This is a genomic window from Agrobacterium sp. 10T429 (assembly GCF_056393925.1).
Window position 1 is genome coordinate 53,310 of record NZ_JBFTGV010000014.1, and the last position, 57,671, is coordinate 110,980.

The following is a 57,671-nucleotide window of genomic DNA, read 5'->3' on the forward strand; positions in this document are numbered from 1 at the left end:
TACAACTTATGCAGGTCATCGATCATTTCAATCTTCGTTCCTTCGACCTCAATCTTCTCGTCGCCTTCGATGCGATGATGGAAGAGATGAGTGTAACGCGTGCAGCACAACGATTGAAAATCCAGCAGCCCGCCATGAGTCATAACATAGCCACCCTGCGCACGCTGTTTCAGGATGAGCTGTTCATCCGTGTCGGGCAGGTGATGAAGCCGACGGCGCGGGCGCTCAATTTGTCTGGCCCGGTGCGGCAGGCTCTGCGACAGGCGCAAGCGGCGATGTTGATGACGGATGCCTTCGATCCGGCAACCGAGCGGCGTACATTCAGGCTGGGGCTGTCCAGCGAGGTGGAACTATTGTTGCTGCCTGACCTGACCGCTCGGTTGCGCGATATCGCGCCGGGCATTCGTATTCTGGCTCGTGGCGGCGATGCACTGGAGATCGAGGCGATGCTGGATTCAGGCGTCGTCGACCTGTCTGTGGGATGCAGCTATCTCCCGGATTCACGGCACCATTGCGAACCGCTTTATCAATCCAGCGTCTTGTGCTGTTTCAATCCGCAATTGCTAACGCTTACCAACCCGGTGAGCATGGATGCCTATTTGGCCGCACAACATGCGGTGATCTCGCAGACCGACAGCCTGCATGGCTGCGTCAAGGATGCTCTGGAGCATGCGGGTGTAGAGCTGGAAGTGGTGGCGGCGGCTCCCGATTTCATGTCGATATTGGCCACGGCGCGTTCGTCTGCGGTGATTGCCACCGTATCTTCGCGCATCGCGCTTCGTTATGGGCCGCTGTTGGGACTTGAGGTCAGCCCGGTGCCACTGGCACTTTCTTTTCCGCCCGTGGCAATGGTTTGGCCGCTTCATATGGAAAGCGATCTTGGCTGCGCATGGTTGCGGCAACAAATCCGTCAGGCGATGCTAAGAACAAATGGGAGCAACGCCGCGGATATTACGGCGTGACGGGCGTGGCGATGAGCATGTGTCTGAAGTCCTAACGCCTTGAAGGGTTATGAACCAGCGGCCATGTTATTAGAAATTTCCTGTGTAATAGATCCACTAGGCGAGCCAAGCACTTGGCCGGGCTGGCATGACTGATTTCTGGTGGGAGCGGAATGTCAGCTAGCATTGTGACGCGGACATTAGGGACCCGCCTCCGTCAAATGAGAGCCGTACGTCATAGCACCTGCAACGCTTTGAGCGGCAGCCGTCTTACGCGAGGGTCATTGTCGCAACTGCGACCATGCCGAGTCCGACGGTGATCTCCAGCACACGTGACAATTTGTCGAGCCTCTGCTGATTGCGGCTGAACAGCCGGTAGAAGACTTTCCTGAAGGAAACAGCCAGAAGCGCGACGACAGACAGCGTCAACGCTACGCCGCCCAACATGAGGACGGCAAACAGCAGTCCTGGGGCGGGCACCCCGCGCGCGGTTGCATAGGTCATGACGAACAGGGTCAGCGGACAGGGAATAAGACCGGCCACGAAGCCAAAGCCTGCGCCCTCCTGGGACCTATGGTTGTGGCTAGTGGAACGCAGACCTCTCCAGATCATCCAGAGACCGATCAAACCGATCACGCCCAGGCTCAAGTGTTCCAGAAGTGGCGACGATCCCGGTCCCGAACCGCCGAACATGTAATCGATCAGCGGCAGGGACAGAAGAACGATCAGGACCGAGATGGTGATATGCGTCGCGGCCAGGACGATGGCGGTGAGCAGCGCGCTCCGCAGGCTTCCCTTTGAGCCCACAACATAGGTCGCCATCAGCAACTTGCTGTGGCCCGGCATGAGCGCATGGACAGCACCCAGCAGGAGCCCCATGGGCAGGAACGCAAGAAGCGCGACTGAGCCGCCGCCGTTTGCGAAGGTGCTTATATGCTCGCCGAATGCGAGATAGGTCTCTTTCTGATACTCCAAGAGCCAGGTCAGCATGGTCAGGCCACCGTGAGCGTCGCCCAGGCCAGCACCAGATAACGGCCGACCTTGGCGATGGTAATGAGCGTGAGAAATGCCAGGAACGGCACCCGCAACACACCCGCGACGACCGTGATCGGATCGCCGATGATCGGTACCCAGCTTGCCAGCAGGGACCATTTTCCATAGCGGCGGTACCAGCCTTCGGCCTTTTCGAGCTTTTCCGCCGAAACCGGGAACCATCGACGGTCGCGATAGTGTTCGATCCCCCGTCCGAGCATCCAGTTGACCACGGAGCCGAGCACATTGCCGAAGCTGGCAATACAAATCAGGGCGGCAAGCGGATATCGATCGGCGAGGATCATCAGCGCAAGCACCGCCTCTGACTGTGCCGGCAGGATGGTGGCAGCCAGGAATGCAGCACTGAACAGGCCGAAATAGGCCGCGAGATCAGTGCTCACGCGGCCATTCCGGATGCAGGCGATCGATCATGAAGGCGTGGCTGTGTCGTTGGCCATGGCGGTGGTGTCCCTCCATCAGATGCGGATCGCTCTCTGCCAGATCATCATGGCTGTGCTCGACCTCCACCTCGTCAGAGGGCCGCCAGGCCCAGATCGCGACGATAAAGCCAAGACCGGCCACGAGCGCAAGGAGGATCGCAGCGGACGACAGACCGATCATCGCGCCGAGCCATCCTGACAGTGGATAGGTCAGCAACCATGCGGCATGCGACAAGGCGAAATGGGCGGCGAACAAGGCCGGTCGGTCCTCCGCATGCGCGGACCGGCGCAACAATCTGCCTGATGGTGTCTGCACGATCGAGTAACCCAGCCCCATCACCAGCCAGACCGCCAGAAGCACAGAGTAATTGCTGACGAAGGCGGTCAGAACCAACCCGCCAATGAGGATCGCCGCTCCGGACAGCATCACCGGCCGATCGGCGACCCGATCCAGAAGCTTGGGCAAGGACAGGGCAGCGAGCATGGAGCCGCATCCGAAAGCGGCAAGCGCGAGAGCAGTGTCGGTCTGGGTAAGCCCCAGCTCCGCCTGGACGAAGACGACGGTGTTGACGATCACCATGGCGCCCGAAGCCGAAACGGTGAGGCAAAGGGCGAGCAGGCCACGCAGTCGTGGTGTCGCCAGATAGAGGCGAAGGCCGCGGGTCGTCCGCTCATAGATGCTTCTGCGCTCCTTGGCTGGATGGTTCGGCAGGGCCACGGATACGACCAGTGCCGCAGAAACCAGAAAGCCCACGACGGTCCCGGCAAACAACGAATGAAAAGAAATGACCGTCAGCAGGGCTGCCGCCAGCATGGGGCTGACAAGGCTCTCCAAATCATAGGCGAGCCTCGAAAGTGACAGGGCGCGGGTATAATCCTTCTCATCCGGCAAAACGTCCGGGATGGTTGCCTGGAATGCCGGGGTAAAGGCGGCGGAGGCCGACTGAAGCACGAAGATCAGCACATAGAGGGGTCAGAACAAGAGGAGTGCAAAATCGTACGCTAAGGGCGAACGGAATGAGAACTTATGCGGCCCGCCGTAGCCCAGCTGGAAGGCGGAGCGGTCGAAATCCGTTGGGCATCTGATGTTCGGCATCCCAGGTGTAGATGCCGGTAAGGTTGATATGTTCCCAACTCAGCGGCGAGATGTGCTTCAACAGAGTATCAGGAATGTCTCGTCCCGCTCGTTTCAGCTGTGTGACCGCGCGATTAAGATAGACCGTATTCCAGTGCACGATTGCACTGACGACGAGATTGAGCCCTGAAGCGCGGAATGCCTGGCTCTCGAACGACCGATCACGGATCTCGCCTCGCTCGTGGAAAAAGACAGCGCGCTTCAGCTTATGGGCGGCCTCGCCTTTGTTGAGACCGGCTTGGCATCTCCGCCGTAGTGCCGGGCTTGAGTACCATTCGATCATGAAGAGCGAACGTTCAATCCGACCGAGTTCGCGGAGCGCCTTCGCGAGATGGCTTTGCTTCGGAGACGCAGAAAGCTTCTTCAGGATCGTAGACGGCACCACGGACCGCGTCGTAATCGACGCTGCAAGATGGAGCAGATCGTCCCAATGATCGAGTATCAGACTGGCATTTATCGGCGCGCCGATGTGGTTCGACAGCGCCGGATATGCACCGCTCTTTTCTAACGTGTGGAACTTCCGGTCTTTGAGGTTGCGCAGTCGCGGTGAGAACCGCTTTCCGATCAAGGCGAAGAGCCCGAAGATATGATCACTCGCGCCGCCTGTGTCAGTAAAGTGTTCATGGATGTCGAGGACAGTGTCCTGATCGAATAGCCCATCGAGCACATAGGCCGCCTCGCTCTCGGTGGGACTGATGGGCAAAATGCTGAAGTAGCCGTATTGATCTGACAGATGGCTATAGAATTTCGATCCGGGCTCGCTACCGTAATGCAAATTGATGTCCCCGCGCTTTGCAGCCCGGTCGCTCGTACGGAAGAATTGGCCATCGGACGACGACGTTGTGCCATTGCCCCAAAGGCGCGAATGCGGATGCTGGGTGTGGGCATCGGTGATGCACGCTTGAGCCGTGCGGTATGTCTCCGATCGGGCGTGGAATGTGCGCATCCACCCAATCTGGTGAGCGCTAATCCCCTTGGAGGCGCCCGCCATTCGTTTGGGGCCAAGGTTCGTAGCATCGGCCAATACACCAGCCAGCATGGCAGAAACATTTTTTGGGACGTCGCCGGTGCGAACATGCGTGAATAAATCTGCAAAGCCAGTCCATTCATGCACTTCCCTTAACAGGTCGGGAACCTCGACCAACGGATACATATCGCTGATCTCGGCATTCAGTGCCTCGGCGGCCACAGGGATTTCGCTGGCAGTTGGTGTGATGATCAACGTTCCGGCCTCAAGACGAACTCCTTCGAGCTTTCCGGATCGTGCCCTGTGCGCCAGACGCTGCAGGTTGAAGTCGAGCATCTGACGCGCTTCGGCAAGCCACTGCGCGCCATCAGCTTGGACGCCTAATCCGAGACGATCCCCCTCCTTCAACGTGATGAATGTTGTTCGCGGCATCAAATGCTCGTCAATGGGCCGGAAAGATCGGCTGCCGTCGACCCAGATCTCCGCAGATCGAAGCCGGTCTCGCAAAGAAGCGAGCGTTGCGATCTCGTAGAGACGGCGATCAGGTTTTTCTCGTTCGAAGATGAGCCGCCGGTCAGTTTGGCTAAGGTGGGTGAGCGGGACGCGATCAGGGAGCGTCCGTCGCTTCTCGGCATGAAGCCGTTTAAGCAGCGCAATTGCCGCTAGAAGTGGATCGTGGCGAAGCGCCGAGCGGAACGTGAATGCCTGAAGGAATGCACCAGTGTATTTGTGGACGGTCGCATATTGCTCGGCTGCTACGGTCAACGACGGCGCCTCGTTGTCGTCGACCATCGACTCGAGCTCAGGCTTCATCCGAAGCAGTCGATCCCAGCCGACTCTTTGGTCGAGAACAACCATTGCATTCCGACCATTGTTGTTGGCGGACTGCAGGGCGGTGATCGTATCGAGAAACATGCGCAGCGCTTTGGCGGTGTTCGCTCTGCAGTCCATCTGCCGCTGCTTCTTTCGGTTGTTGGCTTGCGAGAACAACTTACCCATCAGCTTGATGAACATCGTCACCGCTTCGTCCGTGAGTTTCTGGCAAAGCTTGATGACTTGAGCCACAATCAGAGCCTGGCGACGGCTGGCATTGAAGTCGTTGGCAAGCCAGGCCGGGGTTGCGTTACCCTCCCGGATCATCTGGTCCCACCGTCCTGCTGATATGCGCGCCTGTAACGTCGGATCGATCTCCAGCCGCCGCAGAAAGGCTATCCGCTCTGTCAGCCCGACCAGATTCGACGCACCTGGCGCTTCTGGCGCCGAGCGTAGCCAATGGAAGCGCGTCTGGCCGATCGACGGGTCCACTTCTAACAGCCGGTCCAATGATCGGAGCGTATCGAGCGGAACGTCTTTAATCAGAGTTGTCTCTGCCCGACGGCGAGCTATCGCACGGCCGGCAAGGCCAATCCGTTCGATCGTGTCGATCGCCGGTAGAAGAGCGCCGCGTTCACGAAACGCGGCGACAATCGAACTAACTATCGCAGCACCGTCGTCGGACGTCGCCGCCGCCTGAATTGCAGACAATAGCGCGGCGCGGCGATCTTGCAGCGTCGCGCTTCTCGTATCCAGATACATCATTAGCCGTGCTGTGTGATCCCGACGGGTTTCTTCACGGCGTGCATAGAGCGAAAATGCTTCCGGGGCGGCGCCGATCTGATCAGCAACATATTTAAGCATGGCGCGTGGCGGAATTTCTTCTGCCCCCAGCACTCGACCCGGGTATCGCATCAGACATAGCTGAATGGCAAAGCCAAGTCGGTTGTGATTGCGTCTGCGCAGTTCGATCTCTAGGCGATCGGCCGGTGACAATGAGTAGTGTCGGAATAGGCTGTCCTCGTCGACAGGGATATCGACAAGCTTTCGGCGATCTTGATCTTTGAGAAGCTTGCGCTTTGCCATAGCCCGACTCCATTCATAACCAATCTGCGCTTAGCGTTGTCGAGTCGGGCCGGACAGAGAAATCAAAACCAGCGAATATCGATGGCAATCCACAGAGATCGAACATCCAAAATCAGAACTACGGCATTGTTCATGCTTCGTTCGGCCTTAGCGTACGATTTCGGACTGCTCTTGTTCTGACCCCCCAATCGAAGGGCAGTTGCCGGAGGAGACCTTCGCGCAGAATGGGATCGACTTTCGCGTATCCTCGTAGAAGGTAACGAGCAACCCATGCGTCGCGGTATGTCGTGCGTACATATGGAGTATCGACCACGTCCGCTACCGTCAGCGCAAGGTGGTAAGTTGAAAAGTCGATATCGTAAGCCACTTCCAGGACGCGCAGCGCATCGTAAACACTCGGGGCATTCTGAACCGCATGAACAATATCTTGAAATTCATCCCGTACTCGTAAAATCTCCATTCAAAACTCCACCATAACGTGTGTTGCGGCCAAAATGACAGTGCGGCCAAGGGGCATAGCGAGCTGATATCAACACGTTATGGTATAACATATCGCATAATGTATGTTATGGAACTTTAGTAGGGGAGCTTCGCCTGACGTGCTGTAAAAACGGAACCTAGCGTGACCCAAAGTTTATGAATTTCCGAGGTTTACACAGTTCGCCATAGATTGCTCAGTTCGTTGTTTTTTCGAGGGTCTCGACCAAAGAACGACAGCTCGGATAGTCTTGTTCATAGTACGCTCCCCACATGGGACGAGTTATCGGCTTGCCCTCCAACGGAAGGCAAGCCGATCGAGAAACATCGGATTGGAGTTCATCGGTCACTAAACTGAGGCGATATCCACCGATTTTGTCAGACCCCAGTTCGAATGGACAATGCGCCATTGACCATCAATCAGGCGATAGACTTCCGTGCAATTCCAGGCACGCAGAGGTTTTTCGCCCTCGGCTCCGTCTGAGACAAATGTATTGAGGTTGTAGCTCAACACGGCAAGATCGCCCACCTCACTGACGATAACGTCAGGATTGAGATATTCATTCCGAATAATATGAGGGTTCTTGTAAAGCTTTTGGATATGGGCAATCGCAGCTTCACGACCCACAAGGAGCTTCTCTACGAGAGGATCGAAATAGACGAGGTCTTCGTGCCAGCTTTCAAAGTAGCCACTGGTGTCGCCTATGCTCCAACGCTCGTTGGCCGAACGCTCCAGCTCAAGAAGCGTCTCTCCGATTTTTTTCACATCAATCGACATTTTTTATCCTTCAAAATAACCATTCACATGGCTATTAACAGCCATGACATCGCACAAAAAGGCAGATTTCCGCGAATTCCTGATAGAATTCGGACATGTGGTGATTTCAGTATGCCCGGAAAGGTTATGTAAAAATGGCTTCCACTAGCCGGAGGAAGGTTGATGTCGAACATCTCGGCTATCACCCCTCGGGATCATATCGGTACGACCTTGAAGTCTTCGCAGTAGCTGACCTCAAGGGAAGAACACCGAGGGAGGCCATGCGGTTTACTTACAGCTATGAATTTTACATGCTGATTTGTGTCACCGAAGGCCGGTGTGTTCAGATTGTGGATTTCGAACCGGTATCCTGCTCCGCCGGAACCTTCCTTGCACTGCGGCCAGGACAAGCGCATAACTTCGGTAGCGACGAGGGCTGGAACGGATGGATTATCCTGTTTCGCCCCGAGTTCCTTTTGCCCGCGCTTTCCATATCCAACGACCTCCGGCCGGTCTTTGATCTTGATCGCTTGCCAGAGAGCCTTACGCTGGACGCCTCTGAGCTAAACCGTGCATCAGACGCCATTGTTCGGATGCGCGACGACTCGCTAATCGAATCACGATCAGTACTTTCCCCACTGGACGGGAATGCCAGCACAGAAAAACTTGCAGCGGACGTCAATGCGTTGCTGCGTTATGAATTCTATGCCTTTGTGACGTGGCTTGCTGTCATACATGGCAGGCGACCGGGCCAGGACCACCAGAATGCGGGGGCGCTCCAACGCTTCAATCGCTTTCAGAATCTTGTCGAGCAGCAGTTTTCCGAAAAGAGTCAAGTCAGTGATTATGCCAGGCAACTTGGGTGCACGGAGAAAAGCCTGACGCGAGCTACGAAAATAGCAGTTGGCATGAGTGCAAAGGCATTTCTTTCCAGGCGCCTAACTCTCGAAGCCAAGCGCTTGTTAGCACATACCGATTTAGCGGTCGGTGTGATTGCGGAAAAGCTGGGATTTCAGGAGGCCACCCACTTCAGCAAGTTCTTTAAGCGTGAAACAAACTGCAACCCGAAGGAATTTCGTCTCCGGACTTTGTCTTTAATGCCTGCTGCTACGCCACACGTTGGGATCATGAGGGATGGATGAACGTCATGCCGACGTGCCACATCGCAGACGCGTGCACGAGGCTGAGCTGCTTGCGCCAAGATGCTCAGCTTCACCTCCAACGGCCAGCGTCGTCTGCGTTCGATGCCTGAAATAATGTCCATGCGAGCCATGCCAACCTCTAAGATCCCGATCTAATCTCAGCATTAATGCTGGTACTAACGCCAGATCATCGCCTGGATGGCTCATTTCGAGAAATGACTTGGCCGGGCACACACGACAAGGGTTGCTTGAATTTAAACGCGAATAAAAGGCTTGAGGCACCGGGTGAGTGATTATCAAGCACTTCTCAAATAACTTGGACATGTCAGATGCACCAGTTCGGTCACGCCGTAGGGCGTGACCGAAGCAAGAAAGCTTATCCGTGAAGAGATTCCCACATCGCCTTGTCACGCTCTGCAGTCCATACGCGGGGTGTGTCGATACCACGTGCTTCATCATAAGCGCGCGCAACGTTGAACGGGAGGCAATGTTCGTAGATCGCATATTTGGCGAACTTTTCATCGCAGGCCGCCCGGCACGCATCCCACGCCTCTTTCAGGCTACCGCCACGCGCAGCGACTTGGGCAACAGGTTTATAAGTACTTTCAAGGAAGTCTGTCGTACTGGCGATTGCCTTCGCAACCATATCATGGCCAACGAGAGCGTCACCGCGGCCCGGTACAATTGCTTTCGGACTGTATTTAGCAATTTCCTGAAGGGTGCGGGGCCAGTCCGTAAAGTGTGCGTCACCGCAGTAACATGCAGAGTGATATTCGACGATATCACCGGTGAACATCACCTCTTCATCCGGAACCCAGATGACTGAGTCGCCGGCGGTGTGCGAGCGACCTAGATGCATGATCTCGACCTTGCGCTTGCCGAGATACACGGTCATCTTACCTGAAAAGGTTGTGGTGGGCCAGGTTAGACCAGGAATTTCCTCGTGGCCTTCAAACAGGCGCGGGAAGCGCCCGAATTCAGAATCCCAGTCCTCCTTGCCGCGTTCTTCCACCTGCGAACGGGCTATATCCGACATAATGATTTCTGTGTCACCGAATGCCGACGCCCCGAGAACTCGCACAGCGTGATAATGGGTGAGTACGACATGCTTGATAGGTTTATCTGTCACGGACCGAATGCACTCAACGACTTTCCTGGCAAGGCGTGGCGTAGCCTGTGCCTCGATCACCATCACGCTGTCATCGCCAATGATCACCCCTGAATTCGGGTCACCCTCTGCGGTGAACGCGTAAAGATCTCTGCCAATCTCGCTGAAAGTGACTTTCTTCTCGGTGAGATCGCCCTGCGATGCGAACTTCTTTTCCATTGGTGTTTCTCCTGCATTGTTCTCGATTTTGGCTACTTGATCTAGCCGTCGACCAACCCATTAACTGGTCAGAAGACGCCCTCTGAGTGCCGTTGGTGACAATCCCGGGGGCAAGTAGATGAAGAGGGAAGCATCCCAACGCAAAAATTCATGTCCAATTCTTGCTCAGACGGGACGCCTCTATAACGACGGAACGAAGTCGTATTTGACAAACGAGTTCGCGTATAACAAACATACCGTCAAATTCTGGGAGGTCAAGCTCTCGCCTTGGAAGCAATCATTGGAGGCTAAAATGCCGGCTCTTTTGTACGACTATTGGCGCTCATCGTCGGCCTATCGGGTTCGAATCGGGCTCAATCTTGCGGAGATTCCGTTCAAGACAAAAACTGTCAATCTCTTGGAGGGCGAGCAAAGAGAAGAGCAATATTTGTCGCTCAATCCTCAAGGTTTCGTGCCGACGCTTGACCTTGATGGGCGGATCTTCACGCAATCGCTGGCAATCCTGGAGTATCTCCATGACACGAAAGCAGCCAACCTGCTTCCCGATGGCGCCATGGAGCGTGCCCGTGTGCGTGCTCTTGCTTACGCAATCTCGATGGACCTCCATCCGATCTGCAACGTCTCTGTCGCGAAGTACGCGGTAGATGCTTCAGACGGTCAGATTACAACCCAGGCATGGATGCAGCACTTCATTCAGCGCGGCCTTACGGCGTTTGAAAGCATGCTGGATACTCCGGAAACGGGCGCGTTTTGCCACGGCGATCAAATCTCACTCGCTGACATTTGTTTGATCCCTCAGGCTTATAATGCGCAACGATGGGATGTTGATCTAGAAGCGTGGCCACGAACGGCCGGTCTATATAAATCCCTCGCGCAAATTCCTGCTGTCGCTTCCGCTCACCCAGATCAATTTAAATCGTAATCTTTGATCACTCAGGCGGGCATGTCGACGCGGTGAAAGTACGTTTCGACAACCTGTGTTGGAAGCATCATCATGAAGGCTATATCGATTGGAGAGGGCATCAAGAGATTTACTAATTCCCAAGGCGATCGTCTAAGCGGCGAGATACTGCCCGGGGGCACTGACTAAAGCCGGGCAGTATCTATCGTTGAAGAATATGGCGGGATTATCTAGACCGCACCTGACAAGGCCCCTCGCCCGCCAACTCAGGATCGTTCTTCCAGAACGGTATTCCTGGATTGTCACTCGATACCCAGCATTCCGCCGGCGCGAGAGGAAGATTAATCGCCGAGGCGGTTTCAGGTCCATAATGAAGCGTCGTCGTGCCCCCCGCCAGTGACGCTGCCTGAGGACCGGTGGGAAAGCATGGATCAAGACCGAGCGGCGGCCCGCATTTGTCTGAAGGCGTTTGCGTTGTTATAACCAGCCGAAGCTTGCTGCCCGCGGGAATAGCGGCAAAACGTGCCGACACGGCGAAGTCATATTTGTTTACTTCGCCCGGCTTAACCGGCTTATTAACGGCATAAGCGCCATAGGGCCGAACAGGCACACCCTTGGTATCGAACCACGATCGGTCAGGGTCGTTTTCGGATAAGCTGCCGAGCACTGTACCTGATGATATCCTCGTAGCGGCCCCATCAGCGTCGACCACCTCCAGAGTTGCGATCAGTTCCAGGTTTTTTGTGTTCGATGAAGCAAAGAGAGATGCGCTGATCGGGCCGGCTAGTGTGGCGCCATCCACGAAAGCCGGGGAATCAAACTGGAGTATGCTGCCGGCGCCTGGCTGTGCCCAAGTGATTCCGTCGCGGCTCGGCGTCGCCGGAACGTCTTTAGACAATGTCCTGTCGGCTGAGAGATAGTACGAGGTGTAGGTGCTGACCGGTGGATAGGCGCCTGTGTTGAACCAGCGGTTCGAGATCATTTCATGCGCGTGGATCGGTGCATTCGTGTCTGCCATTCCGGTCTTGGCGCCCTTCAGCCAAGTGTCGTACCATTCAAGCGTAATGCGATCATCTTCGTTCTCGCAATGCCCACCTTGCCCCATAACGATCTGATACCGGCCTGACGGAAGCTTGCTTTTCGCCATCTGACCGAAAACCGGGAGCTTTTGACTGGCATTCTGCAGATAGGCGTAGAGCTCCAAAGAACTCTGCGCGTAAATATCGCCTTCGTTGCTCCAAAGCAGGACCGGAACACCAGTATCGGCGACTTTCTGTACAAGGTTTCCAACAGTGCGCAATTGCCAGTACGTGCCATCATAGGCTCGAGAGCCTCCGGTCGTTACCTCCTCAAGGAAAGTGACGCCTGTAGGTGCGGTTTTGCCGCCCATTGCGCTTCCGATAACACGTTGAAAATTCAACGTCTGCGACGGAATGCCACCAGCGAAATACGGCTCACGATATAGTTCTGCTCCCATACAATAGGGCGCTATCGCTCTAACCGGCGAGTTTGCACCAAGCTCCGCGACGGTCAGAACCTGGTTGATACCGGCGTAAGATCCACCATGTAACCCGACAACCCCATTTGAATTCTCGAGCCGTGACGCAGCCCATGCAACAAGTTCTGCTCCGTCTTTTGCTTCCCGTTGATCGAAAAATCCGAATTCACCGCCAGATGAAGTGGTGCCGCGAACATAGGCGGTGGCGAAAATATAGCCCCGCTTTACAAAGTAGTCGCCTGCGGTCGGCTTCGTATTCAGATAAGGCGTTTGCGTAAGAAGGACAGGAAATGGCCCTTTCGCCCGTTCGCCCGTGTTGAGGTCGGTCGGGTAAGAGACATCGACCTTCAGGACAGTGCCGTCGTTCATGCGAACCGATGTCTGTGTCTCGACCTTCGCGCCGAAAATTGCTTCTCCAGGCGTCCACGTTCCGCCGGGCCAAGGCGTTGCGGACGCGTGCGGCGTATGCTCTTGTGCCCAGGACGCAGATGCATTGAGGCATACGCATCCTATGAACAAGGCGGCGGCGCCCATCACCTTCGCTGCAGCCGTTACGCGATTAGGTGATCTCACGATTCCATGTCTCCCGACCATGCTGACTTCCTCTCCTGTTGTCATTTCTTTCGAACCACCGCCGTCAGGGCAGCAGATCTTGGGGTTGGACCTAGAAGCGGGCGACGCCAGTGACTGCCTTACAGAGCTGCTCAAAAACGCACCATATTTCCCGGCCAAAGGACCATCGCCGCAGTAAGGAAACAGGATGAATGACCTCCCGCTTACGGGCGTGTTCTCGCTTGCGGACCTAGAGGAAGAGGTACCGCGATATCCGTTTATCGTCAATACATTCGGTATTAGCAAATTTAAGGCTATGCCCGCCCGCTATGTCGTTTCGCCACTAGTCGTAGAAGTGTGGCGCGCAGTCGAAGTTTGCGAGGTTGCACTCGTCATGACCGAAAAAGACACGGGCCTTGCTGTTTTCAACAATGCGCTTCAACCTTCTATTCGAGGAAAACCACGCATCCTGATTCCGCATTCCCCAGCCAGGTGGCTCTGACGCTTCGAAATTTTCCCGGAACACGCACTGATCCGACGTGAAAAAGATCGGCCCTGAATTCGTCAGATCCAGCAAAAGTCCCATGAGACCGTTTGCGTGCCCGGGCAGCAAATGAAGCGTCACCCCTTTGAAAACCTCGACGGTTGAACCGGTCAACGGCTGCCAGTTGTGTTCGAACGACAGATAATCAGGAAGATAATTGCCGTAATCCTCCTTTGTCGCGACCGCGTAGAATGCCTGGCGCAATTCGTCTTCATGGACATAAATCGGAATGCTTGTGCCAGTGAAGTACTGAAGGCCGCCGGCATGATCCAGATGGAGGTGGCTAAGGACGATCGCTTTGACGTCTTTGATGCTGTTCCCTGTCGATTCAATCGCCCGATCCAAACGATGCTCATCCGTATACTCGATCCAAGGGAAGCCGTCAGCAAAGTCCGGCCCCCAAGCAACGGCAGGATCAGGTGCAGACCCGCAGTCATAAAGTACCAGGCCAGCGTCAGGATGTGCGATCAGCATCGCAAACATCAACATGCGGCGGCGCTCGTGCGTGGGGAAAGGGTCAGACACGGTCGAACTATTTCGCCCGCGTAGAAACCATCCAACATCGCCTTGTGTTGCTCCCAGACGCAAAATCCAGACCTTGATGTTCTGGTGAGATGACCTCTCCATCGAATTCTCCTCCTCCGATCGCGTGCAATCGTTCCTCGTTGTGAGGCTATATGCAAATCTCTTCGTTCCTCAACAACTTTCGTTCAGCCTCCCAAATTCTCGTGGTCCACTCGAGAATCATGCTGTTTTCTGTTTGAGCGCTACGGCCCTCCCGGTTTCCAGAATTTTGGGGACTCGGTATAAAAATACCGCACAATCAATAAGTTACTCGCGATACCTCTCATAGAATTAACACTCACTGCACAGTGAAAACTTCCAATTTGTTTGTCTATTGCTAATCAATTCGTCATGAGGTATTGGTCAAACTCGCCCGCTGCAGCAGCGGGAAGGAGGACGCCAGCTTGGAGGAGCAACGGTGAATGGAGGAGAGCTGCCGTTTGAACGTTTGTTCAAATGGCTGCGAATAGCKAGGTATCTCGTCACGCCAATGATCTCCACACATACCGCGCCTCAAAATTCGGCGATGAAACACTGCTTTTTTGAAGTGGAGGAGAACAATGACAATGAAAAACAGTCTCTTTAATGCGGCGCTTTTGACGAGCGCATTGGCAGCGGCGACGGCATCTGCGCAAGAAATCAAACTCGGGTTCAATGGTGACCTTTCGGCATCACCGTCGGCACAGAGCGGACAGGCGGGTGTGCAAGGCATCCAGGCCGCTATCGAGGATATCAATGCTGCGGGAGGCGTGCTGGGCCAAAAGCTCACACTTGTGATCCGAGACGACTTGTCTCAACCGCCAAAATCTATCCAAAACATGAGTGATCTTATCGACAGCGAAGAGGTCGTCGCTGTTTTTGGACCCACAAACTCCGGTAATGCCCTCGCTTGGAAACACATTCCAAACCAGCGAAAGAATCCGTCGCTCGGTTGTGTGGGTTCGGCAACGGATATCACCAAAGCGATGCCTGGAGCCGACAATTACATGTATCGCGTCTCGATGGTCGATCGGGCGCAGATCGCGGGCATGGTTGCCTATGCGAAGAACCGGCCTAGCACCAAAAATGTCGGCTTCCTTGCTGAAACAACTGGCTACGGCCAAGGCGGTCTCAAAGACCTGACTGCTCTCGCTGAAGCGAAGGGTCTAATCCCGGTAGCGACGGAGAAATTCGGCGTGAACGATACCGATATGACATCCCAGCTCAGCAAGATGAAGGCTGCGGGCGTCGATACAGTCCTCGTCTGGGCGCAAGGTACCCCGATAGCGCAGTTGCTGCGCAGCATGGAAAAGATCGACTATTCGCCGGTGACACTCACCTCGTGGGCGGCCGATAATGCAAGCTTTTTCGACACTGCCGGTAAGACCCTCGCAGAGCGGCCAATCTTCATGCGTACGATCACGGAAGATCGCACACCAGATCAGCAGAAGCTTTACGACCGCTTGGCACCAAACCTGAAGTCGAAAAGCTCTTTCAGTTTCGCAGCGCATTGCTATGACGCAACGCTCATCCTGGCCGCTGCGATAAAGCAGGCAGGCGACACGGACGGCGCCAAGTTGCGCGAAGCCCTTGATAACCTCCAGGCTCCCGTCAAAGGCGTGATGAAGACCTACGAGAAGCCCTTCACAGCCGACCAGCACGAAGCTCTGACGGCGTCGGACTATCGGTGGACGCACTGGAAGGACAGCAAGCTCGCGACATATTCCGACGAAACCGTTCAAGCTCTGAAGCCTTCCGACTTCGAGGAATAACGGAGGGCTTAATCGCGCCTATCCCGATAGATCATTTTTGGAGCGGTCATGCTAGCTACCTATATACAGACACTTGTTAGTGGCCTGGCGATCGGCGGTGTTTACGCACTCATCTCGTTGAGCTTTAGCATCACATTTACAACCACCAAGACGATGAACTTCGCCCAGGGCGAGTTCATCTCCTTTGGGGCTTTCATCGGAGTTGCAACGCTCCTTGCGTTTTCAGGTTTGGCTGGTGGCCTAACCGCCGTTCCCGCTGAAGCGGCGGCTGGATGGCGTTATCCGGTTGCTGCGATCATCGCGACTCTGATCGCTGGGGGAATGGGAGTGCTCATTTTTCTGCTCGCTGTTCGGCCATTTGCCGGGAAGCGAGGCATGAACTGGGTTATGAGCACGATCGGTTTTGGCGTCATCTTGCAAAGTATCGGATTGACCATATGGGGCCCGGCTCCGGTAATGGTGCCGTCTCCGCTTGGCGACAATGTGTTGCGCATTGCGGGTGCCGGTGTCAGGCCGCAAGAGATTCTCGTCCTCGTCTCTGCCATAATCATCATGGTGGCTTTCGATCTTGTCATGCGCCGCTCAAAGATCGGAAAAGCGATGATGGCGGTCGCTCACAACCCACAGACCGCTAGCCTAATGGGCATCAATGTCAGTGCCATGATGATCGGTGCGTTCGCTCTGTCGAGCGGGCTTGCAGGACTTGCCGGTGTCCTGATTGCGCCTATCGCATCCGCTTCGCTCTTCATGGGACTGGCCTTCGCGCTCAAGGCTTTCTCAGGCGCTATCATCGGGGGCCTCACCAATCCGCGTGGCTGTATCTATGGCGGCTTTATTCTCGGTGTTCTCGAGTCCGCTGTCGGCCTTTGGCAGGCCCAGTGGAAGGAGATTGTCGTCTTTGGCCTCATCATTCTAGTCTTGGCAGTTCGCCCGCAAGGGTTGTTCGGACATGCCGCAATCGACAAGGTTTAAGCGTATGCGACATCTGATTGGAGCCGTCGGCCTCGCGGTCTTACTTGCGTGTGCTGCTTCGTTCATCCAGAACGAATTCTACTTACGCACCCTCTTTATGATCTGCATCTACTTTCTCTGTGCCGCAGGCATGAACGTCCTCTTGGGTTTTGCAGGGCAGAAATCGCTTGGTCAGGCGGGGCTTTTTGCAGCAGGTGCCTACACGGTAGCATTGCTGACGACACTATATGGCTTCGGACCCTGGACATCGCTTCTGCTCGCCTGCGTCGTATCCGCGATTTTTGGCGTATTGATCGCCGTTCCTTCGCTACGCGTCAGGGGTCCGAGCCTTGCAATGGTAACGCTGGCGTTCGGGATTGTCATCGAAAAGCTGGTGGCGGAGGGTTCAGACATATTTGGTGGCGCTATGGGCATCTATGCCATCCAGCCGCTGACTTTCAGGGGTGTGCCTTTTACAACACTTCAGTGGGTTTGGTTCGGCCTGGCTCTCTGCCTTGTCACCCATCTACTGCTAAGAAACCTGCTTGTCGGGCGGTTTGGACGCGCGTTCCTGTCGCTTCAGGCCGATGAGATCGCCGCTGGGGCGGTGGGAGTGCCAGTCTATCGCTATAAAGTGCTCGCCTTTGTTATTGCGGCTGTGACTTGCGGGCTTGCTGGTGCGATGGTCGCCCAGCAGAACCAGTACATCAATTCCGACTTTATCAACTTCAACCTGTCGATCTTCATTCTGCTGCTCGTTCTGTTTGGCGGTAGCGGCTCGCTTTATGGGCCTCTTCTCGGAGCAGTAAGCTTGGTTATCATTGGGGCAGTCCTGGCTCGATGGACCTGGGCGGAGCATTTCGTGAACGGCGCTCTCCTGCTATTCGCCCTGTTTGCCATGCCCAAGGGTCTTGCGGGGGTCCTTTCCAAGCTCCGGTTCGGTTCAACCCGCGAACACCATGCTGCCGAGGGTAGCTCCAAAATACTTCCTGCTAGCGACCTTTCAATTAAGCTCCCGACGCGCTGCAATCAAAAGCCCGGCACCTCCCTGATGACAGTGGAGTCGTTGAACAAAGCTTTTGGCGGTGTCGTCCCCGCAAAGGACGTATCTGTGAAGCTTACAACGGGCCACATCCACGCTTTGATCGGCCCGAACGGGGCTGGAAAAAGCACGTTTATCAACATGCTGACTGGCATCATTAGAGCCGATCGGGGCAAGATCGAATTCCTGGGCGAGGATATAACTGGCCACAAGGTCCACGATATCTGCCGTCGCGGTGTGGCAAGGACCTTCCAGAACCTTCGACTATTTCAGGACTTGTCCGTGCGCGAAAATGTCCTGCTTGGCCAGCACTCGCGCATGAAGAATGGGTTTGTTTCTTCGCTCCTTGGCCTGCCGAAGGCGACTCGAGAAGAAGCCCAGGCGCTGAGAAGGGTCAACGACATCTTGCAATTCACCGGCCTCACCCAGTTTGCGGCCTCTCCTGCAGGAAGTCTTGCTTATGGCCTGCAAAGGCGCGTTGAGCTTGCCCGAGCGCTGGCGTCTGAACCCCAAGTCCTTTTGTTAGATGAGCCGGCAGCCGGTTTGAATCCACACGAGACGGCGGAGCTAGGTGAGTTGCTGGTCCGGATCCAAAAAGAAGGGGTCACCATCCTCCTGATCGAACATCACATGGATCTGGTCATGGCGATATCCGACCATGTGGTCGTTTTAGACTACGGGCAGAAGATTGCCGAAGGAAGGCCCGACAAGATTCAATCCGACCCCCGCGTGATGGAAGCCTACCTTGGCGCCATCGTTGAAGCAGCATAGGAGACCTGCGATGCTGGAGCTCAAAGACGTTACCCTGGCCTATGGTCCAATTACCGCAGTTCGCGGCGCATCGATTAAGGTCGAGTCGGGCGAGGTCGTCGCGATTGTCGGAGGAAACGGAGCAGGAAAGAGTACGCTCCTCAAGGGAATTGCTGGCCTTATGCCGGCCGAGGCGGGCGCGATCCATTTCGATGGCGCAGACATCACGCGCGTCCAGCCTCACATTCGTGTGGCGCGCGGCCTGGCGCTGTCGCCGGAAGGTCGTCAGGTGTTTTCTGATCAGTCAGTCTACGATAACCTGACGCTTGGCGCCTATTTCCGTAATCTCTCCAAAAATGATCTCGAAGCGGAAATCGAAGAACAGTTCAAACTCTTTCCCCGACTGCGCGAGCGCAAGGGGCAGCTTGCCGAGACGCTTTCCGGCGGTGAACAACAGATGTTGGCCATCGCGCGCGCACTAATGAGCAAACCGAAGTTGCTGCTGCTGGACGAACCTTCACTCGGTCTCGCGCCGAAGATCATCCAGGAAATTTTCGCCATCATCGTGTCACTGCGAAAAGCCGGCATCACAATCCTTCTGGTCGAGCAGATGGCCAACATGGCACTGGCCATCGCCGACAGAGCCTATGTCCTCGAAACAGGTAGAGTGACGATGTCAGGTTCGGGGCAGCAGCTTCTTCACGATCCGAAGGTTCGTGCCGCCTATCTCGGGGTGACGCACGATGCAGCGTGAACACGACTGCGCTGCGTCAGTCGCCTACTTGGCATGACTATTCTCCTTCAAGAGCAGCTTCCAGTTTCGTCAGCAAGAGCAAGATCCGGTCGGCGTCAGTTCCGGTAGCGTCGAGTATCCGCTTTTCGAATGCGATGGCTCGTGGCACCACATCGTCATAGACGCGGCGGCCCGCGACGGTCAGGGACAGTACCTCCTCTCGTCGGTCCTCCTCGCGGGATCGGCGACTGAGCCAACGACGGTCTTCAAGAGCCCTGACTGCGCGGCTGACCTTGGTCTTGTGCATGGCCGAATGTGCACCGATTGCACTGGCGCCCATCTCATGGAACTGGCCGAGTGTAGCAAGGACACGCCACTCGGGGATCGTTAGGTCGTGGTAAGGCCCATAGACCGCCCGGAATTCTGTCGAAACCCGAGAGGCGAGCCTGTTGAGACGGTATGGAAGGAAATTTTCAAGTCTAAGCATTGCCATCGTTGATAGTTACAAAAAGGACAGTTACGTTTGTAACTAGATTTAGGAGGAACAATCATGAATGTCCAGAATCCTGTATTCCAAGCCACAGAAAAGTTAAGCGTTATCGCCGCAAACGATGGATACATGTCCGGTTTCGGCAATGGCTTCGAAACCGAGGCACTTGCAGGCGCTTTGCCTATTGGCCGAAACTCGCCCCAGAAATGCGCGTACGGCCTGTATGCCGAGCAATTGAGCGGTTCCCCCTTTACGGCACCCCGCACTACCAATGAACGGTCTTGGCTCTATCGCATTCGTCCGACAGTCGCCAACTGGGGCAGGTTCGAAAAGGTCGATATCGGCTTGTGGCGCACGGCCCCCGCACACGAAGTCGACGTTCCGATTGCGCCCATGCGCTGGGATCCGATCCCCATGCCTGAGGAGCAGCTCAGCTTCATCGAAGGTATCCGGACAATCACGACCGCCGGGGACGCCGGCAGCCAAGCTGGCATGGGCTCTCACGTATATCTTGCGACACGCTCAATGGTCGACGAATACTTTTATAACGCCGACGGCGAGATGCTGATCGTTCCAGAGTTCGGCGGCCTGCGGCTGTGGACAGAGTTCGGCATCATAGATGCGCAGCCGGGCGAGATCGCACTTATTCCTCGTGGGGTTAAGTTCCGGGCCGAACTGATCAGTGGTCCGGCGCGCGGTTATATCTGCGAAAACTATGGTGGTGCTTTCAGCCTCCCTGAACGTGGGCCGATCGGTGCGAATTGTCTGGCCAACCCACGCGACTTCCTGACGCCCGTTGCCGCGTACGAGGACAAGGACGCGGCGTCGAAAATGTTCGTCAAATGGTGCGGCAATCTCTGGGTGACCGACATTGACCATTCTCCGCTGGACGTTGTCGCCTGGCACGGCAACTATGCGCCCTACAAATATGACCTTCGCCGATACTCCCCAATCGGCCCGCTTCTTTACGACCACGCGGACCCTTCGATATTCACAGTCCTGACGTCGCCATCGGAGACACCAGGGACAGCGAATATCGACTTCGTCATCTTCCCCGACCGCTGGCTGGTAGCCGAAAACACGTTCCGACCGCCATGGTACCACATGAATGTGATGAGCGAATTCATGGGTCTGATTTACGGCGTCTATGACGCAAAGACAGGTGGTGGTTTTGTCCCCGGTGGCATTTCATTGCATAACACCATGCTCCCACACGGTCCGGACATGGATGCATTCGAGAAGGCTAGCAATGCCGAACTGAAGCCCCACAAGCTTGAGGGTACATTGGCATTCATGTTTGAGACACGCTTCCCACAAAAAGTGACCTCCTTTGCAGCCGAGACGCCCTCGCTTCAGAGCGACTACGGCTCCTACGGCAAGCGCCTCACCAAGCATTTTGATCCCACAAAGCGTTGAGTATCATGAATAAGATTGATCAGACACATGACCCGAAGCTCAAGAGCTGGGTTGAAAGTGCAAATATCGGATCCGATTTCCCGATCCAAAACCTGCCGATCGGCATTTTCAGCTATGAAGGGGCAGAGCCTCGGGGAGGGATCAGGATAGGTGACAAAGTCCTGGACATCTTCGTCGGATTTGCTGCCGGCCTTTTTTCAGGTTCAGCTGCAGAAGCAGCAGAAGCGGCGTCCGGAAAAACGCTGAATGAGTTCCTCAAACTGGGCGAGAGCGCGCGGCGCGCTTTGCGCCTACGTTTGTCCGAAATTCTTTCGACGGGGGCTGTAGAGAAGGATCGCGTCGAGAGATGTCTTCACCACGTCTCAGCAGTCACGATGCATGTCCCTGCGCAGATTGGCGACTACACGGATTTCTATGTTGGGATTCATCACGCGACAAATGTCGGAAAGCTCCTTCGTCCGGAAAACCCGCTGCTTCCCAACTACAAGCACGTTCCGATCGGGTATCACGGCCGCGCATCCTCCATCCGAGCATCCGGCGTGCCGACCCGACGGCCAATGGGGCAACTCAAGGCTCCAGACGCTGACATGCCCCGTCACGCTCCCACGGAGCGGCTTGACTACGAGCTGGAACTCGGCGTCTGGATCGGTCCCGGCAATGATCAGGGCGAGTCTATATCAATTGGCGATGCCAGCTCGAGTATCGCGGGTTTTTGTCTCTTAAATGATTGGTCTGCGCGAGACATTCAGGCTTGGGAGTATCAGCCACTCGGACCGTTTCTCTCAAAAAGCTTCGGTAGCACGATCTCGCCGTGGATAATCACGCCGGAAGCGCTGGCTCCGTTTCGCATCGCACAGCCCAAGCGCCCGGATGGCGACCCTGCGCCGCTTCCTTATCTCACTGATGAGATGGATCAGTCGGAGGGCGCTTTTGACATCGAGCTAGAAGTACTTCTCCTTACACCCGGTCTGCGGGAAAAGGGTCTGCCTGCGCACCGCCTATCAATTTCCAACACACGGCACATGTATTGGACCGTGGCGCAAATGATTGCGCATCACACAGTCAACGGCTGCAACCTACGGTCCGGGGACTTTCTGGGGTCGGGAACAATATCCGGGCCAGATCGTAGCGGTTTTGGGAGCATTTTCGAAACCACCGAAGGAGGCAAGCATCCGATTGAGCTCGCTTCAGGAGAAACCCGGAGATTTCTGGAGGATGGTGACGAGGTGATCTTGCAAGCGCGTGGTCGAAGGGACGGCTACGCTACCATTGGCTTTGGCGAATGCCGCTCCCAAATCGTGCCGGCTCGATAACGCCCGACTGATCGAGGTCGGTCCTCACAGAGCATGCAAGTGCGCAATGCAATGACATCGAAGGAAAGCACATGGCGAAGGTTGCGCTGATTGGAGCGTCGGGCAGGGTCGGATCAGCCATCCTAAAAGAGCTGGTCAGCCGCGGACACAGGGTGACTGCTGTTGCGCGCAAACCGGATGCTATACGCGACGAACAAGGCGTCACAAAAAGGAGGGGCGATATCTTCGAGCCTGGCGAACTTGCGAACATCCTCCAGGATCACGATGCGGTCATCAGCTCGGTCAAATTTGTCGGGAGTGAACCTTCTCAACTGGTTGACGCCGTTAGAAAATCTGGCGTCAGCCGCTACCTGGTGGTGGGTGGTGCGGGCAGCCTTGAGGTCGCGCCCGGTCAAAAACTCAGCGAAACCTTATCATTCCCCGATGCCTTCAAGGCCGAAGCTGCCAGAGGAGGGGAATTCCTGGACTATCTTCGAACTGTCACAGATCTAGACTGGACCTTTCTATCGCCGTCTGCACTATTTAGTCAGGGTGAGCGCACAGGCAAATTCCGTTTGGGTATGGACGAACTCCTGACGACTGATGGAAAGAGCGCAATCTCGTTCGAAGACTACTCGGTTGCGTTGGTGGATGAACTGGAAAAGCCACGACATGTGAAGCAGCGCTTCACCGTAGGTTATTAACGCAGGGCCGCGCTGGCCGCTTAAGATGATTTGCTGAGATTCTAATATTTCTACTGACTGACGAGATTACGGGCCGCAAAGCAGGGGTTTGCCCACCATAATCCTGTGATAGCTCTGGGGTTACGATCTTGAGGTAACCGCCACAAACCTTTGCGGATAAAGTCCGCAAAGGTTGTCGGCACGGTGAGGCTTTATATTTCAGATCAGAGCGATAGGCGTGGCCGATGCAATGCCAAGCCGGAACACGGCATTTCGACGAGTTCCACGGCCGAGTGCTCGACCTCAGTTACGATAGCGGTCGACGTATTGCCAATAAAGGCGATATTGGTCGTGCGCGATCCGTTCGTCTTGATGACGTCAACGAGCTTCCCGGTCAAGTCGAGGACCGAGATGCCGCCCTGACCATAGATCGTACAATAAAGCCTTCCATCAGCGCCGAACGCCATACCGTCCGGCCCAGCCCATTCCGGGAAATCGCCGGTCTGGTAGACGTTACCAAACGGACGTCGGATCGGATCAACCTCGCTTAGATCATAGCGATAGACGTTTCCGGTTAGCGTCTCGTTGACGAACAGAAAACCATCGGCATTAAATGCCAGACCATTGGCGAATTTCATGCCGGCATCAATCTCTCTGAGCACAGTTCCTGCCACCGGATCAATTTCAAAAATACAACCCTCGTAGTCGAAGCTCCGGTAAGCTGGGTCAATGGAAATGCCGGTGATATACGTGGTGTCGAGTATCCCGGAATCCGTCAGATAAAGCAGACCGTTCGGTCCAAATCGCAGGTCGTTTGCCCACAAGAACCGCTTCGTCGGATGTTTGATCTCCCGAACGATCGTTCCGTCCACATCGTAGCAGATTACGGCACCATGCCTGGCCTCGGCCACCCATAACCTGTCGTTGCCATCAATCGTCATTCCGTTTGGTCGACCACCAACCTCTATGGTTGGCACGATCCCATCGGCGTAGCTGACACGCGACACGCAGGCACGTCCTGCGGCCATTTCGACGGCCCAGAAGCTGCCATCCGATTTCACCACCGGACCTTCGCCTTCGATGATGCCCGTTGCGATTACCTTGTTCATTGTTTCGCTCCTCCTCCTAATTCGAACAGATCACTGTTGTGGCAAGACAACGACTTCCTCGACCTCGAACCCGGCCACGACGCCGATTTGACTGCTCTCCTTGACCAAGGCAGCGGCAGCTTGAGCATCGCTCTTATTTTCAACCCAGACCTCCATAACCAGATCGACAACCTGCTCCCCTGCAGAAATTGTATGGTCCACCACAACGTCTCGAGCGATGATCGGGTTAATTCGAAATTTCCAGCTGGCGTCAGCTTCGCCCATCACGGACCCAATGCGCCCAGCAAGTTCTTGCACGTCGCTCTGGTTGCAATGCAGAAGATAAAGCAGCTTGATCGGTAAGGTGGCAGGCCCAAAGGTGTTGAAATCGCCGGCCTCCTGTATCAGCAGCGTGACGTCGCTGAGAAAACCACGCAAGTCGATGATGCAGGCTTGCTGCTCTTGGGAAGCCATGGAGATTTTCATTGCCTCGATATCATCGAAGTAAAGCTGCGAGATTCCGTCGACGCGGTGGAGCCCGGACCCGCTGTTTGAGGGTAGCCGTTCATGAACGTGGTTTTGCGAATATGCCCGAAGCCCATCTATCTTCACGACGAGTGGCGCGTGGACGTTTCGCCAGTGCTCCGTGAAGGTTCCGAAATCGATGCCATCGCGATTGCGTATCAGGCCACTGCGGATGATCATTGTTCTTCCCTTTTTGTAATTTTTTTTGCAGCCACACGAGCGTGTAACTCGCGGACATTGGGGCGCCGAATGGCCGCGGCCTTCCGGCGCCAGGGGCAATACGGCTACTTGATCGCCTTCATCAGCGCTTCCTGTGATAGAAGCGAAGTAAAGTCGGCGTCCGGGGGCGCATTGCCATCGCATTTCGGATCTTGCGACTTGAAGCTGTCGACATAAGTCAGGGGCACTAGTCTGGTGGTTTCATCAAGCTTCGTGCCCTCGAATGCTGCAAGGCCTTGCCGCAGTGCGAAACGGACGATCGTGATCGTGCTGTCGAGCGACATGTAGTCCCAGCCATTGCCCGCTGCCTTGTCGGCCAGATACTTGCAGTTAATGTCGTTCTGGCTGGCAAGAACGGTCTGTGCAGGAACTTTTAGGCCGACTTGCTGGAAGGCCTTGATACCCGCAAGCGAAATGACGCCGTAGTCTGACATCACAACATCGATCTGCGGATATTTGGCGATCAGGCCCGCGACGACTTTTTGCGCGTCCGCCGGGTTCCAGTTTGTCACCACATAGTTCTCGTCGAGGAGACGAAGGTCTGGATAATCCGTGATGCCTTCACGAATTCCGTCCATGATTGCCTGAGACGTTGCAGCGCCTGGAAATCCACCAAGGAACACGACGTTTCCTTTCTTGATATTCTTCCCGGCCCAGCGCACCATCTCCTTGCCCACCTCAGTCATTTCCTGGTGCGGGTTCGCCGTGTAATCGACGCCGGGTGTACCTGTCAGCTTAGCGTTATAAGGAACAACAACCACGCCGGCCTGCAGTGCGGCGCGATACGCGGGAAGTGCGGCATCGCCAAAATCGGCAAAGGTTATAATGATATCATACCCCTGCGCAACGAAGCTGTTGATATCACTACTGTATTTCTGTGCATCACCGCCAGCGTCGGAATAGGCCGTTCGCTCAATGTTCGGGCACTTGGCCGCCTCGTCCTTTACTTCGGCGATGGCGATTTTGCGCCACGTATTTCCGCCGTATCCGTCGACCATTGCGACACTGGCCGGCTTATCGCCGCAGATCGTGGCAATGTCTGCGCCCTTACCGAGTTTGCCGAAATCCGCAGACAGCGCCGGTATCGACAGCCCAACGGATGCCACTGCAGTCACCAGGGTAATATTTAACATATTGAATTTTGACATTGTTCATTCCTCCCGTGCGACGTTTGGAAAAGCGCATCGGACGTCGCATCCAATGCTAAATCACCCCGACCCGACATCCTCCCGATGTCAGTGTTGAGTAGGTCAATGGCTCCTATCGGATGGCCAGCACATTCCCCGGGGAGCCGACACCAGCCAGTTTGTTCAAAGGCGCAGCCGTGACCATGAAGTCGTACCGTCGATCGAGCGCGCATGCGCGCGCAAGGGCCTCTACGTCCCACATCTCGCCGAGCGCGAAGCCCAGCAAAGGGATCAGGCGAAAATGAAGATATTTGTCGACCTCGAGTTCATGTGGCCAAGCTTCGACGGCTGGGCAATCGGACGTCACGGCCGAAAAGTGGCTGTTCCAGAGATATTCCGCCATATCTTCGCCGCCGGCTAGGCCAGGTGTCTTAGGCGTGCCTTCCGCCATTTCCACACGGATTGCCCGATCCGCTTGCTCGTACCAGCCAATCCAGCCAGTTCTCACGACAAGGATATCGCCGACCTCGTACTGAATGCCCGCCCATTTTCGGGTCGCCTCAAGCTCGGCGACTGTAAAGTCCCGCCGCTGGCTGCAATCGACGGGACGCCCCTGCTCTGCCAGGAATGTCGCTACGTCAAGGAGGACGCCTCGACCGACAATGCCCTTGCGGGCGTAGTGATGGATGCCGTTATGGGCGCCGCCTGCAACAGAAAGCTGCTCGCGGGTACGGCCATTATAGGAGCCGTATTGAGGATGCTCGATATGAGAAAGAGCATCCCATTGCGTCGAGGCCTGGGTCGAAAAGTTATCGTAGGAATCGTCGAAGCCGACTTCAATCGGAAACGGGTGATGCTTTAGGGCATGGCGCCCAAAAAGCGGAGGATCTGGCATTTCCAGGTGCCAATTTAGAGAAAAGGTTTCGAAGCTCTTGATTGCGTCTTTAGCTCGGCGAACCTGCTCCTCTCCCAAGAGGTTCAGCGAACCGAGTTGATCCTCGTCGCCCCAAAGTCCCCAAGCGGAACGTGGGGGTTTAGACGGGTCGATCGGGAGTTGATGATATTTTGGCAGCGTCATTTTCAATGCCTGTCGTGTGTTGCTCAGTCATCCGTACGTGGGTCGTTCAGTGCTTGAAAAGCTCGAGCAGCTTTTCGCGCGGCAGCGACGATCCGAGATCGGCATCCGGGGGCGCGTTCTTGTCGCAAAGCGGATCAAGGCCAGCTTCTGTGTCGGAAAAGGTGTAGGCGACAGCAGCGCGTGGCTCGTTGTTTTCCGTGCCCTGGAATTTCGCAAGCGCTGCTCTTAGGGCAAACCGGATGTCTGCGGTGTTGCCACTCACGGCAAACTGCTTCCAGGCCTTGCCGATTTTTTTCTGGTCAATAAATTTGCAGCTGTATTCGTTGTTGGTCCCAGGATACGCCATCGCTGGTACCGCAAGGCCGGCTTGCTCGAACGCCTTGACAGCCGCCAAGCTGATCTGGCCGTAGTCCGCACCGATGGCATCGATCTTGGGATAGCGCGCGATGAGCCCAGTTACTGCGCGTTGCGCGTCAGCGGGATTCCAGTTCGTGACGATGAAGTTTTCATCCAGCAACTGTATGCTGGGATAGTTCTTCAACGCTTCTTTGTAGCCTTCGAAATAGGCAGTCGAGGATGCCGCACCTGGAATGCCGCCGAGGAATATAGTGTTGCCTTCCTTAACTGTTTTCCCCACCCAGTCCCCGAACATTTTACCTTCGGTAAAGGCATCTTCGTAGGTGTTGACCGAATAATCCACGCCGATCTCACCGCCGAGATTGTTGAAGTAAGGAGCCATGATGACCCCGGCGCTGGTCGCTTCGCGATAAGCCGGAATGGCGGCGTCGCCGAAGTCGGTGAAGGCGATGATGATATCGAATCCCTGGGCGGTGTAGGCGTTGATCGCCGAGTTATAGGCTTGCGCGTCGCCGCCGGCATCCGTGTACTGAATATCGGTAATGTTGTTACATTTCGAGGCCTCATCCCGAAGTTCGGCAAGAGCGGTCTTCCGCCACGTGTCGCCTCCCTGGCCATCGATAAGGGCCACCCGCGTCGGCTTTGTACCGCACATCTTGGTAATGTCAGCGTGTTGGTTGGTGTAGACGAAATCCCCGCTGTGCGCGGTTGCCGCAAGAGCACAGAACGCTGTGGCGGAGGCCATCATGGCCCCCAGAATTCGCTTAGGCATGTATTCCTCCCTTTTTGGCGATGATCTGATGGACCATGCCTCTTCAAATGTTTCTCTTGACCTGGCATCGATGACGAACCAGCAGATAAGCCGCAGCAGGCCCGGCAATGTCCCGGTGGTCAGCGCAAACGGATCTTAGACTTGGTGGTCGTCACTCACGCCCGGCGCAGCAGGCCAGGAACGTGTCGAATGGTGACTGCCAGAATGATGGCGAAAGCCTGAACCAGTAGCTGGACGGCGGTCCCCGCCCCGAGCGCCAAGACCATCTGCCCCAGTTGCACCATGAAAAGTGCCGCTACGCCACTTGCGATGACACTCCCTCGTCCGCCTGTGAACGGCGTCCCGCCGACAACGACAGCAGCGATTGCTGGAAGCAGGTAATCATTGCCGGCAGTCTGTGAAGCAGAGCCAATAAAGCCCGTGAACAGCATGCCCGCTACCGCGAAACACACCGCTGCGATGCCATAGGTTGCTACTTGGTAGCGAAGGATCGGAATTCCGGCTGCGGAAGCGGCGGCGGGGTTGGCACCGACAGCGACGAACCGTCTCCCAAATGTGCTCCGCTTTGTGGCAAAGCTGATAAAGGCGATAAAAAGCAGGGCCAGAACCAGGGTCATAGGGATACCGAGCACCGTCTGGTGCGAGAAAGCCGCCAATTCCTGCGGGGCCGCCATCGGGCTGCCTCCAGATAGTGTTCGGATCGCACCGAGCAGGATAGCATTCGTCGCCAGCGTGACGACGATTGGTGTGATGTTGACCCGCGACACTAAGATACCGTTCAACACGCCGAAGAGATAGGCAAGAACCAACGTAATCGGCGCAGCGATCAGCAAAGATCCGGTTATGAAGCCCAGCTTGGCAAGTAGGAGCCCGGAAATTGTCATCATTCCGGCAAGCGACATATCAAGACCGCGTTGCTGGATGACGATAGTCTGGCCCGCCGCTACGATCGCGAGGATGCCGGCGAAAGGCAGCATTGAATAGATAGACGCCGCTCGAACCGTTCCTGGAGCCAGAATGGCGCTTGCGATGAAGATTGCGACAGCGCCAATCCAAATCCATGCAAACTCATGCTTCACCGACTCGCTGACTTTCGTACTGACGCGCTCAAAAGACGTCATGGTCGTTTTTTCCATTGTTGTACTGTTCATGTCGCAACGACCTTCTGTCTGCTCTTCGAGAAAAGTGCGACCGACGCGAGGATGAGGCCGCCCAGCAGGTAGGACTGCCAAGCCTGATCGAGGCTGAGAAACGAGGTCACTGCGTTTATCTGGGTGATAAACACTGCTCCAAGGAACGCCCCAACGAAAGATCCACGACCGCCGAAGAGGCTCGCCCCGCCAATCACCACCGCCGCGATCGAGGACAGCGTGTAGCCGAGGCCAGAGCGAGGGTCACCAATTCCGACCTGTTGCATCATCGTGATGGCCGCGATGCCTGCAAACACAGAGCATCCTACATAGGCAAGAAGGCGCATCTTCCGGGGATTTACACCGGCTACGCGGGCCGCTTCTGGTCGAGATCCAAGGCCGCGGAGGGAAACACCAACGGAATACCGGTAAAGAAAAAACTCCAACAGGAACGCCAGTCCAATTGCTGCCAGGAATGTCACGGGGACAAAACCGACGCGGGTTGAGAGAGTGGAAAGAACCGCTCCGTCAATCATACCTCCGGGCACCGGTCGAAGCAGGAGGGCGACGGCTTGCACGGCCATGAAAGTGGCAAGGGTCGCAATCATGGGATGGAGCTTCAGAGGCTCAACCAGCACCCAGTTTATGATACCCACCAAGACCGCCACGGCAATTACCAGCACCCAACCAGTCAACTGCATTTCAAATGGCATACCCTTGATGAGGAAGAAGGAAGCCACGACTTGTGAAAGCCCCATCAATGGCCCGACCGACAGATCTATGCCACCGACGAGCATCAGCAGTTGCTGTCCATAAGCGACGAGGGCAAGCGTGGCAATCAACGTCATCATGCCAGCCAGACTTCTGGGTGAAACGTAGAACGGGTTCCAAAAGGCTGCAGCCGTGCCCAGTATTAGGATCGCAGCTGCGACCATCACCAGAGGCGCCGCATCGCCCGCAGCCCATTTCCAGAACGCACCTGTTTGCCGATGAACCTTGTCTCGTTGACTGGTCGATTTTAGAACAGCCGAAGTAATATTGTCTTCGCCGACCTTGTCTCCGCTAAGCATCTCAACGACCTGACCGCGCGAGAAGATTGCGACGCGATCGCTCAACCCAGCCACTTCCTGAGCATCAGAAGAAACGACGATAATGGCGACGCCTTTAGCGGCTGTATCGCGCAGGACCTTGTAGATCTCTGCGCGCGCGCCGACATCGACGCCCTGGGTAGGTTCGTCGACGAGAAGCACGGACGGATTTGATGCGAGCACGCTGGCCAGCACAACTTTCTGCTGATTGCCTCCTGACAATGATCGAATTGGTGTCTCAATGCTCGGTGTCTTGACGGAAAACCGATGGACAGCTTCACGAGCACGCCGTTCTTCCGAGCCAAGGTTGACGATCCCGCCGCCTAGAGTGTCGGCAGCAGGGCTTCGAGCAGAAAAATTCTCGCGTACCGTGAGATCAGGAAAAATGCCTTCTCGGTGTCGATCGCCAGGCAGGTACGAAATCCCGGCCCTCATGGCGTCCTTCGTCGAGGTGATATCGACTGTCTTGCCCGATATCGAGAGCACACCATGACCTGTGGTCAACCCCGCCAGGGCACGCATGAACTCCCGTTGGCCGTTGGCATCGATGCCAGCCAAGCCCAGGATCTCGCCACGCCGTACATTCAACGAGACATTAGAGAAGCCATGACCTGAAAAGTTTTGAACGTCGAAAATCGGCTCTCCGATACGCAATCCCGCCTTTTCAGGGAAGGCCCGGTCGAGAGACGTCCCAACAATCAGGGAAACGATCTTGTCTTCCGAAAGCGTCTTTGCATCAAACGTGCCTTGGCCTTCGCCATCGCGCAGAACGGTTACGCGATCAGCAATTGCCTGCACTTCGCGGATGCGGTGGGAAATATAAATAACTGCTGCGCCGCGTGCTGTTACTTCTCTAATCCGGCCAAACAGGCGGCTGACATCTTCGGCGGCCAAATGCTCTGTCGGCTCGTCCAAAACCAGCACGTTCGGTTCGCAGGCCAGCGCTTTGACAATCTCGACAATGAAGCGGTGCTCGGGATTGAGAGTTGCGACATGGTCGCGCACGTCTATCGTGACGTCGCTGCTCCAGTGTCGCAAAAGCTGGCTGGCCCATCGCACAGTGGACGATAAAGGAGGGCGTTTCGATGCAGGCAGGCCAAGGTACAGGTTCTCTGCGACCGTAAGGTCCGGCATCAGCGAAGGTTCCTGGCGAACGATTGCCAGCCCAAGATCGCGCGCGAGCTGAGGATTGCCTCGCACTTCTTCTCCCGCAATCTTGACGATGCCGGCTTCGGCAACAAGCGCCCCGGACGCAACGCTCATCAGTGTCGATTTACCGGCGCCGTTCTCGCCGACAAGACCGTGGACTTCACCTGGTTTGACGTCGAATGTAATCTCGTGCAGGGCCCGAACGCCGGGGAAAACTTTGCAAACCCCATCCATCTCAAGAAGATTGTCAGTTAACGACATGACGACCGCCCTCCGCTGCATCCGCGTCCGGGTCGACCTCGAGAAAATTTTGATGATCATGTGCGCACGCACAAATATCCGCAGTCCTAGGCACGCGGTCTCCTCCCAAATTTAATAGCGATAAATATCGCCTTCCTCCAGCGGCAGCGCACTCCCATACGCTTTCCTGAGAGCAATATCACGCCCTTTGCCACCCAAGGATATTCTGTGATAACGAAGCCATTTGTCAATGTAATATTTTTAGCTCCTCGTCGACAGCCTCCTTCCAGGTCGCGAAAAGTCGCAGAGGCCGGTTGGCGGGACGTTAGAAACGACAACCTGGAAGAGATTTTGATGCCGAAGGTCTCTCTCTGCTGAGAATTGGAGTAGCGTGTAATATGAACCCGTTAGGGGGTTCATTCACTATCTCACGTAGAAGCCTTGGCTGATGTAATTTACGTCAGTCCGCAAAGCATTCTGATTTCATATCCCTTTTTAGAACACGCAAAAACTTGAAACGATTTTCAAACATCGGCGTCGCGATCAAGACCGGTGCCAGAACCCGGCTCTTGTCGAGACTTCAAAAAATGCTGTATAGAAAATTTGCTATCACCGAATCTATTCGTTACATAGCAACAACGCCAACATGGCGGACATGAGGGAGGAGAAACTCGTGCTACTTGAGAATCGGATTGTTTTCATCACCGGTGCTGGACAAGGCAATGGAGCGGCAATCGCTCACGGCCTTGCTGCCCAAGGTGCTCGGATTATTGCGACTGACATCAACGGCGACGCTGCTGCAAATACTGCTGCAGAGATCAAAGATCGCGGTGGCGACGCCTGGTCATGGGCGCTGGACGTTGTTGACGCCGACGGATGTGTCGCGCTTGCCCGCGAGGTCGCAGAATCGATCGGCCAGGTTTCAGTGCTCATAAACAATGCCGGGATCTGCCCGCGCAATACGATCGACAGCCCCGACGTCCGCACCTCGTGGGACGCTGCAATGAAAGTTAATCTCGACGGCACCTTGAATGTCACGCTCGCTTTTCTTGAACACCTTCGCGCCACGAAGGGGTCCATCATTAACATGGCGTCGATCGCATCCTTTGTCTCGACTGCCACTTCGGTCAGCTATTCGACGTCCAAAGCAGCCGTGCGCATGTTCACGCAGAACTTGGCACAGGAACTGGCCAAGGACGGAGTGCGCGTGAACGCAATTGCTCCTGGAACGTTTAACACTCCGATGACCAGCGCAACGCGGAATGATCCCCAGCGAGCGGCGAAATTCCTCGCACGTATTCCGATGGGGCGGTTTGGTGAGCCTGACGAATTGGTCGGCCCAACGCTTTTCTTGGCATCTGATATGTCGACTTACGTGACGGGCACGACACTTGTTGTCGACGGCGGTTATCTGGCGGTCTGATTGCTGATTTCCTATGGCAATTTCTAGATGAGCACAGTGGAACCTTTCACGATTGCTGGCGGGCTTTGGTCGTTGCCTCAGGCAGGCGACTGCTCATCTCACGGCCGCGAGCTAATCGTGAGCAAATAGAACTCGATTTTCCTCGCCCATAGAATAAACGATTTGGAGGCTTGTTCGTGTTGAAGCGCATGACACTTTTGGCAAAGAGGGAGGACCTCGGAATAGAGACCTTCCGTACGCATTGGGCAGGAAATCATGCCCAGTTGGCTCTATCGCTCCCCGGGGTCTGCAAGTACGATCAGAACCGCGTTGATGAGGAACTGCTCAGCATCCCCCCAACCGGTGCGTTCAGTGCCCAAGGTATTGTCGAACTTTATTTCACCGACGATGGGGCCATGAAATTAGCGCAGGCATCAGAAACGGGGGCGGTCAAGATTCCCGAAGATGAACTTCTGTTTCTGAAGGGCTGGTCTCTCAATCTTGTCGAAACCGAGGGGCCGCATGACGGTGACGGAACCAAGGTTATGATCCCTCTCGTTTTCCAAGACGGCGTTGATGTGCATAGCGCGAGCGACGCGCTTCGCCTTGCTGGCCGGGAATCTGGAGCGACAGAGGTTTCGTTGAACCACGTGACAGCCAGCCATGCCCGTCCGCGTCTTTGGTCGGAACCGGTGTCTCCTGACATCATTGTCGTTCTTTGGTTCGGAACGACGGGGCAAGCCCGCGATGCCTTTGCGCCGGGTTCAACTATAAATGCTGCAATTGCTAAATTCGCGAGCCTCGCGTCCGTTTATCTATGCGACACTCTGAAACTGAAATGAGCATTCGGGCTGCTCGATCCGATTTACGTTCAGTGTTTTCAATCACTGACACCACCTATTCCAGTGCCGGCGTTAGGGGGAAGCAGCGAGCGAAGCAAGGCGAGAGCGCCCGACACCGCGCAAAGGCAGCATACTCCGGTCCATCCAAAGTGGTTCCAGGCAAAGCCACCGATCGTCGCGCCGACGGACATTCCGATCATGGCAGCACTCATCAGCAGACCGTTAAGGCGGCCGGGCGCTGCTGGATCGATCGACGTGACCACGGCCTGGTGGGACACCAATCCCGCCATCACACCTAGATCGAACAAGACGGTAGCTGCGATCAGAACCGGCAAGGACAATGGAAAGATGAGGACCAGCGAAAAAGCGGCGATGACCAGCACACAACCAACCCTGATTGCGGCAGAGGGACCGTGGCTATCTGCAAGTCGACCGAACAGGGGAGCTCCCAGTGCTCCCGCCGCCCCGGCTAGACCAAACTCACCGGCAGCCGAGGGACCGAGGTGGAATGGAGGTCCAGCGAGCATCAGCGCGAGGACTGACCAGAAGGCACCGAGCGGGAGCGCTAGAAGTGCTTGCGTCAACAGAGACTTTCTCAAAATTGTATGCTGGCGAAACAGGCTGACAAGACTTTTTAAAAGGCTGAGGTACGAGCCGCTTGCCGTCGCGGGCTGACGCGGCAACCAATGCCAGACAGCTACCCATACCAAGGCAACCAAAACTGCTGCAATTTCGTAAATTGCCCGCCAACCAAACGCCGTTCCGATAAAACCACTGACGGTCCGTGATAAAAGTATGCCACAAAGCAGTCCAGTCGTGACGACGCCAATCGTATGACCGCGACGCTCTTCCGTCGCAAGGTGGGCTGCCATGGGCACGAAGTCCTGTCCAAGGCTACCCAGGATACCCAAAGCCAAGCTCGCGATGAGCAGCACGGAAAGTGACGGCGAAATTGCGGTTACCGCAAGCGCGAGCGCTAGAAGGGCCGATTTCACGAGAACCAAACGCTTACGTTCGACAAAATCGCCAAGTGGCGCAAGAAACAGCATTCCGGCCGCATAACCTGCTTGGGCGATAGCGGGAACCCATATCATTCGTTCCGGTGAAGCGCCGAATGCGTCGCGCATGAGCGGCAGAATTGGCTGGCTATAGTAAACACTTGCAACCCCGACGCCCGCACCGACCGAAAGCAGCAATATCACTGCACGCCCTGCCGGCCGCGCCTCATTGCCGCTTGAAGATAGGGTTTGGGTTTGGAATTGCACTGACACGGATATCCCCTTTAAGCAAAACCCTCCCTGCACCTGTTCTATTGACGTTCTGGATATAATTAAAGTACCAAGACCTCTCAACTAAGACGACACCAGTTCGTCAATCGGGTTTTGCATGATCGCCGAGGACCATCTCAAAGGTATATCTGTGTTTGTTCAAGCTGCCGACGCAGGCGGTTTCACGCAAGCCGCCTTACGGCTGGGGCTGTCGAAATCCGGAGTGGCAAAGACGGTCATGCGGCTTGAAGAGCGTTTGGGTGTACGCCTGTTCAACCGAACGACTCGCCGCTTCGCGCTGACGGCCGATGGGCAGGCATTTTACGAGACGTGTTCGCGAATACTGGGAGAATTGGAAGGCGCGCAGGACGCGTTGTCGTCTCATCATCTGCCACCGCGTGGCTCTTTGCGGATTGATCTTCCAGTGGTTTTTGGCCGTCGCTGGTTGCTGCCGGTTCTCCTTGACATAGCGGCTCGCCATCATGACCTCTCGCTTGAGATCAAATTCACTGACCGACGCATAGACCCCGTCGAAGATGGGGTCGATCTTGTGGTACGCATCGGCGATCTGGAGGACAGTTCGACACTGATTGCCCGCCAACTCGGTATCCAGGAATCCATTCTGTGCGCGTCACCAGCCTATATCGAGCGTAAAGGATCTCCTCAGTCGATCGAAGCACTTGCAGAGCACGATTGCATTGTTTTTGCGAGCGGCCGGCAACCATTGCCCTGGTGGTTTGCGGATGAGGGCGGTGGATTGATTGCACGTCCGGTCACTGGTCGCATCACTAGCAACGATTCTGACGCGATATGCGCAGCGGCTATTGCAGGACAGGGCATCGCTCAGCTAGCGACTTGGCTCATCGCCGACCATCTTCGTGAAGGCCGGCTGCGACAGATTCTTCCGGGAGTCCAAACACGCGGCTTTCCCATTCATGTCATTTGGCCAAGGTCGCGGCTCGTCGCACCTAAAGTACGCGTGGTAATTGACGAACTCGTCGCCAGGTTCATACCGCAGCCTCCTTGGAACCAGCTCTGATCGCTGCACTGGGAAGGCATCGGGATGGGCATGATTGCTTCGACTAGAGCGCGCAGTCGAACCTTTGTCGGAAGACAGCAAGCGCGCCAGAAATGCTTAAGTCATCAAGCCACCGTTTCGCTCGTGCCGACCGCTCTCCGGGCCCTACAAGCCTGCGGAGAGCCAGATATTGAAACGGCGATGACTTCCCCCATAGGTATGGCGTCACGGCTACGCTCAACATCGTCACAACGTCACATGCAAGCAGTGAACTATGGGCGATACGGCGGATAGTCGATGTAGCCTTTGGCATTACCGCCATAAAAAGTCGCGCGATCAGCCGGCGCAAGTGCCCAGCCATGCTCCAGCCGTGAAACAAGATCGGGATTACTGATGAACGCGTGTCCAAAGCCGGCCAGGTCGATCAGACCATCGGAAAGGAACTCTTCAGCTCGCGCGTGTGTAAGTCCCCCTGTCAATATCAGCGCCGTGTCTGTCAGCTCTGACTTGATCTTCCTGAGCAAGGAAAATAGCCCGCCATTTGCGAAGCCTTGGACGCCACGATCAATCCGCTCGAAGCTATCTTGGTTCATCACATGCACATAGGCCAGTTTCCGCTCTGCAATCTCACGGGATAACGCGAGATAAGTTTCATCTATTTCATCGTAAAGCGGCATGTCGAAGAGTTGACCGTAAGGTGAAACTCGGATGCCTACCCTGTGAGCTCCGATGCGAGCAACCACAGCATCGATTACTTCCAGCGTGAAACGTAGCCTGTTGTCTAACTGGTCCGCCGAATATTTGTCTGTGCGATCGTTCACTTTAGGGTTCAAAAACTGCTCATGGAGGTAGCCATTTGCTCCATGAATCTCGACGCCATCGAACCCGGCTTCGACGGCGTTGGATGCGGCTTGGGCGAAATCATTTACGATACGTTCAACCTCTTCGGTGGCAAGTTGACGGGGTGCTGGAGGCTCGACTTGGTCAGGTTCACCTCGCTCGTTGTAGCCGTAGGCCCTCGCACCCTCTGCCTTTTTTGAACTCGGGCTTACCGGCAGCTCTCCGTTTTCTTGAATTGAGGGATGCGAGACACGACCGACGTGCCATAGCTGCGCAAAAATGTGCCCGCCCACTGCATGGACCGAGTCAGTGACCAGCTTCCACCCTGCGACTTGCTGCGCAGTGTAGATGGCAGGGTTGAAAAGATAGCCCTGCCCTTCTCTTGAGATCGATGTGCCTTCGCTTACGATAAGGCCTGCAGTCGCACGTTGCGCGTAGTAGAGCGCCGTCAGCACATCAGCCGCATCGTTGGTCGCTCGCGCACGGGTCATCGGCGCCATCACAATGCGATTTCGCAGGGTAAGCCTTGCGAGGTCGAACGGTTTGAACAACTCTGTCATGAAATGGCGCTCCATAAGGCTGAAAAACAAATTTACTGAACCTAGGTAGCCACCTGCAATTAATGCAACAATAGCTGCAATCTTCAAATAAGAATTGCTTGAATAGCAATTATCTGGCACTGCGTGCAGATCAAAGGAGGKACGTTATGCAGCTTCAGGCGTTGCGCTACTTTCTCGCTGTAGCGGCAAACGGCAGCTTCCTTGCTACCTCCAGGCACTTCGAAGTGCCAGCATCCTCCGTTTCACGCTTCATATCAGCTTTGGAAAAAGAGCTTGGCCGTCAGCTATTCTACCGTAGCACTCGCGCAGTGAGACTGACGGACGAGGGTGAGCGCTTCTACCTTCAAGTACAAGAAGCCATTGAGCTGCTTGATACTGCTGCCGAAGACCTCACCCAACGCGATGTAGGATTGAAGGGAGTGGTCAGGATTAATGCGCCCGTTGCGCTCGGCCGACTTCATATAGCACCCCTGCTTGCCCGCTTGCAGGAAAAGTACCCCGACCTCATACTGGAGCTTACCCTCACCGACGCATTCGTTGACCCGGTCCAGGAACGGGTTGACATCACCGTACGTGTAGGACGGGTCATAGACTCCGGTCTGCTTGGTCGCACTGTTAGTGGCCAGCGATATGTACTTGCGGCAAGCCCTGAATATCTGCGCGCTAGCGGCGTGCCACAGGTACCTGACGATCTGCGTGACCACAGTTGTCTGCTCTATAAAGGCGAACAAGGTGCTCAGCGCTGGTATTTCAAGCGCCCGACCGAAGGCGACTTCAAATCACTTGAGGTGAGTGGCCCTCTCAGAAGCAATAATGCGGAGGTATTGGTTGCCGCAGCAATCGCGTCTCAAGGTATCGTTCTTTTTCCCAGTTGGCTGTTCGACCCATCCAGCTTCAGGGATGGTCGCCTAGTAACGCTGCTCTCTGACTGGGACATATCTGCTTCAGCAGAACAGATGCATGTGCAGCTACTCTCGCCAGGCAACCGAATTCGCTCACGGAAGGTGCGCGAGGTGTCCGATTTTCTCATCGAACAAATCGGTTCTCCTCCTTACTGGGAAAATCTTTGATCCGTCGTAGCGATCAGCGAGATGTTCAAATCCCAATCGATGCTCGCGAATGGTCTATCGCCCAAGCATGCCTTGACCAATCAGGGTCACGCTTACGCCGATCAGGATTATGGTGATGATCATATTGAAGCGGATGACGTCGACCCTGCGCACCAGTTGAACGCCAAGCCAGCTCGATGCCACGGCAACTGGAGCGAAGATAAATGCTGCCATCAGGTGGTGGGGACTGAGCTGCCCGAGCAAAGCGAACGCCGGCAGTTTCATCAGGTTGAGCAGCGCGAAAAAAATGACGCTCGTGCCTATATAGGCATCCCGACTGAGCTTTTGCGGCACAACATAGAGCTGGAATGGCGGCGTGCCGGCATGGGCTATCATGCTCGTGAAACCGGCGCCCATGCCGCTCAACAGGCCCAGAGCCTTCACGGGTGGCCGACCGATCTCTTGGGTTTTTTTCAACGAAAGAAGGAGTTGGCGTGAAGCAAAAACCAGCGAGATGACCCCGAGCGAAATTTGAACGATCCATTCGGGGACGGTCGAAGCAAGCTCGTATGCCAGCCATACGCCAATAGCTGCGCCCGGCACCATGATCGAAACGATCTGCCGGTTCCATTCGCGCTTGTACATCCAAACGGCGACCGCATCCTGAATGATCAGGATAGGAAAGATGAAACCGGCTGCACTGACGGGGCCGACGACGAGCGCCAACATCGGCGTACTAATCATGCCAATGCCTGCGAAACCGCCTTTTGATAAACCGAGAATGATTACCGCCAGAGTGGCGACAATGTAGAATAGCCAGTCCAAGGCGATCTCCTCCATTGAAACGACGGAGACTCCAGCCAATGTTTTTTGGCGGGTTGTCCAACTTGCCGTTGAAGGCTCAGACCTGGGGTTCGGCGATGACTTCGGTCACATCCACCATGTAGGTGGAAATCTCACCCAGGAATTCCTGCGCGTGGCTCATCGCCGTGAGCCCGCGAGGTGAGCGGAAAGCTTCCTCCGTTGCTGCTGCGCTTTCGAACCATAGCTCGACCACACCATCCACCTGAATATCATCGCCGTTTTCATCGGCCTTAAGGCGGTCTTTTTGCCGATCGATGACGATATTTTGCCGGTAACCGAGAAGACCGGGCAGACGTTTGACGAGGACCGGATGCATATTAAACCATTCGTCCTGAAATTGCTCCATTGTCACATCAGGGCGCTTGCGTATCAGGGACATGCGCTTGGCAAATTTCCCTTTGGTAGGAGGCGTGACCACGACATTCTGGAAGGCGGTCAGAATTGCGATGCCACCCAGGAAATTCTGTTCATCATCCTGAAGTGTTTTAATTTTTGCCGGGTCTGAAAAGCTGCGTGTGTCTGCAAGGGAATTGAAAAACAATTGCGCCATCCCATCAATTTCGATCGAGATTCGCTTGTAATCAATGCCTTTCTGGCTGCGATCGACCACATGGTTCTGAATGTAGCCCCGCAGGTTCGGCATGGTCGCTTTAACGACGTCAGCGTGGTTGCCGCGCCAATATGTGCCGAAGGCCTCGGTCGATAGATCCTCGCGCCGTGTCAACAGGCCGAAACGAACAATCATTGTAACTCCTCCTTGAATTAGGACATCTCCCATGTCCATCCGGCGAGCGCGAAGGTCGCGTTGACACCGGTCAGCACATTTGCCTAAAACAAATCGATGTGTCAATAACGGATTATGCGCCATTCTGTTTGGGAAACCGCTTGAATCGGCCAAGAGCTTGCCTTGAATGCAAATAACCGATTCCGACCGTCGGCCACGTTATCGTGGGGATACATAGCCATGTTCGAAGGACAGTCGTTTGGTGACCGCCAGGAGCTTTTTTACAGTCGCACCATTCGGGTCAATGTCGAGATGGCTTTCCGGCCCTATCAGGGTTACGGCCATCTGCACCTGCTCCGTATGATCGATGACCGGCGCGCCGACAGCGGAAATTCCAGGAACTGGTCGTGGGAAAATGGTCGCAAATCCGCGGTTCTTCACAAGTTCGATTTCATCGACAATGTCAGAATAGGCTCGCGTTTTGCCGACACGGAGGGTCTTTCCTCCCTCTCGAACCTCTGCTCGGATTGCCGCTCTKATTGTCGCTTCTGGCATGTTTCCGGCAAAGACCATACCAGCCGCTGTCCCCGAGACGGAGTAGACAGTCCCAACGTTGGTGTTGATATAGTTCTGATCGACGCCCTTGCGTATCTGGACCACCGTTGGCCCGAAAGAACCCCAGACACTCACGGCAACTGTTAGACCCGTTTCTTCTGACAGTGCTTCGACTGCCACGGCGGCAGCTTTCATCGCATCAAAACTTCGCATTCGGCCAATCGCCAGGAGCAAAGCATATGGACCGAGCCGGTAGCGGCCGCTGACCTCGTCCTGCTCGACCAGACCCATACGGCGGAAACTCACCAGATAGGCGTGCGCCTTTGTTGGTGGCACACCAGCCCTCTCGGCGACCTCACGGAGTTTGAGGGGGTCTTTGGCGTCGAGGAAAGGCAAAAGAATTCCGAGGCCGACTTCAACCGACTGAACACCACGGGCGTCAAGACCGTTCCGGGGATGAACCTTTTCGGTCATTGCTGGATACCTTGTGACAATTCTTCGGAGATCTTTAGCAGAGCGAGCACTGGCGCTCCGTGGATACTAAGGTCCAGATTGGCTGAGCTTCCGACAACGGTGATCACGGCAATAACTTCGTTGTTTGCTCCGCGAACCGGCGCAGCAATCGTGTCAATGTCTGGAACGGGCTCACTTCGGGTCACCGCATAGCCCGTTCGACGAACTGTTTCCAACTCGTCTTCAAATGCCTTGCGGGCCTTCTTTGCAGATTTTTTGTCGCCCGGGGTCTGGGCAAACTCGTCCTCGATGATGGCCTCTATGCCCGCGGGACATCCGAAGGCCGCGAAAACGCGGCCCGCTGCGGACCCGAGAACCGGTAGCGCCATGCCCGGTCGTAGGTTGACGTTCAGCGGATAATTCCCCGTTTGCACTTGTAATGCTGTCGGAGCGCCTACCCCCCATACGACCAAAGCCACCATCAAGCCCAACTTGAGTTCTAGTTGAACCGTCGCATCGCGCGCTGCGCGTAGCGGCCCGAAGCTGGCCACACGCGCCAACCCTAGCCGGATTGCCAAAGGCCCCAACTGGTAACGACCAGTGGCAACGTCCTGCTCTATCAAATCAAGACGGCGAAAACTTGAAATGTAGGCGTGAGCTTGCGCCGGCGGGAGGTCGGCGATCGCTGCAAGGTCCTTCAACATCATAGGGCCATCTGCATCGACCAGCACCGACAGCAACCGGCCGCCAATGTCGATAGACTGGATTCCTCGCCCTTCCCCCTTAGCCATTAAGTCTCCGTTTTCTCAGATTTTTGTCTCGCTCCCACAATCCTCTCTTAAACCGCAGCTGACGCCTGCGGTCAACATGGTAAGGCCTCAATCAAAAATTTCCTATTGACAAATCGGTTCGTTATCAAAGAATGTGTTCGCGGATGGCCCGGGGGATGCCTCGGTCCGGAGGCGGCGTGACGGGAGTACGCCGCGGGGAGTTGGCATGAGGTGACACCCAGGTCAAAGCAGGAGGAGTTATCATAGTGCGAAGTCTTGGCCTTTTGGCGAACTTGTTCACGCAAAGCGCGGGCTACTGGTCGCTTGCGGTCCAATCTCCAATGGCGCCGGTTAGTTGGGCTTCGCTGGGGTTAGCGATCCCGCCGACTGTCGCAGCTGCTCGTATATAAACTTCTCTAACAGTCCGAGCCGCAACAGAGCTGTTCATCTCGAATGTCGAGCTGGACTAACCTCCTCACGGCCTGTGGCTGACCCCCATGCCTGCTCTCGTTCAGCTCGCAATTCTACTTATGCCGCTCTTGGGAGCGCATTCCGTAATGAAGGATTATGTCATGAAGCGTTACGATTGTGATGTTCTTGTCGTCGGCTCTGGCGCAGGTGGTCTCGCAAGCGCTGTGTCAGCAGCGCACCGCCGGCTTAAAGTTCTCGTCGTCGAAAAGGAACCGGTGTTCGGTGGCACGACCGCTCGCTCTGGGGGATGGATGTGGGTACCGGGTAACGCCCCAGCCAAGCGCGCAGGCGTCGTCGACAGTGCCGAAAAGGCGAGAATCTATCTCCAGCACGAAACGGGCACGCATTTCGATGCACCACGAATTGACGCCTTCCTTCAGGCAGGGCCGGCCGCAGTCGACTTTTTCGAACGGGAGACCGCGCTGAAATTTGACCTCGGTCCGACCTTCTCGGACTATCACCCGGACGCACCAGGCGGGATGCCGGGCGGGCGCTCTATCGTGGCACAACCTTTTGACGGTCGTGAACTCGGGAAGGAGATCAAGCGGCTGCGTCCGCCTCTGTGGGAGATCACCTTCCTTGGGATGATGATCGGTTCCGGCAAGGAATTGCTGCATTTCTTCAACGTCACCCGATCGCCGGTGTCTATGTGGTATGTTGCAAAGCTGTTCAGCAAATTCGTTCGCGACATGGCCTTTCATGGCCGTCCAATGCGCCTCCTGAACGGCAATGCTCTGGTGGGTAGGCTGGTCAAGTCATGCATGGACAAAGATGTGCCGATCTGGACGTCCAGCCCCGTCAAAGATCTCATCAAGGACGAAAGCGGGCGGGTCGTCGGTGCGAGGGTGGACAGCCCCAACGGGCAATACGAGGTCTTCGCAGCAAAGGGCGTTGTCCTCGCAGCAGGCGGCTTTCCACAGGATGCGGTGCGCCGCAAGGAACTCATTCCGCATTCACCTTCCGGCCACGAGCATGTGTCACCGGCCCCTCCTGGCAATACTGGTGATGGCTTGCGCATGGGCGAAAGGGTCGGCGCGACAGTCGATACGAGCCTTCCAAACGCGGTTGCACTTGTGCCGATTTCCCGGCCGCGCAAGCCTGACGGAACGCTCGGGACCTTTCCGCATTTCGTCGACCGTTCCAAGCCGGGGGTCATTGCGATCACGCGGTCCGGTAGGCGCTTCGTCAACGAGGCCAATTCCTACCATGATTTCTGCCAGGCCATGATCAAGCGCTGTGGCGAGGAAGGTGGCGAGCTCGCCGCCTGGTTTATCGCCGATCACCGCACTTTTAGGAAATACGGCCTCGGCTTTGCCAAGCCTGCACCCGTTCCCTACGGTAAACTGATTGAGAACGGATATCTGGTGCGTGGCAAAACTCTCGGTGAATTGGCGGAGCAGTTGGGGGCTGATCCGGTTCAGTTGGAACGCACTGTTTCCGAGTTCAACAAGCATGCGGAAAAGGGCGAGGATCCAGAATTCCATAAGGGGTCGACAGCCTACAATCGCTCGCTCGGCGATCCAGAGCACAAGCCCAATCCCTGCGTCGCACCGATCGTAAAAGGCCCGTTCTACGCCGTTCGGCTCTATGTCGGCGACCTTGGCACCTATGCTGGCCTGAAGACCAACGAGAACGCTCAAGTGCTCAACGGCGACGGGCGGCCAATTGCTGGTCTCTACGCCGCCGGCAACGATGCTGCGAGCATCATGGGTGGAAATTATCCCGGCGGCGGCATCACCCTCGGACCGGCAATCACCTTCGGCTACATCGCTGCCCGCCACATGTCCGGGGCGAACGAGTAAACAATGACAGTCGGAGCTACAGCCGGGACTGTCACGGACGCTCGGCTTTGTAGTGGATAAATTGACGGAGATCAGAGTGCAGAAAATCTACAGCGGAGCCGAAACGGCACTAGAAGGATTGCTTTTCGACGGCATGACGATAGCAGCAGGCGGATTTGGTCTCTGCGGCATTCCCGAGCTCCTCATTGCCGCTGTACGGGCTGCCGGGACAAGAGAGTTGACGATTGCTTCCAACAACGCCGGTGTTGACGGATTTGGCCTCGGCGTTCTTCTCGAAACCCGGCAGGTCAAAAAAATGATCTCGTCCTATGTTGGCGAGAATGCCGAATTCATGCGGCAGTATCTGAGCGGCGAACTAGAGCTGGAGTTCAATCCGCAAGGTACGTTGGCGGAACGAATGCGGGCGGGTGGAGCGGGCATTCCCGGCTTCTATACCCGCACCGGCGTGGGCACCCTTATCGCCGAAGGTAAGGAACACAAGCAGTTCGAAGGCGAGACCTTCATTCTCGAGCGCGGCATCGTGGCAGATCTCTCAATCGTAAAAGCGTGGAAGGCCGACACGACCGGCAATCTCGTATTTCGCAAAACCGCACGCAATTTTAATCCGCCGGCTGCGACCTGCGGTCGGGTTTGCGTCGCCGAAGTTGAGGAAATTGTGCCGGCCGGCAGTCTCGATCCGGACGGGATTCACCTCCCAGGCATCTACGTTCATCGGCTAATACAGGGCGAGCACGAGAATCGTATCGAGCAACGCACCGTCCGCAAGCGCGCATAAAAGGACAAGAATATGTGGGACCGCAATCAAATGGCTGCCCGTGCGGCAAAGGAGCTGCAGGACGGTTGGTACGTAAATCTTGGTATTGGGATACCGACATTGGTTTCGAACTACATACCATCCGGCGTTTCCGTGACCTTGCAGTCGGAAAACGGCATGTTGGGCATGGGGCCCTTCCCCTTCGAAGGAGAAGAGGATGCCGACCTGATTAACGCTGGAAAGCAGACGATTACCGAATTGCCCCATACGAGCTATTTTGACAGCGCCACAAGCTTCGCCATGATCCGAGGTGGCAAGATCGCCATGGCTATCCTCGGAGCCATGGAAGTCTCGGAAAAGGGTGACCTTGCCAACTGGATGATTCCCGGCAAGCTCGTCAAGGGCATGGGCGGAGCTATGGACCTGGTAGCCGGCGTCGGCAGGGTCGTCGTCGTGATGGAACATACGTCCAAGCACGGAGAGAGCAAGCTATTACACGAATGTTCGCTTCCGCTGACTGGTGCCGGCGTGGTTGATAGGATCATCACCAATCTCGGCGTCCTCGACGTCGTTGATGGCGGGCTGAAAATCGTCGAACTAGCCGATGGAGTGTCGGAAACCGACCTGCGGCAAGCGACCGAAGCAAACATCGTATGAATAAGGAGACCAGCAAATGTCGAGCCCTTCGATCGTAATTGCAAGTGCGGCGCGCACAGCCGTCGGATCCTTCAATGGTGCCTTCGCCGCGACGCCAGCGCACGAACTCGGTGCCGCGGTTATCAGAGGTGTGCTCGGACGCGCCAATGTCGATGCCACCGAGATTGACGAGGTCATCCTCGGGCAAGTACTCGCCGCGGGCGAGGGCCAGAACCCTGCTCGACAGGCAGCTATCAAAGCAGGTGTTCCGCAGGAGGCGACCGCTTGGAGCGTGAACCAATTGTGCGGCTCGGGGTTGCGGGCGGTCGCCCTTGGCATGCAGCAGATCGCTGCCGGAGACGCAAAGTTCATCGTTGCTGGAGGCATGGAATCGATGTCGATGGCGCCGCACTGCGCGCATCTGCGCGGTGGCGTTAAAATGGGTGATTACACCATGGTCGATACAATGATCAAGGACGGCCTGACCGATGCCTTTTATGGCTACCATATGGGGAAGACTGCCGAAAACATTGCCAACAAGTGGCAGTTGTCGCGCGAAGAACAGGACCATTTCGCTCTTGCATCACAAAACAAGGCTGAGGCCGCTCAAATAGCAGGGCGGTTCGTAGATGAGATCGTGCCTTTTGTTGTGAAGGGACGCAAGGGAGAGGTTACGATCGATCGAGACGAATACATTCGCTACGAGGCTACCCTCGATTCGCTTTCGAAACTGCGCCCTGCGTTCGAAAAAGATGGGACAGTAACGGCAGGCAATGCTTCCGGTTTGAATGATGGTGCAGCCGCAACATTGCTGATGAGCGAGGACGAAGCTTCGCGCCGCGGGATTGAGCCACTTGCCCGTATTGTCTCCTGGGCCACGGCAGGCGTCGATCCGCAGATCATGGGAACGGGCCCGATCCCTGCTTCGCGAAAGGCACTTCAAAAAGCAGGCTGGAGAATTGAAGATATAGAACTCGTCGAGGCCAATGAGGCGTTCGCCGCGCAGGCCTGCGCCGTCAACAAGGAACTCGGCTGGGATCCGTCGATCGTCAATGTCAACGGCGGCGCCATCGCCATCGGCCATCCAATTGGTGCCTCTGGCGCACGTGTGCTCAATACGCTCCTGTTCGAGCTGAGGCGCCGTAGACTGTCCAGGGGTTTGGCAACCTTGTGCATTGGTGGCGGCATGGGTGTTGCCATGTGCGTCGAACGGCTTTGATTGGCGCAAGGGAGAGAGTCGAGAATGACCGAGGGTATTTTCGAGGTCGGCTTGAGAATAAGGCGCGCTGTCGTCGGTGCGGCGAGGGTCCAGACGTCCCACGAAAACGCGGATGACTTCACTCTGCCATTGCAGGAGTTGGTGACATCCTTTGCTTGGGGACAGATTTGGTCGCGAGAGGACTTGGACCTGCGTTCTCGATCCCTGCTCACAATTGGAATGCTGATTGCCTTAAATAGGCAGGACGAGCTTAAAGTGCATGTCCTTGGCGGCCTGAACAACGGAATATCACCGACCGAGATCCGAGAAGCCGTCATGCACGCCGCGGTCTATTGTGGATTCCCCGCCGCCTTAGCCGCTATGAAGACCGTTCAGCAGGTGCTCGCCGACAGCTGCGGTGACCCGTTTCCCGCTCCGGGTTGAGAGTACGGTCAGCCGCGGTAGGTTTACAAGACTGCAGCTGACTTTGTTTAGGTCTAGTTGAAGACGGCTTTCAGCTTGTCTTCCGAAAGCGTCGACGAGAGGTCTGCATCCGGGGGGCGCACCGCGATTGCAGCGGGGTGGTTTCCCAGCTTCAGTGTCGGCATAGACATAAGGTACAATAACCGTCGGCTCGTTGCTCTCCGTCCCTTGATAGGCTGCGACGCCGGCGCGCACCGCAAATCGAACCATCGAGGTCGCTCCGTCGACGGAAAAATGTTTCCATCCCTTTCCGGCGGCCGTCAGGTCTTCGTATCTGCATCCCATTTCATTGATGCCGTTGATCGTAGCTTCCGGAGGGATTGGAAGGCCAGCCTGCTCATAGGCTTTGGTTGCAGCGATCGTCGCCATGCCGGAATCCGAAACGATCGCGTCAATCTGCGGATACTTGGCAATAAGACCGGTCACTGCTCGCTGCGCGTCGGCAGGGTTCCAGTTCGTGACGATATAGCTTTCATCCAGCATCTTGATCCCAGGATACTTTTTGAGCCCCTCTTTCAGGCCGTTGAAAAAGTCCTCGGACGACTTCGCGCCGGGCGTGCCGCCCAACATCACGATGTTGCCTTTGCCGTTAAGCGTCTTGTTCACCCAGTCGGCCCAGAGTTTGCCGATGTAGGACTGGTCCTGATAGACGTTGACGCTGAAATCTTGACCCGGTGTCCCAGAGACCCTGGAATAGTAAGGAACAACCAGCGTCGATCCCCCATCAAATGCCGAGCGATAGGCCGGCAGCGCGGCATCTCCGTAATCAGTGAAAGTCACAAGGACGTTCACGCCCATGGAGGCCATGCTGTTCAGGTCGCTATTGTATTTCTGTTGGTCTCCGAGCGAGTCCGCGTATAGGACGTCGGTTACATTCGGGCATTTGCTGAGTTCGTCCTTGAATTCGGCAACAGCAATCTTTCGCCAGGTATTGCTTCCAACCCCATCGACAAGGGCCACCTTCATGGGCTTGGTGCCACACAGCGGCGTGATGTCGGCGCCTTTGTCCGAAACAGCATATTCGGCTGCGGTCGATCGTGAATTTGTCGCTGCTACCATCAATGCCGCCGCCATCGTCGCGACCACAAATTGTTTGCCTAGATCTCGCATTGCATCCCCTCCCAGAGTGCGATTGAGGAATTCTACGAGCGCGATGCCGTTGCAAAGAGCTCTATTCCTCCCGTCAGAAGGCTAGCAGAGTTATTTGTGCATGCAAATACGGTTCGCTATTGACGAATTTTTATTTATCTCCTCTGCTCGAACCTCGAGAACTTTGAGGCGGCTGGCGCGAGACCAGATACGTAGCAGCTAAAGCCCATATAACGTAAAGGCGTAGCTAGCTCTCACGTCATCAGCCATGGCGTATGGCATCTGGTGTCTAATAGGTCGTTCGCCCACATCGACTTCATCCTCACCGAGACAGCGTCTTATTCAGAGGTTGTATGGCCGGGAGCCGACGTCGGAACGATCGAGGGGAACAAGGGCAGTACGTTTTCTGCGAGATCTGCCATCACCTCTACATACGGACGACGGCTGACCTTCGGGTTGAGTGCAGCGTGATTAACCCCTGCGGCCCGCGCCGAGTTGAGGAAACCGGCAAGTGCCCGGGACCCGATCCTGATACCACCGCGCATCTTTTGGAATGGATGGTTTTTGTCTTCTACAAGATCGAGAAAGCCACCAATACCGACCGGTTTGAATGTTTGCTTTCCACAGGTAGAGCGAACGAGATCGTGCCAGTCCCTTGCGAACTGCTCTAGGTTTTCCGTCGTCGGCGACGCGCCGATCAATCCATCCATATTTCGCGCGACCCAGTCGATGGTTTGTTGAGCTCGCCCGACCGCGATTGTTGGTGTCTTGCCGAAAGGTGGCTTTGGAAGAAGGTCCAGGTGGCCGCTCGATTTCCCGAAACGAGGTGATCGGAAAGTTGGAAAGGACTGCTGGCTCACCTTTCGGTAGACGTCATATCCGTCTCTGAACCGCTCCCCGCGGCTGTTGAAGTCAATATCGAATAATGGATACTCGGCTGGCCTGTCGCCGGACGAAAGGCCAAGTATCATTCTCCCGCCTGAAAGCTGATCAAGCGAAGTCACCTGCTTCGCTAAAATCATTGGTTCCCGCAAAGGCAAGACAATTCCTGCCGTGCCCAACGCGATGCTGTCGGTCGCTGCAGCGAGCGACGCGATGTAGACCAGGGGCTCGAAAATCTGGCCGATGTCTCCATAGTTCGGGTCGAAGAACGGCACGTCTCGCATCCATAGTGCTCCGAAACCGTGCCTTTCGGCGAGTTGCGCCATCCCAATGTGATTTTCCATCGTCGGTGCGGGATTGTCCGGATGGCTTTCTAACGGGAGGATCAAACCGACTGTAAGATGGCCCTCTTTGAAAACGCGCCTTTTGCCAGGATGGAGGGCTGGATCTGATGTGGTCTGCAACTTGGTTTCGTTTTGCCAACTCATGCTCATCTTCAATCTCCTTCGCTTTCCAAGGATGCAGATAAGGATCTGAGTACGCGCAGATTAGTTAGAAAGAATTCCATTCAATCTGGAACTCGTGGATTAAATGAACTTGATCTTTCGTTCTTTCCAGTACTCGTCTCTCGACAAAAGACGGTTTTTATCCTGCATTCTGGAAATACAGGACAAACTGTCGATCCAGAGGCGGCCTTCACCCCCAGGAAGCGATCACCTAAATAACAATCCGAACTCCGCTAAGCGCTACGCGATGGCGGTGTCTTGCCTACAAAAAGGTCGACTTCGCAAACCACCAGCCATTGAGCTGTTTGTGGAAGGATAGCTTATGAAAAAGAACAATTCGATGCTCATCTGGACGCTGTCCGCCGCGGTGTTTGGCGTCATCACCACGGAACTTGGAACAATCGGCCTCCTGCCCCAGATCATGCAACAACTGAAAGTCGATGCAACAAAGGCGGGTTATCTCGTCAGTTTGTATGCCTTGGTCGTCGCGGTCACTGGACCGTTCGTCACCCTATTTCTCTCTCGGTTTAACAAGAAGACCGTACTTGTGTCGATTATGGCGATTTTCGTTGTCTCCAATATGATCTACGCTCTTACTGGTTTCTTCGAGTTAATGCTGATCTTCCGGGTGATTCCCGCGTTCGTGCATGCGGCTTTCTTTTCCGCGGCCTTGGTCGTGGCAACGAATGCGGTGCCTTCAGAGAAAAAGGCGGGCGCAGCCGCCAAGGTGTTCGCCGGCGTTGCAGCGGGACTTGTCCTGGGCATTCCACTCAGCGTCTTGATTGCTGACCATGCCTCCCTTGCTGCTGCGTTCTACTTTGCAGCTGCTGTCAACGCGGTGGCTTTGATTGGAATCATCGTGTTTATTCCGACGCTCCCCGGCGCTAAATCGCTATCTTACGGTGACCAGTTCGGCATTCTAAAGTCTGGCGGGGTCTGGATGGCGATTTCCACCGTCGTTTTCGTATTCGCCGCAATGTTTTCGGCATTCAGCTACATTTCTGACTTTCTCGGGAAAGTGCCTGCGTTCGATACCAACATTGTTAGCATTATGCTCATCGTTTTCGGCATTTGCGGCTTCATCGGTAACTTCCTTTATAGCCATATGCTGCAAAGGAACGTACCGCGCACGACTCTGCTTTATCCGGTCATTTACGCCGTTATCTATATCGCTATATTCGAGTTGGGAGCTTCGCAGGCTGCCATGTGGGGACTACTCGTGCCTTGGGGGATTCTGCATTCGTCCGGTTTGGTCGTCAGTCAACACTGGTTAAGTGAGGAAGCAAAAGAGGCCCCGGAGTTCGCCAACAGCCTCTATATGTCGTTCTCAAATCTGGGAATTACAGTTGGTGCGATGGTTGGGGGATGGTTCATCGCCGGGATAGGCCCACAGTCCGTCATGCTGAGCGGTGCGCTGTTTGCCGCGCTTGCGTTCCTAAGTATCCTTGCCAAGATCGTGATGGGGCAACGCGGTAAGGCGGTGTCGCAACCCGCTGAATGAACCGTGCTGCGTCCGGCGGACATGATGCCGGCGAGCTATTCATGCTCTCCTGCTCGCCGGCAGAAATAAGAAGATTGGCTCGAAGCCTGACCGTCGGATGGTGGTTGCGTCTTCCAGCCAAATCCCCGCTGCGAATTGTGCAGAACTCTTCCGAAATGCCAATGCGGAGGCCCAAGCTTCGGCTGCCTGGAAGCAAAGACAAAGGCTTGATGCCACCGAGATGATCGGTTGCTGGATGTGCGGATCGCCTCTCTGGTTGCAACAAAGGCGAACCAACCCCTCATCGCTGTTTGTCTGTTCGCTTGCCTGATGAGAACAGCAGATCAAGCTGAAGCTCGAACATTGCTCCGATGTCGAGATGGGACTCAGGACTTAGTACAGCGTTGTGAACGATCCCGACCCAAAGCGGAGCAACAAGCAAGTGAGGACAGTCGGCAAGATAGCGATCGCTGATCTCTCCCCTCTCGCGAGCAAGCGCCGCCGAGCGCCGGATGAGATCAATCATGGGTTCGTAGACCTTGATCTTGTAAATCTCAACCAACTTCGGGAACGCCCCACCGTCACAAATGACGAGCCGCGCAATTGCAGCGCGGCCCGATTTTTCGAATTCTCGCATGAAGGGCAGGACTGTTCGACGAAGAAATGCCTCGACGGTCTCGTCGTTCGAGGGGGCAAGTCTATTGAGGTCAGAGACGGCCGAAACCACGACATCTTCTAGAACACCCTCCAAAAGATGCTCCTTCGTCGTGAAGTATCGATACGGCGTTCCTTTGGCGATCCCTGCGCGTTTGGCTATGTCCGCGATCGTGGTGTTGGCATAGCCATGCTCAACGAAGACCGCCAAGGCGGCCTCGATCAAGCGGCCGCGCGTCTCTGCGGTTTTTTCGATGCTGGGGCCCCGTGTCCGGGACCTAACGGTTTTTTGTCCGAGTTCCTTGACCAAAAGTGGCCCTCCGGTCATTTTTAATATTGACTTTAAATGACCATGCAGTCATTTAAAGCTCAAGGCTCCAGTAGAGCTGATACCGGGTTTTCTGCCGCTTCGACAATAGCACACTGCAAGTAAGCCGAAAGTTCTTCCGGGTCATGATGATGTTGCCCGGCACAGAATGTGCTTTGCCTAAATCGCTTAAATAGCGCCGCTCTCTAAAGACTTTCTTCCAGGGAGGGGTTCACTGGGCGCGAGCGCGCCGTATCTGTTGCGTTGCGTAGCGAAAACCTCAGTCCATGAAGAAAATCCAGTTTTGGCCAACGCGATAGTCGCAGCCCAAATGCTAAAATTGGCAAGGCTCAGGTACAATGGCTACGTTAACTCTCGAAAAAACGTGGCATCGGGTGGTCCTTAGGCTATTCGGTGCTATCCTTGTAATTGTCGGACTCTCTCTTGGATATGGCGGTGCTCGCTTGCTCCTGTTGGGCGGGTCACCTTATTATGCAGTCATCGGTACCCTGCTGATTATCAGCGGAATCCTATTTGTCTTGAGAAAAGCGATCGCCGCCTGGATCTACGCGGTCGCATTCTTCGGAACCCTAATCTGGGCGCTTTCCGAAGCCGGATTTCAGTTCTGGCCGCTTTTGCCAAGGCTCGTTGCCCCAAGCGTTCTAGCGGTTTTTGTATTTCTGCTTCTCCCACTGCTTTCGTTTCGAGCAGCGCCTCGAACGGTTCGAAACATATCTTGGTCCGGTGCTACAATTTTTGCGCTTGGACTTGTTGTCACCGGCGTCTCGCTGTTCTTCCCCCATGGGACGATCTACAACGCGGAAGTGGCAGCAAACCTCTCAAAGACGACGCCCTTGCAAGAGAGCTCGAAGGACTGGCAGTTCTACGGTCGCACCGCGTCAGGCACACGCTTTGCGCCATTTGATCAAATCACAAAGGACAACGTGTCGCAGCTCAAAGTCGCCTGGACTTTCCGAACTGGCGATGTGGCCGACGGACCGCAGGAGGATCAGAACACCCCGCTGCAGATCGGCGATACTGTTTACGCCTGCACGCCCAATAACATTGTTTTCGCGATCGATGCCGAAAATGGCGAGCAGCGCTGGAAATTTGATCCGAAAGCACAGTCGCCAATCTGGCATCGTTGCCGTGGCCTAGGCTACTTCGATGCGAGGGTCGCATCAAACAACCCGACGGACCCCGCGGCGCTGCCATCTGCTGACCAGCTCTGCGCTCAGCGGATTATCCTCTCGACCATAGATGGGCGCCTCATTGCGATCGATGCGAAGTCGGGCCAATCCTGCGCTGACTTTGGCGACAATGGCACGGTCAGCCTCAAGACCGGTATTGCTGCCGGTGCCCCAGGCTTCTACATTCCGACCTCAGCACCAACCGTCTCGCGTGGCCTAGTTATCGTTGGTGGCTGGGTCTGGGACAATCGCGGTCTTGGCGAACCTTCGGGCGTAATCCGTGCTTTCAGCGCGCGTACCGGCGACGTCGTCTGGGCATGGGACCTCGGAAACCCCAACATTACTAAGTTACCTGCAGAAGGCCAGACGTATACAGAAGGGACGCCGAATATGTGGTCGACGCCCGCTTTTGACGACAAGCTTGGCCTCGTCTATCTGCCGATGGGTAACGCCCCTCCCGACTACTACGGTGCGCATCGGCGCGATTTCGATGACGCATATTCGTCGTCCGTCGTGGCATTGGATATCAATACCGGCCGAGAGCGCTGGAAATTCCAGACCGTCCATCACGACCTCTGGGACTATGATGTTCCCGCTCAGCCGGCGCTTTACGACATGCCCGATGGAAACGGCGGAGTGACCCCGGCGTTGGTTCAAGTCACGAAGCGTGGTCAGATATTCATGCTGAACCGAGCAACCGGGGAACCCATCAAGAAGGTGGAAGAAAAGAAGGCCCCGCAAGATGGTGCACCGGGCGAACGGCTCTCCCCGACCCAGCCATATTCGGTCGAAATGCCGGTTATGGGAAATGGCGCGCGGCCATTGACCGAGGCGGATATGTGGGGCGCTACCCCGTTCGATCAGCTATGGTGCCGTATCGAGTTCAAGTCGTTGCGTTATGACGGCGAGTTCACGCCTCCGCGGCCGGACAGCGTTAGCCTTCAGAATCCCGGCAACTACGGGGGCATGAATTGGGGCAGTGCATCCATCAACGAGGATACCGGCCTGCTTGTCGTCAACGACATTCGACTGCCGATACGCGTTCGTCTGGTAGAGCATGACCTGGAGCTGGAGAAAAACGGAAACTTCCAGGGCCATGATCTATACTCGCCGATGAAGGGCACGCCCTATGCGGTGAGGAACTCACCTTTCATGTCTCCGTTGGGTGTGCCTTGCGTGACACCGCCTTTCGGAACGATCAGCGGTGTTGACCTCAAGTCGGGCAAGGTCGCCTGGCAGGTCCCTGCCGGAACTGTGAAAGATCTCGGCAATGGCACCGGACTGTCTGTCCCGATTGGAATGCCGACGCTCGGTGGTCCGATGACCACTCGCTCGGGCCTGGTCTTCTTCGCCGGGACACAGGATTTCTACCTGCGTGCCCTTGATCAAACGTCCGGTAAGGAACTCTGGAAGGGCGAGCTGCCAGTTGGTGGCCAAGCCACTCCGATGAGCTATGTCTCGCCAGAAAGCGGCCGACAGTTCGTGGTCATTTCCGCCGGTGGTGCTCGCCAATCACCGAAGCGGGGAGATTATATCATCGCCTACGCCTTACCGAAGTGAAAGGACTTTGAGTTGTGACCTTTACTGCCGCGATCTTTCTTCGCGGCAGTTTCCTTAATCTTGCAGCGTCGATATCTACCCTCGCGCCGCAGGAAGTCCGCGCCCCTGTTCCTACTCATCCTATCGTCTATTTTCATTCATGAAACGCTTTAATGTCGAGCGTAATGTCTTGGACCGGCTCAGAAAAAGGTGAATGTAGGCCCTGATCTGGGCTCGCCTCGTATCAAGGGCGGAAACCGGACCTGGGCAGTGCGGCGGCATCTACCAACGCGTCTATCAGTACTCTTAGCTTCGGTTTCATGAAGCGGGATTGAGGCCAGATTGCGTGGATCGGCATTTCTGCTCCTGCATAGTCCTTTAGAACTTCGACAAGCGTACCCCTTTGCAGATGCTCGTGGACAAGCCATGTAGGCAGCTGGCTGACCCCGCAGCCTGCAAGGATCGCGTCGACCATGGCTTCTCCATCGCTGAATTCATGTCGGAGGCGAATGTCCTGAGAAAACGTAACCCCCTCGCGGGATTTGAAGATCCACGATCCCTGCTGACCTCGGCGCCAACCAAACACACAGTCTTTTTGCTGCAAATCCTGGGGAGTGTCTGGTACGCCCTTCTCGGCCAAGTAATTAGGAGCCGCGCAAACGACGAGGCGTTGCGTACCCAAACGTCGCGCAGTCAAAGCGGAGTCATCATTGAGATCGCCGATTCTGACCGCGAGATCACTCGATTCGGCGACCATATCGATTGTTCTCTCCGAGAAGTTGACTGAGAGATCGAGTCTTGCGTGACGTTCAGATAAATCGAGCAATATTGGCAAAACATGGCGCCGTCCGAAAGCACCAGGAAGATCGACGCGAATGCGCCCGACTGGTACGCTTCTACCGACAGCAAACGCGCCTTCCGCCCCGTCGAGTTCATCCAAGACGCTTAAACAGGTCGCTAAATAGACCTCCCCTTCGTTTGTCAGACTGAGGCTTCTCGTCGTCCGGTGAAGCAGCTTTGTCCCGAGGCGGGCTTCCAACCGCGTGACGCTTTTGCCTACGGCGGACGCAGTAACGCCGAGAACCTCTGCTGCTGCCGTGAAGGTTCCGGTACGCACCGTTTCGGCAAATTCCAAAAGGCCGTCGAAGCGATTTCCATTCGTCATTATGGAATTATAAGATTGAACGAAAGGAATGCTAGTGAAATTGGCGTTCGTTTCACTGCTAATCTTTCGCTACAGACAGCCCGGTTATAGCGAACATGGAATTGCTCCTGCAAGGTGACGCGTCGAGATGTTGATTAAAGCGCTCCGGGATCAACAGTCTTGCCGGATGCCTAGGTAATGCGATCGGTTTGGAATGCCTATCTGCGTTAAACGCTTTCTTGGGTGTCTAGAGCCTGCTGTCCCCGCGCGTGACGACTGACTCTACAGGGCGGTATTTCGATGGATCGTCTGCACCGAAATTCACAAGAGGGGCTGCGACATGGACCTTAACGACGATCTGCTGTTGGACAGCAATTGGCCGAAGGTCGTATAATTCGGTCACGAAGGAGCAGACATGAACCGTTAAGCGCTGATGCTCAGAGCAACAGTTTCTGTCCGCCAACATCCCATATGTGGCGGAGCCACGAAAGCAGTTTTGAAGTTGCGTCGGAGCTTCGACCTGTTTTGACCAGTCAGGGACGCGCAATTTAGTAATGAGGAGTACGCAATGGTAAAACTTTCGATTTTGGACTTGGTCCGGGTCACGAGAGATACAGACGCCCGTGGAGCTCTGAACAATGCTAGGGACGTTGCACGACATGCCGAAGCACTAGGATACGAGCGCATCTGGGTCGCAGAGCATCATAATATGCCGGGAATCGCAAGCGCCGCTACTTCAATCGTCGTCGGCCATATTGCCGAGGGGACCAAAACCATCCGCGTTGGCGCAGGCGGTATTATGCTGCCTAACCACGCGCCTTACGTTATCGCCGAGCAGTTCGGCACTTTGGCGAGGCTCTTTCCTGGCCGCATCGATCTTGGCGTCGGACGGGCTCCTGGAACCGATCAGCTGACAGTGCGCGCCTTGCGCCGGCCAGCGGACGCTTCAGACAATTTTCCGCAGGACGTGTTGGAACTACACGCCTTCCTGGCGCCCGCGGGCCCAGACCAGCGTATTCGCGCTGTTCCAGCGGCTGGAACGGAAGTTCCGGTCTGGATTTGTTGATTTCCACTGAGAGCTGACCCGGCGTTTCCACCGAGAATTGACCCGCCTTTAGGTATCGTTCGCGTTGT

General features: G+C 55.6%; 47 protein-coding genes and 3 pseudogenes. 22 read left to right on the forward strand and 28 right to left on the reverse strand.

Annotated features, from left to right (window positions below; genetic code table 11):
• Window positions 1-8: 8 nt before the first annotated feature.
• Window positions 9-962 carry a LysR family transcriptional regulator gene (locus tag AC1DCP_RS24470; protein ID WP_065689089.1) on the forward strand — a complete coding sequence of 318 codons (954 nt, stop codon included), beginning with the start codon at window positions 9-11 and terminating at the stop codon, window positions 960-962.
• A gap of 249 nt (window positions 963-1,211) precedes the next feature.
• On the opposite strand, the gene AC1DCP_RS24475 is transcribed toward AC1DCP_RS24470, so the two are convergent.
• From AC1DCP_RS24475 to AC1DCP_RS24500, 6 genes and pseudogenes are all read right to left on the reverse strand, one after another.
• Window positions 1,212-1,931: an urease accessory protein UreH domain-containing protein gene (locus tag AC1DCP_RS24475; RefSeq protein ID WP_476774731.1), complete on the reverse strand. Its 720-nt coding sequence runs from the start codon at window positions 1,929-1,931 to the stop codon at window positions 1,212-1,214.
• A 2-nt stretch (window positions 1,932-1,933) separates the two neighbouring features.
• On the reverse strand, window positions 1,934-2,374 hold the full coding sequence (locus AC1DCP_RS24480) for a YqaA family protein (protein ID WP_244561991.1): 441 nt from the start codon (window positions 2,372-2,374) through the stop codon (window positions 1,934-1,936).
• Window positions 2,364-3,383 (reverse strand): annotated as a pseudogene (locus tag AC1DCP_RS24485) (MFS transporter); the annotation flags it as partial. The pseudogene AC1DCP_RS24485 and the gene AC1DCP_RS24480, both read right to left, overlap by 11 nt.
• 55 nt (window positions 3,384-3,438) lie before the next feature.
• Window positions 3,439-6,414: a Tn3 family transposase gene (locus tag AC1DCP_RS24490; protein ID WP_080850553.1), complete on the reverse strand. Its 2,976-nt coding sequence runs from the start codon at window positions 6,412-6,414 to the stop codon at window positions 3,439-3,441.
• A gap of 130 nt (window positions 6,415-6,544) precedes the next feature.
• Window positions 6,545-6,874 carry an autoinducer binding domain-containing protein gene (locus AC1DCP_RS24495; protein ID WP_476774732.1) on the reverse strand — a complete coding sequence of 110 codons (330 nt, stop codon included), beginning with the start codon at window positions 6,872-6,874 and terminating at the stop codon, window positions 6,545-6,547.
• Window positions 6,875-7,240: 366 nt separating this feature from the next.
• The gene (locus AC1DCP_RS24500) at window positions 7,241-7,669 is read right to left on the reverse strand and encodes a YybH family protein (RefSeq protein ID WP_441360433.1); all 429 of its coding nucleotides are present in this window, start codon (window positions 7,667-7,669) and stop codon (window positions 7,241-7,243) included.
• Between the two features lie 134 nt (window positions 7,670-7,803).
• Between AC1DCP_RS24500 and AC1DCP_RS24505 the strand changes: the two genes are divergently transcribed.
• Window positions 7,804-8,790 (forward strand): AraC family transcriptional regulator, encoded by a 987-nt coding sequence (locus AC1DCP_RS24505; protein WP_476774733.1) that lies wholly within the window; start codon window positions 7,804-7,806, stop codon window positions 8,788-8,790.
• Window positions 8,791-8,831: 41 nt separating this feature from the next.
• Here the strand turns inward: AC1DCP_RS24505 and AC1DCP_RS24510 are convergent.
• A pseudogene (locus tag AC1DCP_RS24510) lies at window positions 8,832-8,921 on the reverse strand (hypothetical protein); the annotation flags it as partial.
• Between the two features lie 245 nt (window positions 8,922-9,166).
• On the reverse strand, window positions 9,167-10,117 hold the full coding sequence (locus AC1DCP_RS24515; RefSeq protein WP_441360435.1) for an MBL fold metallo-hydrolase: 951 nt from the start codon (window positions 10,115-10,117) through the stop codon (window positions 9,167-9,169).
• Between the two features lie 292 nt (window positions 10,118-10,409).
• On the opposite strand from AC1DCP_RS24515, the gene maiA reads away from it, so the two are divergent.
• Window positions 10,410-11,039 (forward strand): maleylacetoacetate isomerase, encoded by a 630-nt coding sequence (gene maiA / locus AC1DCP_RS24520; RefSeq protein WP_441360584.1) that lies wholly within the window; start codon window positions 10,410-10,412, stop codon window positions 11,037-11,039.
• Between the two features lie 205 nt (window positions 11,040-11,244).
• On the opposite strand, the gene AC1DCP_RS24525 is transcribed toward maiA, so the two are convergent.
• Together AC1DCP_RS24525 and AC1DCP_RS24530 are read right to left on the reverse strand one after the other, a co-directional pair.
• A complete protein-coding gene (locus AC1DCP_RS24525; protein ID WP_476764380.1) occupies window positions 11,245-12,885 on the reverse strand; it encodes a CocE/NonD family hydrolase in 1,641 nt (546 codons plus the stop codon).
• Between the two features lie 526 nt (window positions 12,886-13,411).
• A complete protein-coding gene (locus tag AC1DCP_RS24530) occupies window positions 13,412-14,239 on the reverse strand; it encodes an N-acyl homoserine lactonase family protein (protein ID WP_476774734.1) in 828 nt (275 codons plus the stop codon).
• Window positions 14,240-14,736: 497 nt separating this feature from the next.
• Here AC1DCP_RS24530 and AC1DCP_RS24535 point away from each other — a divergent pair, with 497 nt between their 5' ends.
• Genes AC1DCP_RS24535 through AC1DCP_RS24550 form a run of 4 tightly spaced genes read left to right on the forward strand, consistent with a single transcriptional unit; the run spans window position 14,737 to window position 19,424 of the window.
• A complete protein-coding gene (locus AC1DCP_RS24535) occupies window positions 14,737-15,927 on the forward strand; it encodes an ABC transporter substrate-binding protein (protein ID WP_476764378.1) in 1,191 nt (396 codons plus the stop codon).
• Between the two features lie 48 nt (window positions 15,928-15,975).
• Complete coding sequence (locus tag AC1DCP_RS24540; RefSeq protein ID WP_441360439.1) at window positions 15,976-16,899, forward strand: branched-chain amino acid ABC transporter permease; 924 nt, start codon at window positions 15,976-15,978, stop codon at window positions 16,897-16,899.
• A gap of 4 nt (window positions 16,900-16,903) precedes the next feature.
• Complete coding sequence (locus AC1DCP_RS24545) at window positions 16,904-18,691, forward strand: branched-chain amino acid ABC transporter ATP-binding protein/permease (RefSeq protein ID WP_476774735.1); 1,788 nt, start codon at window positions 16,904-16,906, stop codon at window positions 18,689-18,691.
• 10 nt (window positions 18,692-18,701) lie between these two features.
• Complete coding sequence (locus AC1DCP_RS24550) at window positions 18,702-19,424, forward strand: ABC transporter ATP-binding protein (RefSeq protein ID WP_476774736.1); 723 nt, start codon at window positions 18,702-18,704, stop codon at window positions 19,422-19,424.
• 37 nt (window positions 19,425-19,461) lie between these two features.
• Here AC1DCP_RS24550 and AC1DCP_RS24555 read toward each other — a convergent pair whose 3' ends face one another.
• Window positions 19,462-19,890: a MarR family winged helix-turn-helix transcriptional regulator gene (locus AC1DCP_RS24555; protein ID WP_476764377.1), complete on the reverse strand. Its 429-nt coding sequence runs from the start codon at window positions 19,888-19,890 to the stop codon at window positions 19,462-19,464.
• 63 nt (window positions 19,891-19,953) lie between these two features.
• Between AC1DCP_RS24555 and hmgA the strand changes: the two genes are divergently transcribed.
• From hmgA to AC1DCP_RS24570, 3 genes are all read left to right on the forward strand, one after another.
• Window positions 19,954-21,309 (forward strand): homogentisate 1,2-dioxygenase, encoded by a 1,356-nt coding sequence (hmgA, locus tag AC1DCP_RS24560; protein ID WP_441360443.1) that lies wholly within the window; start codon window positions 19,954-19,956, stop codon window positions 21,307-21,309.
• 5 nt (window positions 21,310-21,314) lie between these two features.
• Window positions 21,315-22,622, forward strand: coding sequence for a fumarylacetoacetase (gene fahA / locus AC1DCP_RS24565; protein WP_441360444.1), 1,308 nt, complete (start codon window positions 21,315-21,317; stop codon window positions 22,620-22,622).
• A 71-nt stretch (window positions 22,623-22,693) separates the two neighbouring features.
• Window positions 22,694-23,305 carry an NAD(P)-dependent oxidoreductase gene (locus AC1DCP_RS24570; protein ID WP_441360445.1) on the forward strand — a complete coding sequence of 204 codons (612 nt, stop codon included), beginning with the start codon at window positions 22,694-22,696 and terminating at the stop codon, window positions 23,303-23,305.
• A 203-nt stretch (window positions 23,306-23,508) separates the two neighbouring features.
• On the opposite strand, the gene AC1DCP_RS24575 is transcribed toward AC1DCP_RS24570, so the two are convergent.
• The 7 genes from AC1DCP_RS24575 to AC1DCP_RS24605 form a co-directional block, all read right to left on the reverse strand.
• A complete protein-coding gene (locus AC1DCP_RS24575; protein WP_441360446.1) occupies window positions 23,509-24,393 on the reverse strand; it encodes an SMP-30/gluconolactonase/LRE family protein in 885 nt (294 codons plus the stop codon).
• A gap of 30 nt (window positions 24,394-24,423) precedes the next feature.
• Window positions 24,424-25,077, reverse strand: a complete 654-nt coding sequence (locus tag AC1DCP_RS24580; RefSeq protein ID WP_441360447.1) for an EthD family reductase — start codon at window positions 25,075-25,077, stop codon at window positions 24,424-24,426.
• Between the two features lie 104 nt (window positions 25,078-25,181).
• Window positions 25,182-26,264: a substrate-binding domain-containing protein gene (locus AC1DCP_RS24585; protein WP_441360448.1), complete on the reverse strand. Its 1,083-nt coding sequence runs from the start codon at window positions 26,262-26,264 to the stop codon at window positions 25,182-25,184.
• Window positions 26,265-26,376: 112 nt separating this feature from the next.
• Window positions 26,377-27,321 carry a cyclase family protein gene (locus AC1DCP_RS24590; protein WP_441360449.1) on the reverse strand — a complete coding sequence of 315 codons (945 nt, stop codon included), beginning with the start codon at window positions 27,319-27,321 and terminating at the stop codon, window positions 26,377-26,379.
• 46 nt (window positions 27,322-27,367) lie between these two features.
• Complete coding sequence (locus tag AC1DCP_RS24595; protein ID WP_476764376.1) at window positions 27,368-28,450, reverse strand: substrate-binding domain-containing protein; 1,083 nt, start codon at window positions 28,448-28,450, stop codon at window positions 27,368-27,370.
• A gap of 155 nt (window positions 28,451-28,605) precedes the next feature.
• A complete protein-coding gene (locus AC1DCP_RS24600) occupies window positions 28,606-29,601 on the reverse strand; it encodes an ABC transporter permease (protein ID WP_441360451.1) in 996 nt (331 codons plus the stop codon).
• A complete protein-coding gene (locus AC1DCP_RS24605) occupies window positions 29,598-32,078 on the reverse strand; it encodes an ATP-binding cassette domain-containing protein (protein ID WP_441360452.1) in 2,481 nt (826 codons plus the stop codon). The genes AC1DCP_RS24600 and AC1DCP_RS24605 overlap by 4 nt, the downstream gene beginning before the upstream one ends.
• A 652-nt stretch (window positions 32,079-32,730) precedes the next feature.
• On the opposite strand from AC1DCP_RS24605, the gene AC1DCP_RS24610 reads away from it, so the two are divergent.
• Both AC1DCP_RS24610 and AC1DCP_RS24615 read left to right on the forward strand, forming a co-directional pair.
• Window positions 32,731-33,480 (forward strand): SDR family NAD(P)-dependent oxidoreductase, encoded by a 750-nt coding sequence (locus AC1DCP_RS24610; protein ID WP_441360453.1) that lies wholly within the window; start codon window positions 32,731-32,733, stop codon window positions 33,478-33,480.
• Between the two features lie 176 nt (window positions 33,481-33,656).
• Window positions 33,657-34,301 (forward strand): EthD domain-containing protein, encoded by a 645-nt coding sequence (locus AC1DCP_RS24615; RefSeq protein WP_441360454.1) that lies wholly within the window; start codon window positions 33,657-33,659, stop codon window positions 34,299-34,301.
• Window positions 34,302-34,339: 38 nt separating this feature from the next.
• On the opposite strand, the gene AC1DCP_RS24620 is transcribed toward AC1DCP_RS24615, so the two are convergent.
• Complete coding sequence (locus AC1DCP_RS24620) at window positions 34,340-35,572, reverse strand: MFS transporter (RefSeq protein WP_476774737.1); 1,233 nt, start codon at window positions 35,570-35,572, stop codon at window positions 34,340-34,342.
• Window positions 35,573-35,687: 115 nt separating this feature from the next.
• Between AC1DCP_RS24620 and AC1DCP_RS24625 the strand changes: the two genes are divergently transcribed.
• Complete coding sequence (locus AC1DCP_RS24625) at window positions 35,688-36,608, forward strand: LysR family transcriptional regulator (RefSeq protein WP_441360456.1); 921 nt, start codon at window positions 35,688-35,690, stop codon at window positions 36,606-36,608.
• A gap of 251 nt (window positions 36,609-36,859) precedes the next feature.
• On the opposite strand, the gene AC1DCP_RS24630 is transcribed toward AC1DCP_RS24625, so the two are convergent.
• On the reverse strand, window positions 36,860-38,074 hold the full coding sequence (locus AC1DCP_RS24630) for an alkene reductase (protein WP_441360457.1): 1,215 nt from the start codon (window positions 38,072-38,074) through the stop codon (window positions 36,860-36,862).
• A gap of 59 nt (window positions 38,075-38,133) precedes the next feature.
• Here AC1DCP_RS24630 and AC1DCP_RS24635 point away from each other — a divergent pair, with 59 nt between their 5' ends.
• A complete protein-coding gene (locus tag AC1DCP_RS24635; RefSeq protein ID WP_441360458.1) occupies window positions 38,134-39,057 on the forward strand; it encodes a LysR family transcriptional regulator in 924 nt (307 codons plus the stop codon).
• Between the two features lie 54 nt (window positions 39,058-39,111).
• On the opposite strand, the gene AC1DCP_RS24640 is transcribed toward AC1DCP_RS24635, so the two are convergent.
• The 4 genes from AC1DCP_RS24640 to AC1DCP_RS24655 all read right to left on the reverse strand — a co-directional run bounded on the left by AC1DCP_RS24640 (window position 39,112) and on the right by AC1DCP_RS24655 (window position 42,423).
• Window positions 39,112-39,876 (reverse strand): sulfite exporter TauE/SafE family protein, encoded by a 765-nt coding sequence (locus tag AC1DCP_RS24640; protein ID WP_476774738.1) that lies wholly within the window; start codon window positions 39,874-39,876, stop codon window positions 39,112-39,114.
• 61 nt (window positions 39,877-39,937) lie between these two features.
• Window positions 39,938-40,645, reverse strand: a complete 708-nt coding sequence (locus AC1DCP_RS24645; protein ID WP_476764374.1) for an EthD domain-containing protein — start codon at window positions 40,643-40,645, stop codon at window positions 39,938-39,940.
• A gap of 198 nt (window positions 40,646-40,843) precedes the next feature.
• Complete coding sequence (locus AC1DCP_RS24650) at window positions 40,844-41,653, reverse strand: IclR family transcriptional regulator (RefSeq protein ID WP_441360461.1); 810 nt, start codon at window positions 41,651-41,653, stop codon at window positions 40,844-40,846.
• A complete protein-coding gene (locus AC1DCP_RS24655; protein ID WP_441360462.1) occupies window positions 41,650-42,423 on the reverse strand; it encodes an IclR family transcriptional regulator in 774 nt (257 codons plus the stop codon). Before AC1DCP_RS24655 ends, AC1DCP_RS24650 begins: the two co-directional genes overlap by 4 nt.
• Window positions 42,424-42,959: 536 nt before the next feature.
• Between AC1DCP_RS24655 and AC1DCP_RS24660 the strand changes: the two genes are divergently transcribed.
• The 5 genes from AC1DCP_RS24660 (at window position 42,960) to AC1DCP_RS24680 (ending at window position 47,707) form a co-directional block, all read left to right on the forward strand.
• A complete protein-coding gene (locus tag AC1DCP_RS24660; protein WP_441360463.1) occupies window positions 42,960-44,675 on the forward strand; it encodes an FAD-dependent oxidoreductase in 1,716 nt (571 codons plus the stop codon).
• A 76-nt stretch (window positions 44,676-44,751) separates the two neighbouring features.
• Window positions 44,752-45,450, forward strand: coding sequence for a CoA transferase subunit A (locus AC1DCP_RS24665; protein ID WP_441360464.1), 699 nt, complete (start codon window positions 44,752-44,754; stop codon window positions 45,448-45,450).
• A 12-nt stretch (window positions 45,451-45,462) separates the two neighbouring features.
• Window positions 45,463-46,086 carry a 3-oxoacid CoA-transferase subunit B gene (locus tag AC1DCP_RS24670; RefSeq protein ID WP_441360465.1) on the forward strand — a complete coding sequence of 208 codons (624 nt, stop codon included), beginning with the start codon at window positions 45,463-45,465 and terminating at the stop codon, window positions 46,084-46,086.
• A 16-nt stretch (window positions 46,087-46,102) separates the two neighbouring features.
• Complete coding sequence (locus AC1DCP_RS24675; RefSeq protein WP_441360466.1) at window positions 46,103-47,284, forward strand: acetyl-CoA C-acetyltransferase; 1,182 nt, start codon at window positions 46,103-46,105, stop codon at window positions 47,282-47,284.
• Between the two features lie 24 nt (window positions 47,285-47,308).
• Window positions 47,309-47,707 carry a carboxymuconolactone decarboxylase family protein gene (locus AC1DCP_RS24680; protein ID WP_476774739.1) on the forward strand — a complete coding sequence of 133 codons (399 nt, stop codon included), beginning with the start codon at window positions 47,309-47,311 and terminating at the stop codon, window positions 47,705-47,707.
• Here AC1DCP_RS24680 and AC1DCP_RS24685 read toward each other — a convergent pair.
• Window positions 47,636-48,856: a substrate-binding domain-containing protein gene (locus tag AC1DCP_RS24685; protein ID WP_476774740.1), complete on the reverse strand. Its 1,221-nt coding sequence runs from the start codon at window positions 48,854-48,856 to the stop codon at window positions 47,636-47,638. The genes AC1DCP_RS24680 and AC1DCP_RS24685 overlap by 72 nt on opposite strands.
• Before the next feature lie 317 nt (window positions 48,857-49,173).
• Entirely contained in the window at window positions 49,174-50,211 is a 1,038-nt protein-coding gene (locus AC1DCP_RS24690; protein WP_441360469.1) for an LLM class oxidoreductase, read from the reverse strand.
• Window positions 50,212-50,545: 334 nt separating this feature from the next.
• Here AC1DCP_RS24690 and AC1DCP_RS24695 point away from each other — a divergent pair, with 334 nt between their 5' ends.
• Window positions 50,546-51,724: an MFS transporter gene (locus AC1DCP_RS24695; RefSeq protein WP_476774741.1), complete on the forward strand. Its 1,179-nt coding sequence runs from the start codon at window positions 50,546-50,548 to the stop codon at window positions 51,722-51,724.
• Between the two features lie 280 nt (window positions 51,725-52,004).
• Here AC1DCP_RS24695 and AC1DCP_RS24700 read toward each other — a convergent pair whose 3' ends face one another.
• Window positions 52,005-52,667: a TetR/AcrR family transcriptional regulator gene (locus tag AC1DCP_RS24700; RefSeq protein WP_441360471.1), complete on the reverse strand. Its 663-nt coding sequence runs from the start codon at window positions 52,665-52,667 to the stop codon at window positions 52,005-52,007.
• 356 nt (window positions 52,668-53,023) lie between these two features.
• Between AC1DCP_RS24700 and AC1DCP_RS24705 the strand changes: the two genes are divergently transcribed.
• Window positions 53,024-55,414, forward strand: coding sequence for a membrane-bound PQQ-dependent dehydrogenase, glucose/quinate/shikimate family (locus tag AC1DCP_RS24705; RefSeq protein WP_441360472.1), 2,391 nt, complete (start codon window positions 53,024-53,026; stop codon window positions 55,412-55,414).
• A gap of 223 nt (window positions 55,415-55,637) precedes the next feature.
• On the opposite strand, the gene AC1DCP_RS24710 is transcribed toward AC1DCP_RS24705, so the two are convergent.
• Window positions 55,638-56,558 (reverse strand): LysR family transcriptional regulator, encoded by a 921-nt coding sequence (locus AC1DCP_RS24710; RefSeq protein WP_441360473.1) that lies wholly within the window; start codon window positions 56,556-56,558, stop codon window positions 55,638-55,640.
• 547 nt (window positions 56,559-57,105) lie between these two features.
• Here AC1DCP_RS24710 and AC1DCP_RS24715 point away from each other — a divergent pair.
• A pseudogene (locus tag AC1DCP_RS24715) lies at window positions 57,106-57,597 on the forward strand (MsnO8 family LLM class oxidoreductase); the annotation flags it as partial.
• Between the last annotated feature and the right edge of the window lie 74 nt (window positions 57,598-57,671).

Coding starts and splice junctions, on each gene's coding strand:
- AC1DCP_RS24470 (WP_065689089.1), top strand. CDS start 9: ATGCAGGTCATCGATCATTTCAATCTTCGTTCCTTCGACCTCAATCTT.
- AC1DCP_RS24475 (WP_476774731.1), bottom strand. CDS start 1,931: ATGCTGACCTGGCTCTTGGAGTATCAGAAAGAGACCTATCTCGCATTC.
- AC1DCP_RS24490 (WP_080850553.1), bottom strand. CDS start 6,414: ATGGCAAAGCGCAAGCTTCTCAAAGATCAAGATCGCCGAAAGCTTGTC.
- AC1DCP_RS24495 (WP_476774732.1), bottom strand. CDS start 6,874: ATGGAGATTTTACGAGTACGGGATGAATTTCAAGATATTGTTCATGCG.
- AC1DCP_RS24500 (WP_441360433.1), bottom strand. CDS start 7,669: ATGTCGATTGATGTGAAAAAAATCGGAGAGACGCTTCTTGAGCTGGAG.
- AC1DCP_RS24505 (WP_476774733.1), top strand. CDS start 7,804: ATGGCTTCCACTAGCCGGAGGAAGGTTGATGTCGAACATCTCGGCTAT.
- AC1DCP_RS24515 (WP_441360435.1), bottom strand. CDS start 10,117: ATGGAAAAGAAGTTCGCATCGCAGGGCGATCTCACCGAGAAGAAAGTC.
- maiA (WP_441360584.1), top strand. CDS start 10,410: ATGCCGGCTCTTTTGTACGACTATTGGCGCTCATCGTCGGCCTATCGG.
- AC1DCP_RS24525 (WP_476764380.1), bottom strand. CDS start 12,885: ATGAACGACGGCACTGTCCTGAAGGTCGATGTCTCTTACCCGACCGAC.
- AC1DCP_RS24530 (WP_476774734.1), bottom strand. CDS start 14,239: ATGGAGAGGTCATCTCACCAGAACATCAAGGTCTGGATTTTGCGTCTG.
- AC1DCP_RS24535 (WP_476764378.1), top strand. CDS start 14,737: ATGACAATGAAAAACAGTCTCTTTAATGCGGCGCTTTTGACGAGCGCA.
- AC1DCP_RS24540 (WP_441360439.1), top strand. CDS start 15,976: ATGCTAGCTACCTATATACAGACACTTGTTAGTGGCCTGGCGATCGGC.
- AC1DCP_RS24545 (WP_476774735.1), top strand. CDS start 16,904: ATGCGACATCTGATTGGAGCCGTCGGCCTCGCGGTCTTACTTGCGTGT.
- AC1DCP_RS24550 (WP_476774736.1), top strand. CDS start 18,702: ATGCTGGAGCTCAAAGACGTTACCCTGGCCTATGGTCCAATTACCGCA.
- AC1DCP_RS24555 (WP_476764377.1), bottom strand. CDS start 19,890: ATGCTTAGACTTGAAAATTTCCTTCCATACCGTCTCAACAGGCTCGCC.
- hmgA (WP_441360443.1), top strand. CDS start 19,954: ATGAATGTCCAGAATCCTGTATTCCAAGCCACAGAAAAGTTAAGCGTT.
- fahA (WP_441360444.1), top strand. CDS start 21,315: ATGAATAAGATTGATCAGACACATGACCCGAAGCTCAAGAGCTGGGTT.
- AC1DCP_RS24570 (WP_441360445.1), top strand. CDS start 22,694: ATGGCGAAGGTTGCGCTGATTGGAGCGTCGGGCAGGGTCGGATCAGCC.
- AC1DCP_RS24575 (WP_441360446.1), bottom strand. CDS start 24,393: ATGAACAAGGTAATCGCAACGGGCATCATCGAAGGCGAAGGTCCGGTG.
- AC1DCP_RS24580 (WP_441360447.1), bottom strand. CDS start 25,077: ATGATCATCCGCAGTGGCCTGATACGCAATCGCGATGGCATCGATTTC.
- AC1DCP_RS24585 (WP_441360448.1), bottom strand. CDS start 26,264: ATGTCAAAATTCAATATGTTAAATATTACCCTGGTGACTGCAGTGGCA.
- AC1DCP_RS24590 (WP_441360449.1), bottom strand. CDS start 27,321: ATGACGCTGCCAAAATATCATCAACTCCCGATCGACCCGTCTAAACCC.
- AC1DCP_RS24595 (WP_476764376.1), bottom strand. CDS start 28,450: ATGCCTAAGCGAATTCTGGGGGCCATGATGGCCTCCGCCACAGCGTTC.
- AC1DCP_RS24600 (WP_441360451.1), bottom strand. CDS start 29,601: ATGAACAGTACAACAATGGAAAAAACGACCATGACGTCTTTTGAGCGC.
- AC1DCP_RS24605 (WP_441360452.1), bottom strand. CDS start 32,078: ATGTCGTTAACTGACAATCTTCTTGAGATGGATGGGGTTTGCAAAGTT.
- AC1DCP_RS24625 (WP_441360456.1), top strand. CDS start 35,688: ATGATCGCCGAGGACCATCTCAAAGGTATATCTGTGTTTGTTCAAGCT.
- AC1DCP_RS24635 (WP_441360458.1), top strand. CDS start 38,134: ATGCAGCTTCAGGCGTTGCGCTACTTTCTCGCTGTAGCGGCAAACGGC.
- AC1DCP_RS24640 (WP_476774738.1), bottom strand. CDS start 39,876: ATGGAGGAGATCGCCTTGGACTGGCTATTCTACATTGTCGCCACTCTG.
- AC1DCP_RS24645 (WP_476764374.1), bottom strand. CDS start 40,645: ATGATTGTTCGTTTCGGCCTGTTGACACGGCGCGAGGATCTATCGACC.
- AC1DCP_RS24655 (WP_441360462.1), bottom strand. CDS start 42,423: ATGGCTAAGGGGGAAGGGCGAGGAATCCAGTCTATCGACATTGGCGGC.
- AC1DCP_RS24660 (WP_441360463.1), top strand. CDS start 42,960: ATGAAGGATTATGTCATGAAGCGTTACGATTGTGATGTTCTTGTCGTC.
- AC1DCP_RS24670 (WP_441360465.1), top strand. CDS start 45,463: ATGTGGGACCGCAATCAAATGGCTGCCCGTGCGGCAAAGGAGCTGCAG.
- AC1DCP_RS24675 (WP_441360466.1), top strand. CDS start 46,103: ATGTCGAGCCCTTCGATCGTAATTGCAAGTGCGGCGCGCACAGCCGTC.
- AC1DCP_RS24680 (WP_476774739.1), top strand. CDS start 47,309: ATGACCGAGGGTATTTTCGAGGTCGGCTTGAGAATAAGGCGCGCTGTC.
- AC1DCP_RS24685 (WP_476774740.1), bottom strand. CDS start 48,856: ATGCGAGATCTAGGCAAACAATTTGTGGTCGCGACGATGGCGGCGGCA.
- AC1DCP_RS24690 (WP_441360469.1), bottom strand. CDS start 50,211: ATGAGCATGAGTTGGCAAAACGAAACCAAGTTGCAGACCACATCAGAT.
- AC1DCP_RS24695 (WP_476774741.1), top strand. CDS start 50,546: ATGAAAAAGAACAATTCGATGCTCATCTGGACGCTGTCCGCCGCGGTG.
- AC1DCP_RS24705 (WP_441360472.1), top strand. CDS start 53,024: ATGGCTACGTTAACTCTCGAAAAAACGTGGCATCGGGTGGTCCTTAGG.
- AC1DCP_RS24710 (WP_441360473.1), bottom strand. CDS start 56,558: ATGACGAATGGAAATCGCTTCGACGGCCTTTTGGAATTTGCCGAAACG.